Below are 57,284 nucleotides of genomic sequence, written 5' to 3' on the forward strand. Positions count from 1 at the left end.
GGCGGGCAGTTCTGGCGCCCCACCGATGGCGGCCCGCCCTCCGACCAACCGATGACCCTGGCCGATGGCCTGGCCTATTCCAAGAACACCATCACCGCCCAGGTGATGGCCAAGGTGGGGCCCGCCAAGGTGGCCAAGCTGGCGCGGGCGCTGGGTGTGCGTGACAGCAAGCTCGAAGATGTGATGTCGCTGGCGCTGGGCACCAGCCCGGTCACCTTACAAGAGATGGTGACCGCCTATTCCACCCTGGCCAATGGCGGCGGCTACCGCGCACCGGTCATGGTCACCCGCATTACTGACCGCGAGGGCAAGGTGCTGGCCGAGTTTGAGCCACCCGCGCCAGAGCTGGCACTGGACAGCGGCGTGACCTATGGCCTGATCGACATGATGCGCGGCGTCATCACCAAGGGCACGGGCCGGGGTGTGGCGCGCTATGGTGTCAGCGGCGACTGGGTGGGCAAGACCGGCACCACGCAAGACAATGCCGATGGCTGGTTCATGCTGGCGCACCCGGACTGGGTGGGCGGCGCCTGGGTCGGCTTCAACGACAGCCGCGTGCAGCTGAACGACTACTGGGGCCAGGGCGCCCACAGTGCACTGCCTGTTGTGGCCGAGGTGGCCGCCGCATCGCAGCGCGCCAAGCTGGTGCAGGCACAGGCCCGCTTCGAGATGCCCGCCGAGAACAACACCTTTGTGCAGCGCCTGCGCAGCTGGATGCTGGGCTTTGGCGACAACAAGCAACCGGTCGATCCGTTTGAGCAGCCGCCTGCGATGCAGCCGCTGCCCGATCGCGGCAACCCCGGTGATGCGCCCGTCATCGACGACCCCGAAGCCCGGCCCATCGGCCAGGGCGGCGCAGGCCCGCGCGGCCCGAGTGGCGACGGCGACTTCCCCGGATTTCAGAACATCCCCCCTGCCACCCAACAGCCGCAGATGCCTGCGCAGCGCCCGGCCGATCCGAGCCAGCCGCAACCGGGTGTCGTGGTGCCTGGTGCGCCCTCCAACCCTGCGCCGTCCAACCCGGCACCGGCCAGTGCCTCTCCTGCCCCGGCCTTCCCCGGTAGCGCCAGCGCGCCGCAGGGCCAGCCCTCGGGCAACCCGCCGCCGATTGAGCGCGGTGTGGTCGTCTCGCCGGTGTCATCTGGTACCGTGGGCCAGCCCGTGCCTACGGCCGATGGCGGCATGGTCTGGCGCCGGGCGACGCCGTCTGGCACGGCTGCGCCGCAATCCGGCAATGCAGGCATTGCCGCCAGCGAGGTCAACTGACCGGGCAGCCTATTTTTTCATCAACTATCAGGAGGATGTTCATGGTCTTCAACCACCGCCGCCAGCCCCGCTGGCTATGGATGCGCGCCGCTTGCCTGGGCGCTGCCATATTGGTATCGACAGCCGCAATGGCCGTGGACAACCCCGATGCCCCCGACCGCCTGGCCGCGTTTGAGCAGCGCATACAGCCGCTGGAGGCCGCCATCGGCAACCAGAACACGACGGCAGACATGCTGCGCGCCAGCAGCGCCTATGCCAAGCAGCTTGATGTGGAGCTGAACCAGACCTACCGCGCGCTGATGGCCAAGGTGGGCGCCACCGGCGCGCAAAAGCTGCGCGCCGCGCAGCGCAACTGGCTGAGCTTTATGACCAGCGAGGCCGCCTTTATCGACGGCACCTGGAACGCCCAGGACTTTGGCAGCGCCTCAGCGCTGTCGCGCAGCGAGTACCGCAACAGCCTGACCAAGGCACGCATCGTCCAGCTGCTGGGCTATCTGCGCGCCTATCCTGAATAATGGATGTGTGCGGTCACTCTTCAATGACTTCATGCACGCCGGAGCTGCCACGCTTCCAGTAGGCCGCTGCCTTGGTCCATTTGGGGTGGGCGCCATGCTCGGCAATCAGCGCTGCACGCAGCGCCTTGGCGGCCGTCGATTCCAGCGCCACCCAGTTGTAGTAATCGCCGGCTGGCGCATCAATCTGGCGCAAAGCCGCTAGCAGCCGCTCGGCATCGCCGGCCGGCTGGCCCTGGCGGTGCACCCAGTGCACCTGCAGATCCGCAGCGCTCTCCAGCGCTTGCTCGTCGGCCGCATCATTCACTTCCACCACCACCACCGCCTGGGTGCCGGCAGGCAGCTCACGCAGGCGGCGCGTGATCGCTGGCAGCGCCGCATCATCACCAATCAGCAGGTGCCCATCAAACGCTGTGGGCACGATAAAGGAGCCGCGTGGCCCCGCAATCCCCAGCGCATGCCCGCTGGCCGCCTGCAGCGCCCAGGCTGTTGCCGGGCCGGCCTCATGCACCGCAAAGTCAATCGCCAAGGTCTGCGCCTGCGCATCGTAAGAGTGGGGCGTGTAGTCCCGCATCGCCTCGCGCATCGCCGGCGGCAGGCCTTCGCTGCCGGGCGGTGGCAACTGCAGCTCGCCATTGGCATCCGGAAACAGCAGCTTCACATGGTCATCAAAGCCCAGGCTGCTAAATCCCGCCAGGTCGGCACCCTGCAAACGGATGCGCAGCATATGCGGCGTCAGCTGCTCCACCGACTCCACCGTGGTACGGCGCAGCTTGATCTCATGGCGTGCCCGCTCAGGCGCACGCGCAGCCAACAGCTCGGGGGAAGGGGAAGTGGGAAGGCTCAGTTGCAAGGGCATGGTGTGTTCAATCCGTGTCTAAGATATATCTTTTATCTTAAATGAGAACCATTCCTGCGGCTAGGGCGGGGTGGCAATCCCTGGTTCGGGTGTGGCTATGGCGGGGGTGGGGTTGTCAAATGGGGGAGGGTGTGCGCAAAGAGCGGAACGAGCCGGCAGTGATGCGATGGTTTCAGATGGGCTCGGACGCGTTGCCTGGACGTGCACCCTGAGTGCACGGTTTCAATGGCTTGATCTTGGAAAAGGGATGACTGCAAACGACCCAAAGCGGGCATTCGACAGGCGAGATGACTGCTCGACAGTGATCATTGTCGGATGCGTCGCGGCTGGCTCGTTCAGTGAAGCCAGCCATTTCGAGTGGTACAGCAAACTTCGCACCAGGTATGGTTAAGGTGCTTGACTAGGAAGGCAATTAGATCTTACGAGCGCGACGCCGACGGCTGATCACATCAGGGGTGCACACCCGTCTCCACACAGCGCTTACCGGGTCAGTTGTCGCGTTCGTCGTCTCGCACAAGCATACGGTCCATCAAGTCGATCAGCTTATCGCGATCGGCCGAGTCCCATTGCGCGAAATGAGCCTCCATCCAACGACGACGCACCAGATGGATCTTCTCCATCATTTTTTGCCCCTCGGTGCTCAAGATGAGATGGCGAGACCGTTGATCTTTGGGGTCGCTTACTCGGACAAGCAGGCCCAGCTTTTCTAACTTCACGATCTGGCGACTGACGGTTGAATGGTCGCGTCCGACAAGATTGGCCAACTCTGCAACGTTAGTGTTCTTGCATATCGAAACACGCGACAGCAAGGGAAAGAGCGCACGATCAAGCTTTACTCCGGACAAGTCGAGTAGGCGTGTGTCTACATCAAACCTACTCACGAGGTCAGAGATTGTGATCAAGGAACGGTGGAGGCGATCTGTCCAGTGCATATGGATGTATTTTGCATGCTTTTATTGACACCCGATAGCCACATGGCTACATTATTTGCATGCAAAATACACACATATGAAGGATTGAATGACTCAAATTCTCATCATCGGCGCAGGCCCAACAGGGTTGACTCTCGCCATCGAACTACTACGTCGCAATGTCGAGGTCCGCATCGTCGATGTAGCCAATGAATATTTCAAAGGTTCGCGAGGGAAGGGCATTCAGCCTCGATCGCTCGAAATGCTCGACTTCATGGGTATCGCTGACGAAGTGATGGCGAGCGGTACGCTCTATCCATACATCAAGCTTCATCTCGGGCCTTTCGGGATAAAGGCATGGTCACTCGGCACTCGTCACGCCGCGACGGAAGATCGACCATTTCCTAACTTGATCATGTTGGAGCAGTGGCGGACAGAGGAGATTCTGCGAGCCAAGGTAGCTTCTTTGGGGGGTAAGGTGGAATTGGGTGCAGGCATCAAAGCGCTTCATCAGAATGAGAAACACGTAACAGTTACTCTGACCAACGGAGAGGCTGTGGTTGCAGACTACGTTGCTGCCTGCGATGGTGGGCGCAGCACGACGCGTGGACTGTTGGGCCTTAGGTTGATAGGAGCGTCCGTGGATGAAGGAGTCAGTGTCGTCGCCGATGTCGAGATGCCGGACCTCGACCGGAAGTTTTGGCATGCATACCCGCTTCGCAGGGGCGGGATGCATTCGTTGGCCCCACTCCCCGGTGGTCAGCTATTCCAACTGCAGGCCCCAGCGGCGATTGCCGCTGATAGCCTGGAGCGTGGCATCCAGCGCCTGACAGGAAAGAGGGTAAATCGTGTCGTGTGGCAATCAAACTACCGCCATCAGACCCGTATGCTCGATCAGTATCGTGTCGGGCGGGTCTTGATTGCAGGGGATGCAGCCCATGTCCATCCGCCGTCGGGAGGGCAAGGTCTCAATACCGGATTGCAAGACGCCTGCAATCTTGGATGGAAGCTGGTCTCTGCGATCAGGACCGGGGACGCGTCCATTCTGGACAGCTATGAAGCAGAGCGCTTGCCAGTTGCGGCATCTGTCCTTGACATGACTAAAGCGCTACACACCAGTGTGTCGAAATCTCGGGGCGATCGTACCAACCAGCTAGGACTCAGCTACAACGATGGCCGGTTGTCAACAGGCGTGACTGTAGGTGACCTCAAACCTGGAGATCGCGTTCCCGACCAGCGGCTGGCGGATGGTTCTCGCTTGTTCGAAACTATGCGTCATGGCGGGGCTACGCAACTCATGCGCCCCGATCTCAACCATGTTCTCATCCGTCCGGATGGGTACGTTGCTGAAGTAACTGCAAAATCTGTTCGCAGTTACCACGGGCATGAGGTTGTTCAGGTTGAAGCTGCTCGCGAAAAGCAACCAATACCTAAGGAGTCATGATTGTCATCCGGCGCCTGCTATCCAGCTCAAGCCGGCGTCAGTTTGTCTAAGTGAAACACCCTGAAGTTGCCAGACGCCTGCGACCGGATCTGGCCGGTTGGCAACTGTCGCTGTTCGACCCATCGGCGACATTCCAGCCCGGAGATTGGACGACGCGATAGCGTACTCTCGGTGCTGGTCTGAACAAAACCGGCGGCGTCCCGAGATTCTTTGAATACTTTGCTCGTCGGGTGTTCACCACTGGCTGCTCTTGGTCCTCCGGCTCTCTCTCGACCTGTCAGAATGGGGGCGTTTAAGGAGCAAGACAGTGAAGTGGATCACCGCGTTCGACTTGAATCAATGGGCGGCCCGTACGACGGCCAGGCTCGCTTTTCCATCCTTAGTCGCCGATCTGATCCGGGCCTCGGCTGACGACATCAACGGATTTCGTTTTCCAAACGGAGAGATGGGTCAGATTCCGGGCCTTGATGGTGACCTGGACGTCGATGACGCCATGCTGCCGTATGTGCCTGCAGGTCGTTCCGTCTGGGAGTTCGGCACGAACGCAGATGCCATATCGAAAGTAGAAGACGACTACAAAAAGCGGACTCGCCAGTTTTCTCCTGAGCAGCGCGCCGAGTTGACGTTCGTCTTCGTGACGCCACGGTCGTGGAAGAACGGCCTCAAGAAGATCTGCGAGTGGGTCGACGAGAAGATGGCAGTCGCAGAGTGGAAAGATGTCCGGCTTATCGATGGCGCCCAGCTTGAACATTGGCTCGAGATGCACCCTGGGGTCGCTGCTCACTGGGCGCGCAAGGAACTCCAGCTCACGCCGAGCATTGGCGCGCGAAGCACCGACGAGTTCTGGCAGCAATTCTCGAGTCGGTTCGATCCACCGCTCACCGAAGACGTCGTACTTTGCGCGCGTCAGCTGCAGGCCGAGAAGTTGGTGAATGCTCTCCTGCGAGGCGAGTCCAAGGTATTCCTCGCCGCGGACTCGTCCGACGAAGTCATTGCCTTCGCCGTTGCCGCGATTCGACGTGCCGACGCTGCAAAGCGTTCATACCTGGAGGCGCGCGCGATCATCGTTGATACCGCCGAGTCTGCCACGCAGCTCGCCTTCAACGAAGGTCTCATCTTCCTTCCTCGCGGATCAGCCCGAAACGAGGTGGGCATGTTGGCGATCAAGGGGCCGACTGTCGTCAGCGCCGGTGCTGACGAGCCCCGCGGCAAGTTCGACATCTTAGAGCGACCGTCGACACTTGCCATGGGGCAAGCGCTGATGACCATGGGAATAGAACAGGACGCAGCCATGGATCTCGCTCGCAAGTGCAACCGCAGCATCGCTGTTCTGGCTCGCCGGATTCCGAGCGGGTCGCCTGGCAAGCCGGAATGGATTGGCGATACAGAAGAACTGATTCCGGCGCTGCTGGCTGGGGGCTGGGACACCGCCCACATGTCGGACAAGGCAGTCCTTCAAAAGCTTGCGCGGAAGGATTCCTACGACGCCGTCGAGAAGCCGTTGCGGACACTTCGAAAGTTGACCGACCCACCAATCGACCGGGAGGACAGTGTCTGGAAGGTGAGAGCCCCGGTGGACGCGTTCACCTATATCGGTGAGCACCTGGGGGAAGACGATCTCAGGGCCCTCGCCGAGATGGCAACTGAGGTCTTCGGCGAGATCATCGCGCCCCCGAAGCCTGGTGAGCTCTTTAAGCAGAGCAGCCAGCGTACTCAGACGTACAGCACTTGGCTTAGAGACGGGCTCGCCACCACACTGCTGCACATCGCTGTGCTGAGTGACCTCGTTGACCTCAAGATTCCGGGTAAGACTCCTCAACAGTTCGTCAGTGAAATCGTTCGGAAACTCCCCGGGCTTCACTCCGACTGGCGTCTCATGGCCAGCTTGCGCGACAACCTGACGTATCTGGCGGAGGCAGCCCCCGATTCTTTTCTGGACGCCCTTGAGCAGCTGCTTGAGGGCGACGCCACCGGTATTCACACGATTTTTTCAGAGGGCGACGACTTTCTGTCGCCAACGAGCCCTCACGTGGGCGTCCTTTGGGGACTGGAGCTCCTCGCCTGGGACCCGGCTAACCTACTGCGCGTGAGCGAGGTGCTCGCCCGCCTGGCCTCAGTGGATCCCGGCGGGAAGCTCCAGAATCGCCCGGTGAATTCTCTACGGGACATCTTCCTAGCTTGGTCGCCGAGTACGAACGCAACGGCCAAGCAACGTCATGCTGTTCTGGTGAGCATCGTTCGTGACTTCCCCGACATCTCGTGGGAGCTGCTGGTGAAGCTTTTGCCGGGCAGCAGCACTCACACATTCTCGGGGCAGAAGCCGCTGTTTCGTGAAGCGGGTGGCTCTAATGTCGAGGAACTTACCTACGGTGTCGTGTGGGGAAGCCAGAACGACGTGGTAAAGCTTTCCATCGAGCAAGTCGGAGACGACGCCACCCGATTGGCGACGCTTATCGGCCAGCTGAACAAAGTTCCACAGGAGTCTTTCAACGCCATCGTCCAGGCTGTCACCAGCTTCCTCGACGGCAAGTCTGACACAGACGGCTACGAGGTGTGGAAGGCGCTCAAGCGAGAGGTTGATCACAATCGAACGTATCAAGACACTGATTGGGCGTTGAGGAGCGAGTCCATCGACAAGCTCGATGCCGTCGTGAAGCGTTTCGAGCCCAAGGACCCACTTCATCTCAATACCCACCTGTTCGACGACTGGATGCCTTACATCGAGGGTGTTCGGGACGGCGACGACAAAGCGGTCGATGCGGCGCGTGAGCGGGCTGTAAACGCCGTCATGAGCTTCGGCGGCGTAGCGGCCGTGGTGGAGCTAGCACAGAAGGTGAAGGTTCCGTATCTCATCACGCCAGCGCTGGAGAAGGTCTTGATAAGCCTCGATGACAGCAAAGAGTTCGTTTTCCGGGCGACCGCAGTAGGAACGCCCGACCTTATCAATCTCGCTTCCTCCGTATCAGGGTGGCGGCTTGAGAGCGCCCTCGATGCCTGGCGCCAGATCCTCATTGACACCGCCGAGGAGAAGGGATGGCCACCAAGAATGCTGGCGCAACTGCTCCTTAACCTTCCCGATGGCGTCAGTTCTTGGGCGCTCGTCGATGGCTTTGGAAGCGAGGTGGCTGCAGCCTACTGGGGTCAGAAGCATTCGTTTGGCCTCAAGGGCTCGGTTGAGGAGTTGAAGTATGCACTAGAGCGTTACATCGCTGCGGGGCGGGCCATTGCCGCGATGGCTGCGGCGCACGGTCGGCTGGACGACGTCGACACCGCAACGTTGCTCGAGATCCTCGAGCAGGCCATCCCTGAGATCAACAATGCGCCCCCCCAGAACACAACGATGACGACGTACTATGTTGAGGCCGTGTTCAAGGCGCTGGACGGTCGCTCGGACGTCACGGACGAGCAGATTGCGGCAAAGGAACACGCCTACCTGCCGCTGCTCGACGAGCGAAAGAAACCACTCAAGCTGCACCGCTTAATCCTTCAACAGCCACAGTGGTTTGTGGACATCATCAAGCTCGTCTTCAAGCCTGCTTCAGGTGAAGCGCCCGAGCTTAGCGAGCTTGACCGGCGTCGCGCGTCCTCAGCTTACCGGCTGCTGAGCAGCATCAAGATTGCGCCTGGGCAAACGGGGAACGACGTGGACGAGAGTCAGGCCACCACGTGGAGCCTCGAAGTTCAGAAACTCGTCGCTGCGGCGGATCGGCTTCGAATAGGCGAACAGTACATAGGCCACGTGCTTGCTCATTCGCCGATGGATCCGGTCGATGGAGGATGGCCTCATCGCGCTATACGGGCGGTCATTGAGAAGGTCGCGAGCGAGGACGTGGAGATCGGCGTTCGCATGGGGCGGCAAAATATGCGCGGCGCGTTCACGAAGTCAATCGGCGAGGGCGGCGGTCAGGAACGCGCTTACGCGGAAACGACACGAAAGTGGGCGGAGCTCGCTTCAGGATACCCGCGGACCATGGCAATGCTGTTCGACCTAGCCAAGAGCTGGGAGGCTTATGCCGATCACGAAGATATCCGTGCAGCGAAAGACAAGCTTAGGGACTGAGCGTCAGATGCCCGCGGGAATTAGCCGCTCCTGCGCCAATTCCCGAGCCTTTGAGACTACCGCCATGCCCTCGTCTGTCACTTGACGGTGCAGTGAGGACAAGGCTATCTAAGGCCGGCTCGGCTACGTTCATGCAATACAAGCGTAGCTGCCAACGTGTAGCCCACCATTTAGGATGAGGCGTCATATTTTGGGTGCCCAAGAGTCGCCTGTCGCCGGTGACCGCTCCTGGCCGATATGTACCATTCAAAGATTACAGCAGATCAGCCATCCGCTTCACTTGCAAGTTTAGGGCTGAGTGCCGCGCAGCACCCATCACCCCACCCCCACCCCCGCATACAACCCCCGCGTAAACGCTTCCTCAAACACCGAATACCCCGACCAATCACTGTGCGCAAAATGCAGGCGACCAGTGCTTGGGGTGGGCAGGGCTTGGAGGCGTTCGCCGTTGATCTGCGTTGGGCGCTTGGCGCTGGTGGCGGGGTGGCCGATGCGGCTCAGTACGGTCTGGGTGCCGGGGCGGGGGATGGCCATCGCGTGGCCGTAGCGCATGACCTCGACCTGGGTGGTTTTTTCGTAGATGTCGGCGTGCGCGCGGGCGAGCGTCGCCAGGGCTTGGTCGCGGGCGGCTTCCCAGCTTTGGGCCAGAAGGTGTTGGCGGGCGGTGCGGGCGCTGGCGCCGGGCTGGTTGCCGCCCAGCGCGCGGTAGCAGGTCAGCACGGTGGGCAGCTGCTGCATGGCATTCAGGCGCTGGTGGCCGGCGTTGACGTAGCCCAGGCCGCCGTGGGCCACATCGTCATACAGCACATTGTCCCAGGCCAGTTCGGCGCCGGGGCGGTCGCGCAGCGGGGCGCGAATGTGCACATTGGTCACCTGCCAAGGCGCCCAGTCCAGCGCCTGCACGGCGGCGCGCAGAAAGTCGGGCGGGTCCTGCACCACATGGGCCGCGATAAAGGTCGGTAGCGCCACGATGCAGTGCGCGGCCTGCCAGCGTTCGATGCTTTGGCTGGCGTGGTTGAAGCTGTCGATCTCCACGCCCTGGCGCGTCTCGGCAATGCGCATCACCGTGTGGCCGCTGTGCAGCCAGCCGGCGGCCTGCACCGGGGCGGTGAGCTGCTCGCTGAGCCAGCCATTGCCCTGCGGCCAGGTCAGCACGCTGTCATGCGCGTCGTCTGGCATGCCTGGCGCTTGAAAGCCGTGGCGGCTGGCAAAGTAGTGCAGGCCGGCCCAGGCCGATACCTGGGCGCAGCCGGCACCAAAGTCGTCCTGGCAGGCATAGTCCAGGTACCAGCGCAGGTGCGGGTCGTCCAGCTGCTGCTGGGCCAGCCAGGTGTCAAAACGGATGGCATCCAGCGCCTGGTGGGCGGGGGCCAGGCCGCCTTGGGCCTGCCAGCTGCGCATGGTTGGCATGCTGAAGGGCTGGGCGCGCATGGCCTGGTCCACCAGCTGGGCAAAGCGCTGGTACTGGGCCAGGGTGCTGGCGGCCACGTCCTGCGTGGGCAGCAGGCCTTCCTGCCATTCGCCATGGATAAAAAGGCGCTCCTGCGGGCTGAAGCACAGGTACTCGTCCTTGTACTGCCAGCGGCCGGCCACGCGCTGGCGCACGCCCAGCTCTTCAAGCAGGTCCTGCACCTCGGGGGCCTGGTCGCCAGGCACCGGCAGGTAGTGGGCGCCCAAGGGGCAGCGCAGGCCTTGCACGGTGCCGCCACGGCTGTTGCCGCCGGCCAGGTCTTCCATCTCCAGCAAGGCCACATCGCTGGCGCCTGCCAGGCGCAAGGCGCGGGCGGCCGACAGCGCGGCAATGCCGCCGCCGGCAATCAGCACCTGCACGCGGTGGGTTCGGCTGGGCGCGGGCAGCGGCAGGCCTTGCGCCAGGCGGTCGCGCATCGCATGGCCGCGCTCCCAGGCCTGGCCTATGAAGCCGCCTTGGATATGGGCAGCGCTGGTGCTGGGGGGGGCGGGCTTGCAGCCGGCCAGCGCGCTGCTGCCAGCCAGCGCGGCGGCGCCCTTCAGGACGGAACGGCGCTGCATGGCTGGGCGGTTCGCAGGGGGCTGGGGGTGGAAGAAGGCCGTCATATCAGTGCGCCACCTTGCCCCATTCGCGCTCATAGGTGTGCACCAGCACCTGGTTGGACAGGCGGTTCACCTCGGTCGGCACCCGCGCCATGTCGGGCGGGAAGTCAAACAACAGCGGCAGGCTGGGCAGGCTCAAAAAGCGCATGCCTTCGGGCAAGGTGCTCGGCAGGCTCCAAGGGCGGCGGCTGGCTATCACAAAGCCCCATTCGCCAAAGCTGGGCACATGGGCGTGGTAGGGCGTGGCCTGCATGCCCACCGATTCGACGGTGGTCACCACGGTCCAGAAACTCTGGCGCGCAATCAGTGGCGAGGTGGTCTGGATCACCGCAAAACCGCTGGCGGCCAGGTGCTGGCTCAGCATCGCGTAAAAGCTGTTGGTGAACAGCTTGCCCACCGCAAAATTGGTCGGATCGGGAAAGTCCACGATGATCACATCGAACACCTCGTCGGCCTTCTGCAGCCACTGGAAGGCATCGGCATTGATGATGCGCACCTTGGGGTCGTTCAAGGCATTGCTGTTGAGCGCCTGCATGCTCGGCACGTTCTTGAACAGGTCGGTCATCTGCGGGTCCAGCTCGACCAGGGTCACCGATTCGACCGAGGGGTACTTGAGCACCTCGCGCACGGCCATGCCGTCGCCGCCGCCAAACACCGCCACCTTGCGCGGTGCGCCAAAGCGGCTCATCACCGGGTGCACCAGGGCCTCGTGGTAGCGGTATTCATCGCTCTGGGCAAACTGCAGGTTGCCGTTCAGGTACAGGCGCGCGCCGCGCTTGCCCTGGGTCACCACAATGCGCTGGTAGGGCGTCGTGCGGGTCAGCACAATCGGTTCCTGGTAGAAGTGGTCCTCGGTCAGCGATGTGAGCCGCTCGGCACCCACCAGGCCGCCCAGCAAGGCGGCAATCACCAGGCCGCAGGCCAGCACATGGCTGCCAAAGCGGCGCAGCTCTTCCTTGAAGAGAAACAGCGCCCACACCGCCACCAAGGCATTCAGCAGGCCAAAGACCAGCCCGGTGCGGATAAGGCCCAGGTGCGGCACCAGCAGCAGCGGGAAGGCCAGCGACACCGCCAGCGCGCCCAGGTAGTCAAAGGTCAGCACCTTGGAGACCAGATCGCGCAGCACCACATTGCGCTTGAGGATGCGCATCACCAGCGGTATCTCCAGCCCCACCAGGGTGCCCACCACCAGCACCGTGCCATACAGCATCCAGTGGAAGGCGCTGGGCACATAGGCGTTGATGATGGACAGCACGGCAGGCAAGGCCCCGCCCACCAGCGCCACCATCAGCTCGATGCGCAGAAAATGCGCCGGCAGCTCGCGCACCAGGTAGCGCGACAGCCAGGAGCCGATGCCCATCGCAAACAGATAGGTGCCGATGATGGTGGAGAACTGCAGCACCGAGTCGCCCAGCAAGTAGGACGCGAGCGCCGCTGCGGCCAGCTCGTACAAGAGGCCACAGGCAGCCACCACAAAGACGCTGAACAGCATCGCCACTTCCAGCGGGCTGGCGCGCCGCACGCCGCTTTCCGGCAGGGCGGCGTGGCCAAACTCCAGCGCGTCATCGCGGCCTAAAGCGCCTTCGGGGCGCGGGCTGGGCGATGCTGGGGGGGAAGCGTTGGCAGAGGGGTTGTCAGGGCTGGAGGTCGACACGGGCGAACAGTGCAGGGACGGTGCCAGGCGCGCGGGCACCAGCAGCGTGGGCTAACAGGGAAAAAGGGCCAATCGCCCGCGCAGATGCCAGGCGCTGCAGCAGCGGCCATCCGTGGCCAACAGCGGTCATCAACGGGCGACAGCGGTAGTGGCCATGCCAGCCGCAGCAGCTGGCGTGGCACGAACGGGTGCTAGCCGATGGCTGCTGCCACGATGATGCTGATGCCCAGGCTCATCGCCGCCACCACCACGCCCAGCGCGAGGTTCTGCTTTTCCACAATCTCGGCCCACATGTCCACGGGGGTGATCTTGTCGATGATCAGAAAGCACAGCCAGAAGACCACCACGCCCACCATGGCGAACAGGATGGAGCCAAAAAACGCCGCAGGGCGGAACCATTCCAAATCCATCACAACTCTCTCCTTCGTCAAATGCGCGCCCGGGTTGGGCTCTGCGCAGTGCTGTTGCCAGCCATTGTTTATTTGTGGCTGCCGCCGGAGCTGTAGCCACCCCAGGAACCGCTGGACGACCGGCCGCTGCCCGTGCTGCTGCTGCACTTGCTCACATAGGTCGGGTCGGCGGCCAGTTTGCGCCGCTCCAGCGCAGTATCGCAGCCCTTGGGCCACAACCAGATCAGCAGGAAGAACAGCAGGAACAGGCCGATGATGATCGGCATGCAGCCCAGCTTGGGCACTGAAAAGCTGCTGGTCTCGGGTTTGAACAGCGCCAGCTGGTCGCTCATGCCAAAGGCGGCGGCGACCGACTCGGGCGTCATCTTGCGGCCCAGTGACCAGCTCAGCTCGCGCGCGCTTTGCTCCAGGTTCAGCAGCTGCGCGCCATCCTTGCCCCGGGCAAAGTCCACATTGTCGGTCTTGTCGCCCCGGGCGACTGGCCAGTAGAACTCGCCCAGCACATAGGTGGTCTCGGCGCGGTAGCGCGATTGCAGCTGGTAGGTCTGCTGTTTCCAGGTCGCCGTGCTGCGGCCTGCGCGGTAGTCGGGCGCGCCGGTCAGGGTCTTGACCAGGCTCCAGCCTTCGCTGCTGTTGACCAGGAACTGGAAGCCCTGCTGGCTGTGGTAGAGCAGGTACTCGTCCCAGCCAAAGTATTCGTCGTCATCGGGTTCGATGCCCATGCGGTGCTGAAAGCCCACCAACTGCCATTTGCTGCCAGCCAGCGTCGCTATCTTGCCCAGCGGCACCAGGGGCTTGACCGGGTCTTTCTGCATCGCCGCGCGCAGCTCGCCGCCAATGCCTTGCGAGACATCGATGAGCGAGCCGCAGCTCGGGCAGGTCAGGCTCTGGGTCGTGTCCAGCTTGATGTCGACCCGCGCCGCGCAACGCGGGCAGTTGAAGTGCCGGCCCTGGTCCTTCTTGTTCGACGTGGGCCGCAGCCCGGCGATTTTCAGCGCGCCCAATTGCACCGGCGCGCCCAGGTAGACCGCAGGGGGCTGCTCGCTGTAGTCGATGGACAGCACCTTGTCGTCTTCGGTGCGCAGCTCCACCACGGTAAAGGGCTTGCCCAGCTCGGGCTGGTGCGGCATCTCGCCCTCGGCCGCTATCAGCTGGGCCAGCACCACGCTGGTCACGCTGTACTGCACGCCGCTGATCGCAATGCGCTGGCCCGGTTGCCAGCGGTCGGCGGGGGGCAGGTTCTTGGCGGGGGCCTGGCTCGCGCGGCTCAGCACAAACTGGCCGTTGTCCTCGCTGATGACGGCGGTCTCGCCACTGTCGCCCAGGGCCAGCCATTCGTTCCAGCTGCCGGTCTCCCCCTTGTACTGCAGCCGGCCCACCAGGCGAAAGCCTTCCGGCTTGCCCTGGCTGCCCTTGGCAAACTGGCCGGTCTGGTTCAGCTTGAGTGGGCTGTAGTCGTTGAAGACCTCGGCCATCTTGCCGATGCGCTTCAGGATATCGCCATTGCGCACGATGGCGCTTTGGCAATACGGGCAGACGGCGAAGGCGGACTGGGCGCTGGCAAATTCCACAGGCGCACCGCAACCCGGGCAGGGTGCCGTATAGCTGCGTTGCTGGTCCGTCGTCATAGGTCGTCTGGCTTGTTATGAAGGTGTTTTTGTTGGCGCCCGGTCGGCAACCGCACCGCATCATAGCGCAGGCCTTGGCGCGCGGGCCGTCTGCCCGTGACGGCAGGCATTGCGCTGACCTATGCTGTTTTTAGCGAGGATTCATTGGCCTTTGTCATTGCTAATAAATACCATTTACAGAACTGTCATTGATTTCGGGCCGCTAACACGACCCAGCAAACCAAAGGTTTGCGGTTGAGACTAGGCGCCAAGCCGCAGACAGTACAGTAGTACGGCAAGGCTTGGCAACGACGTATCAAGGGTTGTGTTAGTGGCCCTCATTGCAAGAAAGAACCCGCCATGTCCTCTATCCGCCGCAGCCTGCAAAACAACCGCCAAACGCTGAAGAAGACCGCCAGCTACTACCTGATCCACATCACGGTGGCCGCAATGGTGGCGTACGCCGTCACCGGCAACCTGATCGCCTCGCTCACCCTCAGCTTACTCGAACCCACGGTGCAGGCCTTTGCCTTTTTCTTCCATGAAAAGGCCTGGCAGCGCTGGAATGCGCGCTCGTCCGCTGCAGTAGCAACCGCGCCCGTAGCGGTGCAAGGCAACTGACACGCCCCCTGACAGCTGGGTCAGGATGTGCGACAGTAGCGCATTGCCGCTACCCACAGGATGCACCGATGACCCCCTCCATCTCGCGCAAGCGCTTGTCCTTCGCTGTCTGGCCCGCCGTCTGTGTCGCCGTGCTGGCCTTGCAGGGCTGTGATGTGGTGGCGCCCATTGGCAGCAATGCCGTGCTGTCGGACCAGATGATTGCCGAAAAAACCGCCAACTACTTCAGCAGCACCGAGGCCCATGTGCAGGTCTTTGGCTTTGACCGCCAGCGCGAATCGACGCGCTACCAGGCGAGCTTTCAGGGCAACAAGTACAACTGCTCGATCTATATGAACCAGGTGCGCTGCGACCCGGCTGGTCAATAAGTTCGGCCCTCAGCTGCGCAGCGCCTCATCATCGGCGCGCAGCAGCGGCGCCGGGTTGGGAAAGATGTCTTGCCAGACCGGCGCAAAGGCCTGCTCGCCCACACCGGGTGCGTCGCTGAAATCGGGCAACGCCAGCAGGCACAGCTGCAGGTGCAGATGGGGCAGCCACCAGCCGTTTTCGGCAAAGTCGCCCAGCTGGGCAAACTCGCTGCCTGTGGCAATCTGGTCGCCCGGCTGCCAGCGCTGGGCCGATGCATGGCTCAAATGCCCCCAGATGCTGAAAAACTCAGGGTGCGCAGGGCCCTGGTGGCGCAGCACCAGCATGCCGCCATAGTCCAGCCGGATATCACGCACTTCAGCCACCACCACTTCCGCAGCCAACGGCAGCCGCAGCGTGGTGCCCGCTGGCGCAAACAGGTCCAGGCCCAGGTGGCAGTCGCGCATCGCGCCTTCCAGCCGGGTGGATGCGTAGTTGCTGCTTTGGTAGACGCAGCGCTGCTCCATCCAGTGGCCCACACCCATGTCAAACCTCTGGCGCTGCTGCAGGGCCTCATAGGCGCGGGTGGCGCCCTCGCGGTCCATGCTGGCGCTGGCGGCGGCCACGGCCGAGTCGGGGCTGCGGAAATCGATGTGCCCCATGCGCGCCTGCGCCAGGCCGGGCATCACACCACTCCAGCTGCCGCGCTGCTGTGCCACCCAGGCATGGAAGGCGGCAGCCTCCGGCACGGCGCTGAGGCCGCTTTGGTGGCGTGCAATGGCATCGGCAATGGGGTCGGTCTGTGTGTCTGCGGTGGTCATGGTTGTTGGAGTTGGCAGTGCTGCTCTATGGTATCGGCCAGCGCATGCTGGTTCTGCTCGCGCAGGCGCTCGACAGCGCCGCGCATATCGGCCGGGCGCTCGTCCTGGCCCAGCTTGAACTTGGCTTCACAGCGCGCCACCGGCATCTCATAACCCACAATGCCGGGCAGGCGCCGTTCCATGCCGCCGGGGCCCAGCTCGCCGCTGTCCCAGGGGCAGCAGCGGCCACGCTCCATATGGCCCACCAGGTCCTGCAGGTGGGCGACGAGTTCATCTTCTTCGAGCATGCGCGGCGTGCCATGCAGGTGCACCACCTGAAAGCCCCAGGTCGGCGCGCTGTCGCGCTGCGGGTAGTTGGGGTACCAGGACGGCGAGATATAGCCGCCCGGGTCCATCAGGATGGCGATGCTGGGCAGCCCCTGGCGCAAAAAGCGCACATGGTCGCTGGCCGATGCCACATGGGACACCACTGTGCCCAGCGCGCCACGCGTGGTGTCGAGCCGGAACACCGGGTGGGACAGCGCAACGCCTTCGCTGTGCGGCGTAATCAAGGTGCCCAGCACCACGCGGTCGACCAGCTCCTTGATCTGCGCGGGCTGCTGGGGTTGGTAATAGGGTTTGGTGTAGAGCATAGGGGTCTGGAATCAAGCGTGGACGGGGGGCAGGCGTTGGTCCCAGGGCAGGGCCTGCTCCAGCTGCGCGGCCAGCTGCAGCAGCCGGCTTTCTGCGCCATAGGGGGCGATGAACTGCATGCCGATAGGCAGGCCGCTGGCGCTTTGCCACAGCGGCACGCTCATCGCGGGCACGCCGGCCGCATTGGCCGGGCGGGTGAAGACGGTGGCATCCATGAACTCCTGCATAAAGTGCTGCGCATCGGGCTGGCGCACATCCAGCGCCTGCAAGTCCTGGGGCAGGGTCGGCATCACCGGGCAGAGCAGCAGGTCATAGCGGCCAAACATCTCGCCCAGGCGCCGGGCGATGCTGTTGCAGGTATTGCGCGCGGCCAATAGGTCGACAGCACCCAGGCGCCGCCCTTGCTCGGCCAGGCCCAGGTTCACCGGCTCAAAGAACTCCGCCGTCGCTGGCTTGCCGGTGCTGCGCACCAGGTCACCCACCTCCAGCGCGGTATAGGCGGCAATGATGCGGCTAAAAGCAGCGGCCAGGTCGGCGTGCGAGAAGTTCCAGTGCGCCTCTTCGGTCACATGGCCCAGCTCTTGCAGCAGGCGGCGCGTGTCCTGCAGGCCTTGCAGGATGCTGCTGTCCAGCACCTGGCCCGGGCTTGCATCCTGCAGCACGCCAATGCGCAGCTGGCCGGGCGGGCGCAGCAGCGCCTGGCTGAAGGCTTCGGCCTTGGCGGGCGCGGCATAGAGCGAGCCGGGCTCCAGCGCATCAGTGAGGTCCAGCATCAGCGCCGAATCGCGCACACTGCGCGTGAGCACATGGTGGCTCACGAGGCCGCCCCAGTTCTCGCTGGAAACGGGGCCGCAGGCCACACGGCCGCGCGAGGGGCGCAGGCCAAACAGCCCCGTGCAGGCTGCTGGTATGCGGATGGAGCCAGCGCCATCATTGCCATAGGCCAGCGGCACCATGCGGGCGGCCACCGCCGCAGCCGAGCCCCCCGAAGAGCCACCGACATTGTGCGCAGCACTCCAGGGGTTCAGGCTGCGGCCATGCAGGCTGGGCGCGGTCGCCACATTGGCCGAGAACTCGGGCAGATTGGTCTTGCCGACAATCACCATGCCCGCCTGCTGGTAGCGGTGCACGAGGGTGTGGTCGGTGGTCGAGACATGGCCCAGCGCTGCGCGCGAGCCATAGGACATCGCCGCCCCGGCATAGCTGGGGCAGTCGTCCTTGAGCAGCACCGGCACGCCGCGCAGCGGCGCATCAGCGGGCAGCTGGCGCAGCTGTTCTTCTGCCTGCGCGCGCATGGTCAGGATCACGGCATTGAGCTGGGGGTTGCAGCGCTCGATGGCGTCAAAGGCATGGTCCACCGCCGCCTGGGGCGTGAGCGCACCAGCGCGGATGGCTTGGGCCAGTGCCGTGGCGTCGGCCAGGCGGTAGTCGGTTGCAGAAAAAGACATACAGGGTGTGAAACGCAGAGAGCGGAATGCGGGGAAAGAGGTGTGCGCGTGGCAGAACCAGAGCGTTCTGGCCACGCGCAGAGGCTGACTTAGGGCGCGGCGCGGGTTACGCCCCAGAAGCGGTGGGTGCCGGCGGGCCAGCCCTTGTAGCCCTTGATGCTGGGCGCCATCGCGGTGACGACGGGCAGGTTGTACAGGCCGATGATGGGCACCTCTTTGGCCATCAGCGCATGGAGCTGGTTGAACAGGTCCTTGCGGCGGGCCGGGTCGCGCTCCATCGCCACCTGCTTGAGCAAGGCCGAGGCCTGCGCATCGTCCCACTGGCGGGTCGGTTCGGCCTTTTTGTCGCCAATCAGCGACTCGTACATCAGCAAGGGATCGAGCCGCGCCGAGTAGGCAAAGATGGCCAGCTCGTACTGGCCCTTGCCATACAGATCGAGCTGCGAGGCCCAGTCACGCACCTTGATGTCGATGTTGATGCCGGCCGAGCCCAGCAGCGCCTGCAAGATGGTGGCCAGCTGCACGCGCTCCTGGCGGTTGGCCACCAGCAGCGTGATGGGCTGGCCCTTGTAGCCCGCCTGCTTGGCCAGCGCGCTGGCGCCCACCGGGTCATAGCCCGGCCAGGCCTTGCTGCGCTGGTCGTAGTAGGGGCTGAGCGGCGATATCACCGAGGGGTTGGGCGTGAACAGGCCCTTGCCGGCGGCCTCGGCCACATCGGGCAGGCTCAGCGCCTTGGCAATCGCCTGGCGCATGCGCACATCCTTGAGCGCCGGCGCCTCGGTCTGCACCTGCAGCACCACCCAGCTCGGGGTGGGTTGCACCTCCACCTGCACGCCCTTGTCCTTGAGCACCTTGATGGTGTCGGGATCCACATCGTCGATGACATCGAGATCACGCGAGAGCACGCCGTTGGAGCGGGTGCTGGCATCGGGCACGGTCACAAAGCGCAGGGTGGCAATGCTGGCCTGCTTGTTGCCGGCATAGCCATCGCGCGCGCCGGGCAGCGCGCTGTAGTCGGCAAAGCGCTTGAGCTCGGTGTAGCGGCCGGTCTGCTTCTCGGCAAAGCTGTAGGGGCCGGTGCCGATCACCTGGCTGACGCTGCCGTTGGCGGCCACGGAGTCGGGGTGGATGATCCAGGGCGTGCACTGGATGGTCGCCAGGGTCATCAAGAAGTTGGGCGCGGGCGCCGAGAAGCTAAAGCGCACGGTCTGTGCGTCGACCGCCTTCACCTCCTGCAGCGCCGGCCCGATCTTGCCGTTGTAGCGGTTGATGCACTGGAAGTTGGTCTTGGGATCGAGGTAGCGCTTGAAGTTCCACACCACATCGGCGGCCGACAAGGTCTTGCCATTGTGAAAGCGCACATTGGGGCGCAGCTTGAACTCGTAGCTGGTGCTGTCGTCATTGGCCTTCCAGCTGCTGGCCAGCATGGGCTTGATGCTTAGGTCCTCGCCATAGGCCACCAGGCCCTCGACCACATGGGCCATCACCATGTCGGAGTTGGCGTCGCGGTTAACGCCGGGGTTGACGCTGGCGATATCGGCATGCAGCGCCACGCGCAGCATATCGGGGACGCCGGCGGCCTGGCTGTGGGCACTGAGCGCGCAGGCTGCGGCAAGCAGCGCGGGCGACCAAAGAGAGCGGCTGGTGGGCATGGTCTTCCTTGTGGTGGTGGGGACGGTGGCGTGGGGGCTTGGGACAGGTTCTTACACCGGGGCGGCCTGCGGCGCGCGCAGGCACTGCTGCAAAAAGGCCTCGACCGGCTCGATGACCTTGAAGGGCTCGTGCGCAATGCCGGGCACGGTGTCGCGCTGCACGCGGATGCCATGCGCGGCAAAGCTGTCGGCCAGCGCGGTGATGCGCTCGATGCGGTTGTCGCCCTGCAGCTGGGCGCCATCCATCCACAGCGCGCTGTCGCGCGGAATGGTGATCTCCCAGGTGGCGGTGTCGGCCGTGCCGATGATGGTCTGCACGGCTACCTCGCGCATCGCGGCCAGGTTGAGGCTGCGGCCAAAGCGCTGCTCGATATCGCGCACGCCCACCCACCAGTCGTAGTCGGTGTTGAGCAGGGTGACCACGCCCGGCGCGCCAATCGAGACGGCCTGCAGGCGCTCGGGGTGCAGCAGAAAAAAGCGCTGACAGAATTGCCCGCCGCCCGAGAAGCCATACATCAGAAAGCGCTGGCTGCGCAGGCGGTACTTGGCCGCTACCTCATCGACCATGGACAGCAGCACCTGGTCATAGCGGATGCCATGGAAAAGAATGCGCTTGTAGTTGGCCAGGTCGCCCGCCACGCCAATGCCGGCGGGGAAAAGCGGCGCCAGCACGATGCAGTCATTGCGGTCGGCAAAGTCGGCAAAGCGGTCGCGGTACTGGCTGGCGGTGCGGCCGGTGCCGTGCACGATCACGGCCAGGTCATAGCGCTTGTCCTCGCTCTCGCTGTAGTTCTTGGGCACATAGAGGCAGTAGCTGAAGCGCTGGTCGAACTGGCTGGCAAAAAAGGTGGTGGCGCCAAAGTCGTAATAGCTGAGCTTGATGCCGTGGCCCTGGCGGGCGGGAGGGGATGACATAGAGGACTCCTGAAAAGTTGCTGAATTTTTAGGCAGGGCAGGCGGCGTTGTCCGCAGGGGCGTTGGCCCGGCCCTCGGCATGGCGCCAGCGCAGGTGCACGCCGCCATCGGGCGTCGCCTGCAGCATCGGGATGGCATCGAGCAGCTGGCGCGTATAGGGGTTCTGCGGCTGGTCAAACACGGCGTCGCGCGTGCCCTGCTCGGCAATCACCCCGCCTTGCACGACGATGACCCGGTCGGCAATCTGCTCGACCACGCCCAGGTCGTGGCTGATGAACAGGCACGAGAAGCCATAGCGCTGCTGCAGCTCGGCCAGCAGGTCCAGCACCTGGGCGCGCACCGTCACATCCAGCGCAGAGACCGCCTCGTCGGCAATCATCAGCGCCGGGCGCCGCACCAGCACGCGGGCAATGGCCACGCGCTGGCGCTGGCCGCCCGAGAGCTCATGCGGGTAGCGCGTCGCAAAATCGCCGCCCAGCCCCACATCGACCAGCGCCTGCTGCACGCGCTCGCGCTTGTCGCTGGCGCTCAGGCCCTCAGCCATGCGCAGCGCCTCGGCCACCAGGGCCTGCACCGTCATGCGCGGGTCGAGTGAGGAGTAGGGGTCCTGGAAGACCATCTGGCAGTTGTAGCGGTAGTCCTTGAAGCCCGTACTGCCCGGCAGCAAGGGCTGGCCCTTGTAGCGCAGGCTGCCGCTGGTGGGCTTGAGCAGGCCCGACAGGATCATGCCCAGCGTCGTCTTGCCCGAGCCCGATTCGCCGACCACAGCCACCACCTCGCCGGGGAAGATATCCAGGCTGATGCCCTTGAGCACGCGTGCCGGTGCCCCCTTGCGGAACCAGCGCTGGCGGCCGCCAAACTCCAGCACCAGGTCGCGGGCGGACATCAGCGGCGCTGTGCGGTCGATCTGGCGCGGTGCGCGGCGCTGGGGCAGGGTGCGCAGCAGCTGGCGCGTGTAGTCATGCGCGGGGGCGGCCAGCACCTGGGCAGTGGGGCCGGTCTCTACGATGTCGCCCTGCTTCATCACCACCATGCGGTCGGCATAGCGGGCCACCATCGGCAGGTCATGGCTGATCAGCAGCACGGCGGTGCCGTTCTCGCGCGTCAGCTCCAGCATCATCTCCATCACCTCGCGCTGCACCACCGCATCCAGCGCCGTGGTGGGCTCGTCGGCAATCAACAGCGCCGGGCGCAGCAGCATGGCCGAGGCGATCATGATGCGCTGGCGCATGCCGCCCGAGAACTCATGCGGGAAGGCGGTCAGGATGCGCTGGGTGTCGCGCAGGCCGACGCGCTCGAGCATCGCATGGATGCGCGGCATGTGCTCGTCGCGCGCCTGGGGCAGGTGCATGCGCAGGCCTTCGAGCAGCTGCTCGCCAATGCTCAGGGTGGGCGTGAGCGAGGTCATCGGCTCCTGGAACACCATGGCCACGCGCGGGCCGCGCACAGCGCGCAGCTGGCGCTCGTTCATCGCGTAGAGCGACTGGCCGTCCAGCAGAATGTCGCCCGCGCTGCGGCTGATGGCATGGGGCGTGAGCCGCATCACGGCGCGGCTGAGCATGGTCTTGCCCGAGCCCGATTCGCCGACGATGCCGACAATCTCGCCAGCGGCCAGCTGCAAGGATGCATGGCGCACCACCAGTTTGCCGGCGCCGGCCGAGAGGCTCAGGTTCTGGATCTGCAGCAGGGTAGGGGATGGGGTCATACGCGCCTCCGCATGCGTGGGTCGAGCCGGTCGCGCAGGGCGTCGCCGAGCAGGTTGATGCCCAGCAGTGCCAGCGAGATCGCCAGCCCTGGGAAGATTGCCAGCCAGGCCGCCTGGCTGACATAGGATCGGCTGCCCGCCAGCATGTTGCCCCAGGTGGGTGCGGGGGGCGCCACGCCCAGGCCCAGAAAGCTCAGCGAGCTCTCGGCCAGAATGATCCAGCCGCACATCGAGGTGGCCATGACGATCACCGGTGCAATGCAGTTGGGCAGCACATGGCGCAGCAGGGTGTAGGTCTCGGAGTTGCCCATGACGCGCGAGGCGCGCACAAAATCACGCTCGCGCAGGCCCAGCACCGTGCCGCGCACCACCCGCACCACCGATGACGCATAGGCCAGTGCCAGTGCGATGATGATGCCGGTGGTGCTGGCGCCAAACACCGCCAGCAGGCCCAGCGCCATCAACAGGCCCGGGAAGGCCAGCAGCGCATCGTTGATGGCCATCAGGATGCGGTCGGGCCAGCCACGCAGATAGCCACTGAGCGCGCCGATCAGCACACCAAAGAAGGTGGCCAGAAACACCGTGCTGAGGCTGATGCGGATGCTGGTGGCCGTGCCGCGCATCAGGCGGCTGAGCACATCGCGGCCCAGCTCGTCGGTGCCCATCCAGTGTTGCCAGCCGGGCGCTGCCAGGCGGGTTTTGAAGTCGAGCTTGAGCGGGTCATACGGCGTCCAGAACGTGGCCAGCAAGGCCACGACGACCACCACGGAGACCAGGCCAGCGCCCAGCCAGAAGGAGAGGGAGCGGCGGTTCATGATGCGGCCACCCTGGGGTCAAAGATGGGGTAGAGCAGGTCCACGAAGAGGTTCACCAACACATAGATGCTGGCGATGAAGAGCAGGCAGCCCTGGATCAGCGGGTAGTCGCGGGCAAAGATCGCATCGACCAGCAGACGGCCCAGGCCCGGAATGGTGAAAACAGTCTCGATCACCGCCACCCCGGCGAGCAGGTTGCCCAGGATCAGGCCCAGCAGGGTCCAGGTCGGGCCGAAGGCGCTTTTGAAGGCATGGCGCAGCATCACCGTCATCTCGCTCAGGCCCTTGGCGCGGGCATGGGTGATGTAGTCCAGGTGCAGCACTTCCAAGGTGGAAGCGCGGGTCATGCGCAGGATCACGCCGATCTCGTGCAGCAGCAAGGTGGTGATCGGCAGCACCAGGTAGAGCAGCGCCTGCTGCGGGTTCTCGCCAAAGGCGACAAAGCCTACCACCGGAAACCAGCCCAGCTTGAGCGCGAAGAACATCAAGAGCAGCAGCCCCATCCAAAAGGCTGGCAGCGACAGCAGCAAGGTGGCGGTGGCCACCAGGGCCAGGTCGGTGATGCGGCCCTGGCGCCAGGCGGCCAGCATGCCCAGCGGCACGGCGACCAGGGTGGCCAGCAGCACGGCAGGCAGCACGATCTGGGCGCTGACGGCAAAACGCTCCCAGATCAGCGCAGCAACCGGTTGGCGGTTGGAGATGGATTGGCCCAGATCGCCCTGCAGCACATGGCTGGACCAGACCAGGAACTGCGTGGGCAGGCTGGCGTTGAGGCCCAGCTGCTCGCGCAGGGCCGCCAGCGATGCGGCATCGGCCGAGTCACCCAGCATCAGCGCTGCCGGGTCACCGGGGATCAGGCGCACCAGAATGAAGACGGCCAGCGCCACGATCACCAAGGTCGGAATCGCCATGCCGATGCGGGTGGCAGCGAATTTCCACATGGCGCTCAGTGCTCCAGCGCCGCAGCGGCGGCGGCAGACGGTTCAGCCGCGCCATCGCCATGCAGGCGGTAGGTGGTGAACTGGCGGTTGATGGCCGGGAGCGGCGCAATCTCCATGATGCCCAGCGCCGGCTCCATGACGATCATCGCGACGGTGGCGGTCAGGTTGCCGCCATCGGCGGGGCGCGGTGGGCGGCAGACCGCGTACGGCGAGAGGAAGTCGTCAAACAGCGCCTTCTTCAGCGATTCGCGCGTCAGCAGGCGGCCTTGCTCCTGCAGGATCTTGCGCACCCGCCAGTCGCGGTAAAAGCTCTCGGGCACATGGGGGATGCCGGTGTCGCGCAGCTTGGCCAGCGCCACGGGGCTGACCCAGTGGTTGGCGTGCACGATCATGCCGTCCTCGGGGTAGAGCGGGAAGGCCTCGTCAGGCGCGCATTCAAAGTCAATGCCAAAGCCCGCGGCCGATGCCACCATGATGTTGTTGGAGCAGGACTTGGGCGTGGTGGCCACGGCCTTGGCGGCCAGCGCAAAGTGTTCCTGCTCCAGCACCTTGCGGCGGATCAGGCCCAGCGGAATGCCCAGCTTCGTATAGTCGCGCTCGCATTCCAGGTAGTTGGCGGTGATCGAGATGCCTGCAGCGTTGAGGCCGCTGCGGGCCAGGCCGCCGGCTTCGACAAAGGTCAGGTAGTCGGGGCCATGGTCCTGGCGCACGCGCAGCACCACGCCGGTCTCGGCGCATTCGGCGCGCCAGTCCCAGTTCTGGCCATGGATCAGGTTGCCCGAGGCGCTGCGCTCGGGCAGCAGCATGGCGCCGGTGCAGCCGTCGTCCAGCTCGTCATCGACGGGCTTGGTGGACTGGGCGCGCGCCAGGGCCACCACCTCGGTGCGGGCATTGATCATCACGATGTCGTCCAGCGCAACGCCCGAGCCCTCGGCAATGCCGCGCATTTCTTTGAGGTAGTTCTCGTCAAAGGCGGCGATCTTCTGGGCGTACTCGGCGATCAGCGCGGCCTTGTGTGCGGCACTGATGCCGTACTTCTCCAGCGCGCCGCCGTAGAGCGCTGCGCTGCGGGCAATGCGGTCTTTGAGCGCCGCGCCATACTGGCGCCCTCGGGCTTGGGGGGCGCCAGACAGCGTGACGAGTGGAAACGGCGACATCTTTTTCCTTTTGTGTTTTGTGAACTTTTAATACATTAATTTCCTGGTCATTGACTGTCAATTTGTTTTTTATAGAATCAAACAAAACTTAGGGAAACTACGATGAAGGATGCTGCCAAGACGGGAAGCCTGGCGCGTATGCTCGGGGCTGGCCGGCAAAAACAAGATGCTGCGCGCCGCCGCCATTGCCACCGGATTGCGCAGGCGCGGGCCGCAGCAGCACTACCCAGGGGAGAATCGGTTTGAAGCAATCGCTGAGTTCTTTGCAGATCGACGTCGCGCGCCAGCTGACGGCGCTGATGCATGGTGGCCGCTGGCGCGTGGGCGACCGCATCTCCGACCTGCACCTGGCCAATGAGCTCAAGGTCTCGCGCACGCCGGTGCGCCAGGCGCTGATGCTGCTGACCGCCCAGGGTCTGGTGGCCTACCACCCAGGCCGGGGGTTTCGGGTCGAGCGCGTGCCCGATGGCGACGATGCCCTGGAGCAGCTGGTGCCCCCTTCTGAGGCCGAGGCGCTGTACAGCCAGATCATGAACCACCGCGCCAGCGGCCAGCTGGCCGGCGAAGTCTCCGAGGCGCAGCTGGTGGAGCTGTTTGGCGTGACCCGGGGCGCCGTGCGCCGCGTGCTGATGCGCTTTGCCGCCGAGGGCCTGACCGAGCGCCTGCCCGGCCACGGCTGGCGCTTTACCGAGAGCCTGGACAACCCCCAGGCCGTGCATGAGAGCTATGACTTTCGCTTGATCGTCGAGTGCGGCGCGCTGAAGATGGCGGGCTTTGCGCCCGACCCGGAACAGCTGCAGCAGCTGTTCCGCGAGCAGTCAGACATCTTGCAGATGCCCGTTGAGCAGCTGCGCCAGGATGTGTGGTTCAAGGCCAATGCGAATTTTCATGAAACCTTGGTGTCCTGGTCGCGCAACCGCTTTTTGATCGAGTCGGTGCGCCGGCAGAATTCGCTGCGCAAGATCTCGGAGTTTGCGCATTTCAGCCACCTGAGCGAGCAGCACATCCGCCAGGCCTGCACCGACCACCTGGGCATTCTGAAGGCGCTCAAGGAAGGCGATGCCGACTATGCCGCGGCGCTGCTGCGCCGGCATATTTCGCGCTCGGCAGAAATCTAAAAACAGGGCCTAGGTTTTCTCCAGCTCGGGCTTGGGCGCGCGCAGCTCGTTTTCGCTCATGCCCCGGCGCCAGTAGGCCACGATCAGCTGCTCCTGCTTGCCCAGCCCCAGGCTGTCTACGGCCCAGGCGCGCAGCGCCTGCGCGGTGGCAAATTCGGCGCCTACCCACAAAAAGCGGCTGGCGCCTTCGGTGGCTTGTGCGGCGCTCCAATCCAGTGCTTGCACGGCCTGCTGCAGCTGCGCGCCGCTGCCGGCTGCTGCGCCTGCGCGGTACAGCCAGTGCCACTGCATGCCGGCTGGCAGGGGTATGTCGATGGCGTCCTGCGGGTCCGCTATTTCGCAGACCACATGGCCGCGTGTGCTGGCGGGCAACTGCTCTGCGATGCGGGCCAGTGCGGGCAGTGCGCTGTCGTCACCGGCCAGCACCATCCAGTCGGCCATGCGGGCTGTGCGGCCGCCGGGCTTGAGGATCTCGACCCGGTCGCCCACCTGCGCCTGCTGGGCCCAGCAGGCACCCGGGCCGGCATCGGCATGCAGCAAAAAATCAATCTCCAGCCATTGCGCATCGGCATCGAAGGCGCGCACGGTGTAGACGCGTGTGCTGCTGGCGCTGTTGTCTTGCGCATCCAGCGCCGACGGAAACACCAGGCGGCAGTGGATGTTGTCGTGCTGGCAAAAGGGCGCCAACTGCGCGCCGGCAAAGCGGATGCGGCGGTAGCCGGCAGAGGGGGAGGCGAGGGAGAGAACCTGGAGCGTGGAAGGCATGCCGCAGTCTAGAGACGGTACGAAATCGTACGAAAGAGGTGGCCGCTGGCCACGCGCGGGCGGCCAGCATCGGAAGGTCTGGCGGCCATTATGCGGGTGCGCCCTCCCTCATCCCGTCTCGCGCGGCGCAGCCCATGGCGCCGCTGGGGGCTCAGGCCTGGCTCAGATCAAACCCACCCGCTGGTTTCTCACCCGCCAGCACCTGCAGCAGGTTGCTGGTCGCCAGCTCGGCCATCGCGTGGCGAGTCTCGTGCGTGGCCGATCCGATATGCGGCAGCGCCACCACCTTGGCATGGGTGCGCAGGGGCGATTCGACCGGCAGTGGCTCCGTGGCAAACACATCCAGGCCGGCGGCGCGGATCTGGTCGGTATCGAGCGCATGCAGCAACGCGGCCTCATCGACAATCGCGCCGCGCGAGCCGTTGATGACGATGGCGCTGGGCTTCATCATCGCAAAGGCGTCAGCCCCCAGCAGGTGCTTGGTCTCGGGGGTCGATGGCACGACGGAGACGACAAAGTCTGCCTCGCGCAGCAGCGCATCGCGCGCCACATAGTGCACATGGCCGGCCAGCGCGCCCAGTTCGCTCTCGGGCACCACGCTGCGGTTGTTGTAGAGCACGCGCATGCCAAAGCCCAGCGCCGCGCGCCGTGCCAGTGCCATGCCGATGCGGCCCATGCCCAGAATGCCCAGCGTCTTGCCATGCACATCCCAGCCGAACAGGTCTTCGCCAATATTGCGCTGCCATTGGCCCGAGCGCACATACATCGCCAGCTCCGGAATGCGGCGGCTCGTGGCCATCAGCAGCGCAAAGATGGTGTCGGCCGTCGTCTCCGTCAGCACGCCCGGTGTGTGGCACAGCACAATGCCGCGCTCGCGCAGCGATGCCAGCGGGTAGTTGTCCACGCCCACCGAGATGCTGGAGATCACCCGCAACTGCGGTGCCTCGTCCAGCAGCGCATCGGTGATCGGGTAGCTCGACCCGATCAGTGCCTGGGCCTGGGGCAGCGCTGCAAAAAAGGCATCGCGCTGCGCGGCGACGCGCGGGTTGGCCACGGTCACGTCATGCGCGGCTTGCAGGCGGGCCAGTTGGTCCTCGGGCAGTTCACGAAAAACCAAAATCTGGTGGCGGGTGCTGCTCATGGCTGCTCCTGGATGCGTTGAAATCAATAGCCGGCGGCGGTCAAGGCTGCGCGGGTCGGCAGGCCTTCGGAGTCGCCCAGCACCTGCACCTGCAGCGCGCCAATCCAGCAGCCGCGCTTGACGGCATCTGCCACCGAGCGGCCATCGAGCAGGCCGCTGATAACGCCCACCGCAAAAGCGTCGCCGGCGCCCACGGTGTCCACGACCTTCTCGACCGGGCAGCCGGCCACATAGCCGGTGCCGGCCTGGGCGTCATCGTAATAAGCGCCTGCTTCGCCCAGCTTGACGACGACCAGGCTTGCGCCTTGGTCGCGGTAGAACCGGGCCACCGCTTCGGGCGTCTTGTGGCCGGTCAGCAGCTCACCTTCGGCCAGGCCGGGAAAGACCCAGTCCGCGCCAGCGGCCAGCGCATTGATCTCGCGGCGCATCGTGGCCTCGTCCTGCCACAGGGTGGGGCGCAGGTTGGGATCGAAGGAGATGGTGCTGCCCGCAGCGCGGGCGATCTGCAGTGTGCGCTGGGCAGTGGCCAGGCTGGTCTGCGAGATCGCGGCAAACACACCGGTGGCATGCAGGTGGCGGGCCGAGGCCAGCCAGGGCTCGTCGATGTCGGCCGGGGTCATCAGGCTCGCTGCCGAGCCCTTGCGGTGGTATTCCACCTGCGGGTCGCTGCCATCATCGCTACGGCCCTTGATCTGGAAGCCGGTCTTTTGCGCCGGGTCCAGCACCACATGCTCGCAGTGCACGCCTTCGCTCTTCATCTGGTTGATCAGGTAGCGCGCCATCGAATCGGCACCCAGGCGGCTGGCCCAGTGGGTGTTGAAGCCCAGGCGTGCCATGCCGGTGGCCACATTGATCTCGGCGCCTGCAATGCGTTTGGTAAAGAACTCGGCGTTCTCCAGCGGGCCGGCGCGGTCGGCAATCAGCAGCATCATCGCTTCGCCAAAGGTGGCGACGTCAAAGGTCTTGGTGGTCATGGCCGTGTCTCTCTTGGGTGCTGTTGGCTTTTGGTTTGTTGGGAGCTAATCAGGAGGCCTTCGCCTGCAGTGCCGTGGCATCGCGCAGCACGGCCAGCTCCTGCTGGGTGACGGCGACCAGGTCGTCGCCGATCAGCGGGTACTCGATGGCGCGGGGTGCATCGCTGGGCAGCGCGCGCAAAATCGCGCGCCAGGCGGCGGCCGATTCGGCCAGCGGCACGGCCACCCATTTGGCGGGCAGGCGTTGCACGCCCTTGGCATGCACATAGGCCACGCGGCTGCCAAACAGCTGGGCCGCTTGCAGCGCGCATTCGCCCAGGTAGTGCCAGTTGCCCATGTCAAAGGTCATCGGCAAGACCAGGCCCGCGGCATCGGCAGCAGCAAAAAAGCGCTGCAGCGCCTGCACCGTGCCGGCGGCCGTGGTCTGGTCGTTCTCGATCAGCAAGGTGAGGCCCGCGCCATCGATGGCGCTCTTGAGCGCCGCAAAGCCCTGGGCCGAATGCGCGACGGACTGGCTGGCAAAGCCGCCGATCGACATCTTGAGCCAGGTGGCGCCCAAGGTATGGCTGGCTGCTATCGCGTGTTGCACGGCGGCGGTGTTCAGGCTGCCATCCATCGCAAACAGCGGCTGGGGGCAGGAGTAGACCAGGTCCAGCTGGTGCGCGCGGCCATAGGCGGCCAGTGCGGGCAGTTCCTGGGCGGCATTCAGCAGCAGCTCTTCGCGCACTTCATAGCCGTTGGCACCGGCGCGGTGCGAGAGCTGGGCAAAGTAGAGCTGGCCGTGGCGGCGCACTTCGGCATTGCCGAACGAGGTGAGGGAGATCAGCGCGGGCGAGCCCGCGTTTTGCAAAGACAAGGCCATGGTTTTCGTATTTTTTGGCCGCTTACGCCCGTATACCAAGCGTTGACAGCTATTGATAAGTGAGCAAACAATCTGCAGTAACTTCGCACGTTCTCAAAAACTGGCGCGGCCCATCGGCGCACACCTAGCAAGGGCCTCGCCGGCCGCACCGCCCCGCAGCTCAGGGACGGCGCGAAGCGCCTCAGGGGGTGTCAGTGATTACTCAGAATTTGGCCCAGGAACTGCTGGGTCTTGGGGTGCTGCGGGTTGTCAAAGAACGCGGCCGGTGGGCCTTGCTCGATGATCTTGCCATCGGCCATGAAGATCACGCGGTCGGCCACGCTGCGGGCAAAGCCCATTTCATGGGTCACGCAGAGCATGGTCATGCCGTCTTCGGCCAGGCCAATCATGGTGTCCAGCACTTCCTTGACCATCTCGGGGTCGAGGGCCGAGGTGGGCTCGTCAAACAGCATGATCTTGGGGGCCATGCACAGCGCGCGGGCAATCGCTACGCGCTGCTGCTGGCCGCCCGACAGCTGGCTGGGGTACTTGTCCGCCTGGTCCGGAATGCGCACCCGCGTCAGGTAGTGCATCGCGCGCTCCTGCGCCTCTGCCTTGCTCAGGCCGCGCGAGCGCATTGGCGCCAGCATGCAGTTCTCGACAATCGTCAGGTGCGGAAACAGGTTGAACTGCTGGAACACCATGCCCACTTCCTTGCGGATGGTGTCGATCGCCTTGCTGTCACCCGTCAGGTCCGTGCCGTCCACGGTGATCTGGCCCTTCTGGATGGCTTCAAGCCGGTTGATGCAGCGGATCATCGTGGACTTGCCCGAGCCCGAAGGCCCGCAGATGACGATACGCTCGCCGGCACGCACGTCGAGGTTGATATCGGTCAGCACCTGGAAGTTGCCATACCATTTCTCGACGCCTTGGAGGCGAATGATGGGTGCTTGCGAGGGGGTCGTCATAAAGCAGTCGTTTTTAAGATGATTGCAACACTGGCATGCCCGAGCTAAGAGACAGCCAGCAAGGGCCGCCCCGCAGCGGTGCTGTCGTCCCCCTTCCAGGGGGAAGGCGCGCAGCGCCTCAGGGGGTAGCCCGTTCTAGGGTTAGTCCAGCTTGGGCAGGTCGGCGCCCAACCACTTCTGGTACAGCTTGTTCAGCTCACCATTGGCGGTGTTCTTGGCGATAAAGGCGTTCACGGCTTCGGCCACTTCGTCCTGGCCAGGGCGCAGCGCGACGGCCATGTTCTGCTGCAGCAGCTGGAACTTGTTCTCGAACTGGCCAGCCGGTGCGCGCTTGGCGATCTGGGCCGCCACGGTCACCGAGCAGCCGATGGCATCGACCTGGCCCGACAGCAGCGCTTGCATGGCCGATGCGTCGTCGTCAAAGCGGCGGATTTGCGTGCCTTCTGGCGCAGCCTTGGTGACGGCCACGTCCTGGGTGGAGGCACGGGCCACGCCCACGCGCAGGCCCTTGAGGTTTTCCGGGCCCTTGATGGCCGTCTTGGTGGCGCCGTACAGCACGATCGAAGCAGCAGAGTAAGGCTTGGAGAACAGCACCTGCTTGGCGCGCTCGGGCGTGATAGCCAGCGAGGCGATCAGCATGTCGACCTTGTTGGTCAGCAGGAAGGGGATGCGGTTGGGGCCCGTCACGGGCACGATCTCGGCGGTCACGCCCCATTCCTTGGCCAGCAGCTTGGCCACATCGGCGTCGTAGCCGTCAGGCTGGTTGCTGCCGTTCAGGATGCCGTAGGGCGGGAAGTCCACCAGCATGCCGATCGTAATCTTGCCCTTTTTCTTCAGATCGGCCAGCGACTGGGCCGATGCGGTCAGGGGCAACAGGGCGCTGGCAGCCAGGGCGGCAGCAGCGGAGGTGAAAGTGCGGCGGGAAATCTGCATGCTCATGTCTCCTAAGGGTTTATTAACGCAGCAAGAAGGGAAAGGGATTAAACAGGCCAAACGTAAGAAGCACCCGCGTCGTTGCAGCAGGGCCCATCGGCGGGATGCCGAGCAAGGGCCGCCCCGCAGCGAGGGCGTCGTCCCCCTGGGGGGAAGGCGCGTAAGCGACTCAGGGGGGTGTTCATCTGGCTTGGCGCTTCTCAAGGCGGCCGGCCCACAAAGATAGTGGCCAGCACAGGATGAAGTAAACGGCACCGACGACACCGAACACCAGCATCGGCTGGAAGGTGGCGTTGTTGATGATCTGGCCGGCGCGGGTGATCTCGGTAAAGCCGATGATGGCCGCGAGCGACGTGCCCTTGATGATCTGCACCAGATAACCCACGGTGGGGGCCACGGCAATCTTCATCGCCTGGGGCAGCACAACGGCGCGCATGCGCCAGAAGTAGGACAGCGACAAGGCCTCGGCCGCTTCCCACTGGCCGCGTGGCACGGCCTGGATACAGCCCCGCCAGATCTCACCCAGGAACGCGCCGCTGTTCAGAATCAGCGCCGCAGCGGCTGCCACCCAGGGGTTGATCTCAAAGCCCAGAATGGGCGCGCCAAAGAACACCAGGAACAGCTGCAGCAGCAGCGGCGTGCCCTGAAAAATCTGGGTAAAGGCGGTGGCAATGCCGCGCGCCAGGCCGTTCTCGGAGGTGCGCGACAGCGCAATCACCAGGCCCACCAGGGCGCCGCCAATAAAGGCGATCAGGGACAGGGCCACGGTCCACTTGGCCGCTTCCACGATGAACCACAACTCGGGCCAACCAAAAGTACGCATTTCTTGTTCTCCGAGGGGGCTTATCGGCGGTCTGGGTAGTTCAGCGCCATCTGGTAGATGAGCTTGAACAGCAGGTTGAAGGCCAGCGACAGCAGCAGGTAGATGGCGGCCACCACGATGTAGACCTCAAAGCTGCGGAAGGTCTCGGACTGGATGTTGGCGGCCACCGAGGTCAGGTCGTCGGCCGAGATCACCGAAACCACGGCCGAGCTGAGCATCAGCAGGATGAACTGGCTGGTTAGCGCCGGGTAGATGGTCTTGAGCGCGGGCTTGAGGATCACAAAGCGGAAGATCTCCCAGCGCTTCAGATCCAGTGCCAGGCCGGCCTCGATCTGGCCCTTGGGGATGGATTCGATACCGGCGCGTATGATCTCGGTCGCATAGGCGCCCAGATTGACCACCATGGCCACCAGCGCGGCGGTTTGGGGCGACCAGCGCAGGCCGATGGCCGGCAGCGCAAAGAAGAAGAAAAACAACTGCACCAAAAAGGGCGTGTTGCGGATCAGCTCGATATAGGCATTGATGACAAAGCGCAGCGGCGCTGGGCCCGAGGTCTTGCCCCAGGCGCAGACGATGGCGACGGCCAGGCCGATGACCATGGCGAGAAGAGACAGCTGGATGGTCACCCAGGTGCCCTGCAATAGCTGCGGCCAGGCTGCCAGGACCTGGTCGAATTGGAACGTGTAGTTCATGGCGATGCGGCGCTTTTGAAACCGGTTTCAGTAGCGCCGCAGTTTAGCGCAAGGTTACGGAACGATTACTAGGGTTTGCCCTAGTTTGGTGCGTAACGCTGTTTTTAGTGGTTGTGAATCAATGGTTTGGGGATTTTGTCGAGCCGCGCACAATGATGGTGCCTGGTAACTCGACTGTGCGGGCGGGGCTTTGCAGGCCCTGGATGCGCTCGATGAGGCACGTAGCTGCCGCCTGGCCCAGCGCATCGGTGGGCTGGGCCACGGTGCTGAGGCCCGGGCCCACCAGCGCGGCCCAGTCGGTCTCGTCCACGCCGATGATGCCCAGCTCACGCCCGGGCACCCAGCCCAGCGCATGCACGGCGGTGGCCACGCGCAGGCTGGCCACGGCATTGCCGGCCAGCACGGCGGGGTGGCGGCCCGCTTGCAGCGCCTGCTGCTGCCACTGCTGCAGGTGCTGCTGCAAGGCGTTGGCGTTGTGCGGCGTGCTCTCCCACACCTTCCCCTGCATGGCGGCGGGCTGGCCGCGCCGCGTGCCGGCCTGGCCTTGCAGGTCTTGCAGGTAGTGGGCAAAGGCCTGCTGGCGCGCGGTGCGCGAGCTCACATCGGCAATCGGCTCGGTCACCAGCAGCACTTCGTCAAAGCCTTGCTGCTGCAGGTGGTCCATCGCGATCTGGATCACGCCGGGGTTGTCCACAGTCACAAAATCGGCGTCCATGCCTTCCTGGAAGCGGTCCACCAGCACGATGGGCTTGCCGTGCAGCTGTGCGTCCTGCCAGAGCTGGGCGCTGGTGTCCACGCGGTTCAGGATCATGCCGTCGAGCTGGTAGGCCGACAGCGCATGCATGGCATCGCGCTCGCGCCCGGCCTCATTGCCCAGGTTGAACAGCACCAGCAAATAGCCAGCGGCCTGGCAGGCTTTTTCTGCGCCCTGCAGCACCGCTACGGAGAAGGGGTTGGTCACATCGGCTACCGCCAGGCCAATGAGGCGCGTGCGGCCATGCTTGAGCGCCTGCGCCATCGGGCTGGGCCGGTACTGCAGGCTGGCAATGGCCTCCTGCACGCGTTTGGCCATGTCGGGGGTGAGGATGTCGGTGCGGCCATTGAGGTAGCGCGAGACCGTGGCCTTGGAGACCTGGGCCGCCAGCGCCACATCGGCAATCGTGGCCCGGGCCTTGGGGGCGGCAGGCTTGGCTGCGCCGGGCGGGTTGGGGCGCTGGGGAGTGGCGGTGGGCGCAGGCTTGGGCACGGGGCGGTCCAGGGTGGTCGTTACGGTAGCGATGGTAGCGCCGAACCGCCCTGGCCCGGCGCTGGCATGACCGCAGCGCGCTCGGGTCAGTCGCGCAGGTGCGGTGGCGGGCGCAGGGTGCGGTTGCATTGTCCAGGCCCGCTACATCGGCCGGTCGGATCGCCGCACTTGTCAGGATTCTCCGACTTGGCGCCTGTGGATAATTTTGTGCAATGTTGCCGTCGTTGCGCGAGAAACTCCCTGCAATCTCCCTCTAGAGAAGAAATGCACACCGGGAAGCCGGTTTCTGTGGATAAGTTAATTTCATAGCAACTTAGTCAAGTGCTGTGTGGGCGTTGAGGAGGCAGTCGATGAAGGCCTGCGCCACACGGCTCGGCGCGGGCGATAAGCGCCACATGGCCACGAATTGGCAGCGGTATTGGAAGCGTTCTGGCCGCACAGCCCGCATCAAACCTTGGTTTTCAAAACTGGCGGCATAGTGGTCCGGCAGAAATCCCAAAAAACACCCGGACAAAATCAAGGTGGCAATCGACTCCTGGTCAAACCCGGTGGCCGCACGCGGCAGCCGCACGCTGTGGCTCAGCTCCATATTGGGCGAGTGGTAGCCCAGGCCGGCAAAGGGGTAGCTGCGCAGCTGCTCCCAGTCCAGGTCTTCATGCGGCTGCTCCCACAGGTCATGGCCGGCGGCGCAGTACAGCTGCATGTTCTCGGCAAACAGATCGCGGTAGACCAGGCTGGCCGAGCTGCGGTGCGCCGGGATGATGCCCACATGGAAACGCCCATCCATCAGGCCGCGCTCGATCGCGTTGATCGAGCTGACATGCAGCTGCAGGTTCACATCCGGCGCCTGGCCGTGGAACTGCGCAATCGCGCGGTGGATCTGGGCCTGCGGGTTGCTCACCGTCTTGTCGAAGATGGCGATCTCCAGATTGCCGCCCATGCGGGCGTGGATATCGTCAATGCGGCTGCGGAACAGATCCACGCCGCCCAGCAGCTGCAAGGTGGCCTCGTACACCTGGTGGCCCTCCGGCGTGAGCGCAAAGCCCGCGCGCCCGCGCCGGCACAGCACCATGCCCAGGCGGGTCTCCAGGTCCTTCATGTGGCGGCTCAAGGTCGACGTGCCGATATTGAGCTCCAGCTCGGCGGCCGACATGCCCCCGCACTCCACCACGCTCTTGAAGACCTGCAGCAGCCGCAAATCCATATCGCTGAGCTGGCCCAGCACCGCGCGGGCGCGGCGGGCTGCAGCTGGGGGGTGGGGCGGGGAGGCAAACACGGGAGGGCGGGCAGGCATCCGCATAGCTTAGCGGCTTTGGGCGCCTTTGCCCTCGGTGTTTACTCAGCGCACGCCTACCGCTGCGCCGCGGAAGAGCTTGCTGAACTCACGCGGCTGGCTGCGCCAGTACTGGCGTGGTGCATCCACCTGCGCGCCCAGGCTGGCGGCCGCATGCCAGGGCCAGCGCGGGTCGTACAAGGCAGCGCGGCCAATGGCGACGGCATCGGCCTGGCCCGAGGCCACAATGTGCTCGGCCTGCGCAGGCTCGGTCACCAAGCCGACGGCCATCGTGGTCAAGCCCGTGGCCTGTTTGATCGCCTCGGCAAAGCCCACTTGGTAGCCCGGCTGCACGGGGATCTGCTGGGCGGTCGACAGCCCGCCCGAGGACACATGGATAGCGCTGCAACCCAGCGCCTTCAGCCCCTGGGCCAGCGCGATCGAGCCATCGATATCCCAGCCGCCCGGCGCCCAATCCGAAGCGGAGATGCGCACCCACACCGGCTTGGCCGCAGGCACGGCCGCGCGCACGGCGGCAAACACCTCCAGCGGGTAGCGCAGGCGGTTCTCCAGGCTGCCGCCATAGGCGTCGCTGCGGGTGTTGGACAGGGGCGAGAGAAACTCATGCAGCAAGTAGCCATGGGCCATGTGGATCTCGATGCCATCAATGCCCAGCGCATCGGCGGCCTTGGCCGCTGCCACAAACGCGTCCTTCACCTCTGCCAGCTCAGCAGGCGTCATCTCGGCCGGCGGCACCTCGCCCGCCGCATGGGCAATGGCCGAAGGCGCCTGCGCCACCCAGCCCCGGGGCGCATCAGGCGCAATTTGCGCTGCCCCTTCCCAGGGTAGGTGGCTCGACGCCTTGCGGCCCGCATGGGCCAGCTGAATAGCGACCGGAATCGCCGAGAGCTTGCGCAGCGACCCCATCAGCCGCCCCAGCGCCTGTTGGTTGTCGTCCGAGTAAATGCCCAGATCCGCATCGGTAATGCGCCCCACCGCCGATACCGCCGTGGCCTCCAGCACCAGCATGCCCGCGCCCGATACCGCGAGGCTGCCGTAGTGCATCAAATGCCAGTCATTGGCATTGCCCTCTTGCGCCGAGTACTGGCACATGGGGGCGATGACGATGCGGTTGGGGAGCTGGAGCTGGGACAGGGTGAGGGGCTGGAACAGCTGCGAGGGGGCGGGGTTGCTGGCGGGGGTTGGCGTGGTCAGCGAAGGGTCGGTAGTTCTTTGCATGGGTGGGTGTCTGTTGGGTCAATGCGCCGCAAGTGATGCGCGCAGCGGCAGAGCATGCGCAGCGCGGCTGCATCGACAGGTTGCAGGAACGGGGTACAGCGTAGTCCCATATTCAAACCTGGGTGCGGTGGGGGATAGTGGAGGGTTGACCTGTTGGGGACAGGAGAGAGACCGCAATGCGGGAGGGTGCCGAGCGTTTGAAGGCAGGTTATGCATACAGCGATGAATTTGTAGGCATGCTGAGCTGCTGCACGGCGGAATACTCGCCAGTAGGCCGTTTGGTGGACGTTGGGCTGGAGGCATTCCTGCGTAGAAGCGGGTTTACCAATTACCGGAAGACATCAACTCTGCCATCCTGTTCTCGGGATAGCTCGCTTTGTAGGTTGATATGAGAAATTTATATTTTCCAAATGCTGAATTACTGATTTTTTCAGCATAATTCTTTTCCACAATAATCTCATGCAGGCCAAACGCTTCTCGGGGATCTGATATTCTATTTTCAACAAGGTCGTTGAGGTTTTTGACAAATACTTCTTCGGTTGAAAAAGCCCTGAGCGAACCGACCCAGTTGGCGTATTGTGAAACGCTGCCAACCCCCAGTAGACTCATGTCGCTGACCATCTCGGGCTTGTTTTTGTTCAATAAGTCAAAAATATGTTTGCGTTCATTTATGCTCATTGATTTTGCTAATTCATAGTTCTCTTGAAGATTTGATACCATCACTTCAAATCCATAATCATTGTTGGATTTGATGATCTCTGCAATGATATTATGGGCATTCGCAACAGGTGCATAGAGCATGTGTGCAAGCTCGCCGTAGTATTCCTTGTCACTGATCAAACCATCGGCTAATGCATTTTTTAAAATTTGGTGGGTATCTGCGAAGTTGCCTGATCGCGAATAGTCAAAAAGCCTGTCGCGTTTCATTTGTCTAATGGTCTGCAGACCAGGATAGGTCGATGGATCTGCTTCTCGCAAAGGCGTGTCGGCGATCGGGCTAGGGAGTTCATTGGTCAATAGCTTGCTGGCATTTTGAGATGCTCCCGGATCCTGAATAGGTGATTTGTCTTGGAGGCTATCATGGGTGATAAGTACAAAAATACTTCCCAAAATAAATATTCCTACAATAAATATGAAGGCAAGTGTTGGATTTTTATAATTACGCATAGCTGCCATCGAACCATCTGTGTGGAGCTGTAAGGTTTTCCGAGTGGTAAATTTTTTCATGGATGTTTGACACGGTTGCAAAAGCAAGTGTACTACCCATTGGTATTATTTCTATGAAATGGTATTGAGAACGTGTGAGGAGTCTGTGCCAAGATTCCTTTTGTATCGAATAGAGTCTTCGTTCATTGTGCATGAAGATGTAATTTTTTCGATGCTTGTCGATATGAATCTGCGCCGAGGAGTGACTGAATTAAGCTATCAATCTGTAATATAAGTATTTGTGAGCTGATGTGATTGTGTAAATTTCCAGTATAAATATAACCATTTTCTAAAAAGGGTTGACGCCGTTGTCTCGATATCTAAGTAATAAGAGCTTTAATTTGGTATCTGCTGGATATCCATAATCCGGATGAACGTATACTTTGGTATGCCAATCATCCTTGGCTGACCTCCACCAGGCCGTTAATGCTGGCCTATCAAAAAACCATGCCTACTGCCCTCCTCCTCATCGACATCCAACAATCCCTCTGCACCGGCCCCAACGCCGCATGGGACTGCCCCACCCTGATAGCCCGCATCAACCAGGTCACCACCGCTGCGCGCCAGGCCAACACCCCCATCATCTGGGTGCGCCATGCCGAGCCTGGGCTGGAGGCCGACACGCCCGGATGGCAATTGGCCGAGGGTCTGCAGGTGGAGAGCACCGACCTGACCCTGGACAAAACCACCGGCGATGCGTTCTGGAAGACCGACCTGTTGCCCATGCTGCAAAACCTGGGCGTGCAGGAGCTGGTGATTGGCGGGATGCACACGGAGTACTGCGTGGATGTGACCACGCGCGCCGCGCTGCGCCATGGCTACCCGGTGGTACTGCTGGAGGATGCGCACACCACTTGCGGCAATGCCGCCGTTACGCCGCAGCAGGTGATTGCGCACCACAACATCACCCTCAGCAGCACCAGCAGCTTTGGCCCGCGTGCGCGGCTGCAGACGGCGCAGCAGTGGGCGGATTCGGTCACCTCGGTTTAGAAAACCCCGGCTTTGCTGGTGCAAGTGCAGGGCGCTGGAGAGTCGTTCTAGCTCCCAAAGTGGAAGCAGCCAGCCCAGTGCACGCTAGCGCTGTACCAAGGTCGTTCATGCTTGGCCACTGTCAAGCGCGCAGATCACATATGCATCTGCGCATTCCTCAGTTGGAGTAGCTGCTTGCAACCGGCACAGTGCAAGCAGGCCCTGCCGTGATGGCAGCCTTTTCTCCCATGACCTGAAGGACGACACAGCATGACTATCCGCACAGCAGCGCCTTGGCGCGTTTTGATTGCCGGCACCATCGCGGCAACCGTTTGGGGCGCAAGCCCTGCCTTTGCCAACACGCCGCAAGCGGTGCCTGCGGGCGCGCTGGTCAGCACCGAATGGCTGGCGGCCAACCTGCAGCGGCCCGATGTGCGGGTGATCGAGGTGAGCGTGAACCCGGGGCTGTATGAGCGGGCACATATTCCGGGTGCGGTCAACTTCTCCTGGCACAACGACCTCAATGACAAGGTGCGCCGCGACATTGTTAGCAAGGAGGCGTTTGAGCAGCTGCTCTCCAAGGGCGGCGTGAGCGACAACACCACCGTGGTGCTCTACGGCGACACCAACAACTGGTTTGCGGCCTGGGGCGCCTGGGTGTTTGATGTGTATGGCGTCAAGAACGTGAAGCTGCTCGATGGCGGCCGCAAGAAGTGGGAGGCCGAAAACCGTGCGCTGAACAACCGCGCACCGGACTACGCCGCCACCACCTACCGTGTGGGCCAGGTCAACACCGATTTGCGAGCCCGCCTGGGTGATGCGCTGGCGGCGGTAGAGGGCAAGGGCGCCACGCAGCTGGTGGATATTCGCTCGGCCGACGAATACCAGGGCAAGGTGTTTGCGCCTGCCGGCGTGCCCGAGCTGGCCGTGCGTGCCGGCCATATCCCTGGCGCGGTGAATGTGCCCTGGGGCAAGGCGGTCAATGAAGACGGCACCTTCAAATCGCGGGCTGATCTGCAAAAGCTCTATGCCGATGCCGGCATCGACGGCAGCAAGCCCATCATCACCTACTGCCGCATTGGCGAGCGCAGCAGCCATACCTGGTTTGCGCTGAGCAAGATCCTGGGCTACCAGGTGAAGAACTATGACGGCTCCTGGACCGAATACGGCAACAGCGTCGGCGTGCCGATCAACAACCCGGCCGGCACGATCTGGGCAGCCAAGTAAGCCGATTCTTTGGTGTATTGAATGTCTCCGCATGGGCTCGGTCCTGTGTTCACTGCCCGCCTTGCGCGGGCATTTTTTTGGATGGAATGCGATGACTGATTCCAGTGGGGGTTTGGGAGGTGCGGGCACTGCTGCCGGGCAGCGCGCGGCCGGGAGCCTCAGTGCTTATTGGCAGCCGGTGACGGCGGCGGTATTGCTGCTGGCGCTGTGGCCCTTGCAGCAGGTCTTGCTGCAGCGCGATGGCGGGCGCACCCTGGTGTTTGCGCTGGCCATTGGACTGGCGCTGGGGGTGGTGCTGCAGCGCTCGCGCTTTTGCTTTTACTGCCATGCGCGCGATTGGCTGCAGCGCGATGACCCGCGCGGGATTTTGGCGATCATTCTGGCGCTGGCCGTGGGGCTTGTGGGCATGACGGTGGTGCAAAGCAGCTGGGTGCCCAACCCGCAGGCGGGGCAGTTGCCGCCCGATATGCATATTGGCCCGGTCAGCTGGGTGCTGGTGCTGGCGGGCCTGGCCTTTGGGGCGGGCATGCTGGTGTCGGGCTCCTGCATCAGCGCGCACTGGTACCGGCTGGCGGAGGGATCGGCCGCATCGCCATTTGCGCTGCTGGGCACGGCGCTGGGCTTCGCCTTGGGCTTTCAGACCTGGAACCCGCTCTACAGCCTGGCGGTGGCCGATGCGCCCGTCGTCTGGCTGCCGCAGCACCTGGGCTATGGCGGCGCGCTGCTGCTGCAGCTGGGCGTGCTGGCGGCTTGGGCGGCCTGGGTGTGGCAGCGCCATGTGCAGCAGCGCCAGCGCAGCCTGCCGTTGGCTACAGCGCCCACAGCAGCGGCGCCGCGCAGCCTGCCCGCGCTGTGGCGCAGCCTCTGGCAAGGGCGTTGGAACTATGCCCTGGGCGGCCTGCTGGTGGGGCTGATTGCCACCGCCGCCATTGTGCGCATGCGGCCTTTAGGCGTGACGGCCTTGCTCGGCAGCCAGGTGCGCGGCGCGTTGCAGAGCCAGGGCTGGGTGCCTGATCGGCTCAATGGCCTCGATGGCTTTGCCGGCTGCGCCACCTTGCCTGCTGCGACCTGGGCCACGCCCAATGCGCTGGTGCTGCTGGGCTTGCTGGCCGGCGCGTTTATCGCCGCTTTTGCCAGCGGCCAGTTCCGCCCGCGCCTGCCCACCGGGCGGGATGCGGGCCGGGGTTTGCTCGGCGGCGTGCTGCTGGGCTGGGGCGCCATGACCGGTATTGGTTGCACCGTGGGCACCTTGCTGTCCGGCGGCATGGCGGGTGCGCTGAGCGGCTGGGTGTTTGGCGCGGCCATGCTGCTGGTGCTGTGGCTGGGGTTTAGGCTGCAGACCTGGTGGGCGAGCCGGGCTTGATGGGGCAGGGTGCGCATGCCGGGTTAAAGGCAGTTGCTTGGCTGTGATCCGGTGGCTTGATGCTATGGACTTGGTAGTGCATTGAGCCCCTGCGCCAGTCGGCTGTCACACCCGAGCTGTGGTTTTGGCGCTATATTTCCACTCGCTTGCCACACCCACGGGATTGACCATGCTTTTAGGCCTTGCCGCCAACCGTTTGCACCACCAGAACGAGGATGCTGCACTGTTCAGCTTTTTGCGCGCCTGCGAGCAGGGGATTCGGGAGCTGAACATCGGGTTCCATGCGGTGGGCCGCACCTATGACGCGATTGCAGCGGCAGAAATGCTCAAAGGCTACAAGGGCATGGTGCGCTACCCCTATGGCCGCGAAGGCGGCCTGATGAAGCTGGTGGCCGAGGTCGTAGGCATGCCGGGTGACAACCGCGTGCTCGATGGCGCGATCTACCTGATTGACCCGGTGGACCCGTCGTCGATCTTCCCCGAAGCACTGGCCTTGAAGCGCCAGTGCGTAATCCACGGCAAACCCTTTATCTCCACCGCAGCCAGCGCGCGCGACTGGGTGGAGATGGAACGCATCCATGCCGGGCTGGCGCCCGACCGCCATGCCGACCGCCTGCACGACTATGGCAACCAGACCCTGGCGCTGATCGCCCACGATGCGATGAAGCCGGCGATGCTGGATTTTTGCGAGCGCAATTTTGCGCTGCTCTCGCGCTACCGCCGCCGCGTGGGCACCGGCACCACCGGCCAAAAGCTCAACGAGCTGGCCTGGAGCAAGGGCTGGCCGGTTGACAAGCCCTGGGTGGACCGTTTCAACAGCGGCCCGCTGGGAGGTGACGCACAAATTGCCGACCTGGTGCTGGAGCGCCGCTGCCAGCGCGCGATCTTCTTTGAAGACCCGCATGTGGCCCGCCAGCATGAGGCCGATATCCAGCTGCTGGAGCGGGCGGTGACGACCGTCACCCAGGAGGTGGTGTGCATGACCTCGCCAGCGGTGGCCCAGCGCTGGTGCGATGCGGCCGTCAAACGCTAAGCCCTACCTCGTCAGAAATCAGCCTGCCTGCACCTCGTTGGCCACCTCGATCAGGTTCTCATCCGGGTCGTAGAAATACAGCGATTGCAGCGTGGCCTGCGCACCCGTCGCCCGCACCGGCCCCTGCACGATGGCGACCTGCTCGCGCTGCAGGTGGGCGATGACATCGGCCAAGGGCATGCGTGTCAGAAAGCAGATATCGGCAGAGCCAGGGGTTGCATGTTTGACGTTCGGGTCGACGACATGGCCGACCTCGTGCAGGTTGATCTTTTGCCGGCCAAAGTGCAGCGCATGGCGGCCAGGCTTGAACTCCTGGGCCTCCATGCCCAGCACCCGCTCGTAAAAGGCAATGCTGCGCGGGATGCTGTGCACGGTGAGCACCAGGTGGTCCAGGGCATCGACCAGAGAGGTGGTGGTAGGCATAGGGCTTGCTCCAAAAGTGGATTCCAGGGGGCAGTATGCGCCCAAGCTGGGCGGTGCTCGGTGCTGGGCGTTGCAAGCGGTGCCCCATGCCAAAAAGCCGCAGCGCCCCATGGCGTCTGCGGCTGGCCGTTATGGCGCGCGGCCCGTGGCTCAGGCCTGCTGCGGCGCCAGTGTCTTGGTGTAGAGCGCGGCGCCGTTGAGGTCCTTCAGCACCACGGTCAGCGCCCGGCTTTGGTGGTCGATATCGAGCTGGCCAAAGAACTGGTAGCCCTCGCTGGGGGCGGAGTTGGCCTTGGGCGGCGCCTTGTGAAAGACGACATCGAGGCCAAAGGTCTGGTCGGCCTCATTGGGGCCAAAGCCGCCGGCATTGAGGGGGCCGGAGACGAATTCCCAGAACGGTGCGAAATCCTTGAACTGCGCGCGCTCGGGGCTGTAGTGGTGGGCGGCGGTGTAGTGCACATCGGCGGTGAGCCACACCACGTTGTCGATGCCTGCATCCTTGATGCCCTTCAACAGGCGCGCCATCTCCAGCTCGCGCCCCTTGGGCACGCCGTGCTCGCCATTGGCAATGGCCTCCCACTGGTCGCGGCCTTGGGCGTCCTTGCCGTCGGGCACAAACAGGCCGATGGGCATGTCGGCGGCAATCAGCTTCCAGGTGGCGGTGCTGGCCTTGAGGCCCGCCAGCAGCCAGTCGAGCTGGGGGCGGCCGAGAAAGTCGGTTTCGGCGCTTTCAGCGGCCTGCAGGTTGTGGCTGTTGGGGCCACGGTAGCTGCGCATGTCCAGCACAAAGATATCGGCCAGCGGGCCTTGGGGCAGGTGTCGGTAGACGCGCTGCTGCTCGGCCGTGCCAAAGGGGCGCATGGGCGCGTATTCCATAAAGGCGCGGCGGCCCCGGGCCGTGAGCAGCTGCACATTCTTTTCGGTATAGCGCTTGTCGTTGGCCACGCTCTTGCTGTCTGAGTAGTTGTTGGTCACCTCATGGTCGTCCCACTGCCAGATCTGTGCGACTTCGCTGCCCAGCGCGCGCACGTTGCGGTCCATCAGGTTGTAGCGGTAGCGGCCGCGGTATTCGTCCAGCGTCTCGGCCACCTTGGCGACCTGGGGCGTGACCAGGTTCTTCCAGGTGCTGCCATCGGGCAGCGCGACGGTCTCGGCGATGGGGCCGTCGGCATAGATGGTGTCGCCGCTGTGCAAAAACACATCGGGGTTGGCCTTGCGCATCTCGTCATAGATGCGCATGCCGCCGATGCCCTCGTTGATGCCAAAGCCCTGGCCCACGGTATCGCCGCTCCACACCAGGCGAAAGGGGCGGGTGGCAGGGCCCTGGCTGGCCAGCGGGGTGCGGAAATGCCCCAGCACGGCCGGGCTGCGGGTGTTGCTGCTGGCCAGGTCATCGAGCAGCACGCGGTAGAAGATGTCCTGCCCGGCGGGCAGGCCCTGCAGATCGACGCGGCCGGTGCCATCGCTATCGGGCAGCAGATCGGGCCCGCGCACCAGGGTGCTTTGGGCAAAGCTACTGGTGGTGGACCATTCCACCCGCATGCGCGCCTCGCGGCTGGCCCGCGCCCAGACGATGGCGCTGTGGGCCAGCACATCACCGCTTTGCAGGCCCGACAGCAGCATCGGCCGCGCGGCATCCTGGGTGATGGCGGCGGGCGCCGTTTGCGCGCGCAGGATGCCGGGCAGCAGGCCCGTGCCGGCGATGGCGCTGGAAGAGAGCAGAAAGCGGCGGCGGGCTAAAGGGTCGTGGGAGGTCATGGTGGCGGTACCGGTGGCAGCAAAAAACGCCACGATAGCCAGGGCCTGTGACACCGGGATGAAGCGTGAAACAGCGTGTTAACGCTTTCTGCTTCAGCGATGAAAGCTATAGTATTAGTAGCATTTTCTATGCTGGACAGCAGCAGATGCAGCCACGGCCGGCTGCGTTTTGCGGGCTTGTGTGGACGGTATTACTTGCGCAATTCAGCAAGTGAGCTTTGATATCTCATTCTTTGAATAAGCATCCGCGCACCCCACAATGGCGTATCAACACCGGTAGCCGCTAGGCGGATTCAAGGAGCAGACATGAGCTTTGTGCAGATTGACGATACGACGGGCAGCACGCAGCTGCGCACCGATGCGGCCTGGCTGGACGCACACTGGATGCCCTTTACCGGCAACCGCAACTTCAAGGCCAAGCCGCGCATGATCGTCAGCGGCCAGGGCGCCTACTACACCGATGCCGATGGCCGCAAGATTTTTGACGGCCTCTCGGGCCTGTGGTGCTCGGGCATTGGCCATGGCCGCAAGGAAGTGGCCGAGGCGATTGGCAAGGCGGCGCTGCAGCTCGATTACGCACCGGCTTTCCAGTTTGGCCACCCCGCCTCGTTTGCGCTGGCCAACAAGATCAAGGAACACACGCCAGCAGGCCTGGACCATGTGTTCTTCACCGGCTCGGGCTCGGAAGCGGCCGACACCTCGCTCAAGATGGTGCGCGCCTACTGGCGCTTGAAGGGCCAGGCCGGCAAGACGGTGCTGGTGGGCCGCGAGAAAGGCTACCACGGCGTGAACTACGGCGGCATCTCGGTGGGCGGCATTGCCGGCAACCGCAAGATGTTTGGCCAGGGCATTGTGGCCGACCACCTGCCCCACACCCAGCCGCCAGCTGGCACCTTCCAGAAGGGCATGTCCGATGAAGGCGGCCGCGCGCTGGCCGACAAGCTGCTCGATGTGATCGCGCTGCATGACGCGAGCAATATCGCAGCGGTGATCGTCGAGCCGTTCTCGGGTTCGGCCGGCGTGGTGATCCCGCCCAAGGGCTACCTGGAGCGCATCCGCGAGATCTGCACGCAAAACGGCATTCTGCTGATTTTTGACGAGGTCATCACCGGCTTTGGCCGCTGCGGTGCCTGGACGGGCGCAGAAGCCTTTGGCGTGGTGCCCGACATCATGAACTTTGCCAAGCAGGTGACCAATGGCGCCCAGCCGCTGGGCGGCTGCGTGGTCACCAAGGACATCTACGACACCTTCATGGCCGCAGGCGGCCCCGAGTACATGCTGGAGTTTGCCCACGGCTACACCTACTCGGCCCACCCGGTGGCCTGCGCGGCCGGTGTGGCGGTGATGGACATTCTGGAAAAAGAAGACATGCCCGGCCGCGTCAAGGCGCTGGCGCCTTACTTTGAAAACGCGGTGCACAGCTTGAAGGGCGCCAAGCACATCGCTGATATCCGCAACTACGGCCTGGCTGCGGGCTTTACGATTGCCGCGCTGCCCGGCGAGCCGGCCAAGCGCCCCTATGAGATCGCGATGAAGTGCTGGGAAAAAGGCTTCTACGTGCGCTATGGTGGCGACACCATCCAGCTGGCGCCGCCCTTTATCAGCGAAAAGGCCGAGATCGACCGTTTGATCAATGCGCTGGGTGACGCGCTGGCTGAAACCAACTGATTCACCTATAACTGCCCTCGTATCTGGCGCCCTGGTTCAGGGCGCCGGTGCTGTTTTTGAATTGCATCCAAGAGAGACTGACATGAACCACGACAAGAATGTGACGGCCACGGTAGGCCATTTGATCGACGGCAAGATCGTGCACGATGGCGGCCGCACGCAGCCGGTGTTCAACCCGGCAACGGGCCAATCGACGGTGAGCGTGGAGCTGGCCAGCAAGGCGACGGTGGAGGCCGCGATTGCCTCTGGCGAAAAGGCCTTCCCCGCCTGGCGCAATACGCCGCCGCTCAAGCGCGCGCGCATCATGGGCCAGCTCAAGGTGCTGCTGGAGCAGAACGCCGACAAGATCGCCGCGATGATCACCGCCGAGCATGGCAAGGTGTTGGCCGATGCGCATGGCGAGCTGCAACGCGGTATCGAGAACGTCGAGTTCGCCAGCTACGCGCCCGAGCTGCTCAAGGGCGAGCACAGCCGCAATGTGGGCCCCAATATCGACAGCTGGAGCGAGTTCCAGGCGCTGGGTGTGACGGCGGGCATCACGCCCTTCAACTTCCCCGCGATGGTGCCTTTGTGGATGTGGCCCATGGCCGTGGCCTGCGGCAATACCTTTGTGCTCAAGCCCTCCGAGCGCGACCCGACCAGCGCGCTGTACATTGCCCAGCTGGCGCAGGAAGCCGGCCTGCCACCGGGGGTGCTCAACGTCGTCAACGGCGACAAGGAAGCGGTCGATACCCTGCTGCATGACCCGCGCGTCAAGGCGGTGAGCTTTGTCGGATCGACCCCTATTGCCGAGTACATCTACGGCGAAGGCTGCAAGAGCGGCAAGCGCGTGCAGGCGCTGGGTGGTGCCAAGAACCATGCGGTGGTGATGCCCGATGCCGACATCAGCAACGCGGTGACCGCGATGATGGGCGCCGCCTACGGCAGCTGCGGCGAGCGCTGCATGGCCGTGCCGCTGGTGGTGGCCGTGGGCGACGAGGTGGCTGACCAGATGATTGCGGGCCTCAGCGCCGAGATTGCCAAGATGAAGGTGGGCCCGGGCACCGACAATGGCAACGACATGGGTCCGCTGATCACCAAGCCGCATTTCGAGAAGGTCAAGGCCTATGTGGACAGCGGTGTGCAAGAGGGCGCCAAGCTGCTGATCGACGGCCGCAGCCTGCAGGTGGCCGGTCATGAGGAAGGCTACTTCCTGGGCCCGTGCCTCTTCGACAACGTGCGCCCCGGCATGAAGATCTACCAGGAAGAGATCTTTGGTCCGGTGCTGGGCATTGTGCGCGTCAAGACCTTGCAAGAGGCGATGGACCTGATCAACGCGCACGAGTACGGCAACGGCACCTGCATCTTCACCCGCGATGGGGAGGCGGCGCGCTACTTCAGCGACCATATTCTGGTGGGCATGGTTGGCATCAATGTGCCGCTGCCTGTGCCCGTCGCCTACCACTCGTTTGGCGGCTGGAAGCGCAGCCTGTTTGGTGACTTGCATGCCTACGGGCCTGACGCCGTGCGCTTCTACACCAAGCGCAAGACCATCACCCAGCGCTGGCCCAGCGCCGGTGTGCGCGATGGCGCGGTGTTCAGCTTCCCGAGCAGCCGCTAATACGCAGCAGCAGCCGCCCAGCGATGGGCCCGGCTGCAAGTTGGTGCGTTTCTTGCGAAGGCCAGGGCATTGCCCCCAGCCTTTGCACCATGCGCACCAGCACCGCCCACCGCCGAACTTCGGACACCGCAGCTTCTGCCGAAGCTGCTGCCCACAGCACCTCCCCCAGCACGCCACCGGCACACCCACCGGTGGCGGCTTTGTCTGCGGCTGTGCCCGCATTGGATCCCAGGCCGATGCCCGCGCCGGTGCCCACGCCGGTGCCCACGTCCGATCTCCCATCCGACAGCCTGTTCAACCTCTCGCTGGCCAAGGGCCTGCAGGTGCTGTGTGCCTTCAACGCCGCGCACCGCAGCATGACCCTGGCCGAGATTGCGCAGGCTGCCGGCATGACCAAGGCTTCGGCGCAGCGCTCGGTGCACACCTTGCAGGCGCTGGGCTATATCGGCAAGCACCCGAGCACGCGGCGCTTTGTGCTGCTGCCGCGCGTGGTGGAGCTGGGCTTCAACTACCTGGAGGCGCACCCGATGATCAGCGCCGCCCACACCTATCTGGCGCAGCTGGCGCGGCAAAGCGGTGAGACGGCGACCTTGTCCGAGCCTGCGGGCACGCACATGGTCTACCTGGCCCAGGTGCTGACGACGCAGCACATCCCCGTGCTGACACCGGTGGGCACCCAGGTGCCGCTGTACGCCAGCAGCTGCGGCCGCGCCTACCTGAGCCAGCTGCCTGCGCCAGAGGCGCGCGCTCTGCTGCAGCAGGCGCCGATGCCCGCGCGCACCCGCGCCACCCTGACGACGGTGGATGCCGTCATGGAGCGCCTGGCGCTGTGCCAGCAAACGGGCTATGCCACCAACTGCGAAGAGCTGTTTCTGGGCGATATGGGCATTGCCGCGCCGGTCTTCAATGCACGCGGCGTGGTCGTGGGCGCCATCCACCTGGCGCCCCCTACCAGCCGCTGGAACATGGCCGATGCCCAGCAGGCGCTGGCGCCGCTGGTGATTGAATGCGCGCGGGCAGTGTCGCAGCTATTGCCGGCTGACTAAAAAACGCGGAGCCCGAGCGCTGCACGTTCTTCTACCGCTTTGATGGCCTTTCAGCGCCGCATCAAGCCACCCCTGCATGCGCCAGCATCGCATGCAGCAGCACATTGCAGCCAGCAGCCAGGTGCTCGGATTTGGCGTCCTCGATCTCGTTGTGGCTGATGCCATCCTTGCAGGGCACAAAGATCATCGCGGTGGGCGCCACGCTGTGCACATAGACGGCGTCATGGCCGGCGCCGCTGACGACCTCCATGTGGTCGTAGCCCAAGGTGTCGGCCGCGCCACGCACGCTGGCCACGCAGTCGGGGTGGAAGATGCAGGGCGCAAAGCGCACCACCTGCGTGATCTCCACCTGGCATTGGCACTGGGCGGCCAGCCGCGCAAACTCTGCGCGCATGGCGGCGTCCATCGCATCCAGGCCGGTCTGCGAAAGGTTGCGAAAGTCGACGCTGAACTTCACCTGGCCCGGGATCACATTGCGGGAGTTGGGCAGCACCTGCAGATGGCCGACGGTGCCGCGCCCGTGCGGCGCCTGGTCCAGTGCAATGCGGTTGACGGCATCGACCATGCGGGCAGAGGCTAGCATCGCGTCATGGCGCAGGTTCATCGGCGTGGGGCCGGCATGGGCGTCCATGCCGGTGACGGTCACGTCATACCACTGCTGGCCCAGCGCGCCGCTGACGATGCCAATCGGCTTGTCATAGGCTTCCAGCACCGGGCCTTGCTCGATATGCGCTTCAAAATAAGCGGCAAAGGCGCCACCGGGCACATCACCGCAGGCCACATCGCCCAGGTAGCCGATGCGGGCCAGCTCAGCGCCGACGGTAAGGCCTGCACCATCTTGTTGCGAGCGGATGTGGTCTGCACCAAAAATTCCCGCAAATGCACCAGAGCCCATCATCACCGGCGTGAAGCGCGTGCCTTCCTCGTTCATCCAGAAGGCCACTTCCAGCGGCGCGCGGGTCTGGATGCCATGGCTGTTGAGCGTGCGCACCACCTCCAGGCCGGCGAGCACGCCGTAGTTGCCATCGAACTTGCCGCCGGTGGGCTGGGTGTCGATATGGCTGCCGGTGGCTACGGCGCGTGCCTGCGGATCGGTGCCGGGGCGGCGGCCAAACACATTGCCCACTTCGTCCACGCGCACCTGCAGGCCTGCGTCGCGGAACCATTGCACGACCTGGTCGCGGCCGGCCTTGTCCTCGTCGGTCAAGGCAATGCGGCAGACACCGCCTTTGGGCGTGGCCCCTATCTGGGCGAGATCCATCAGCGATTGCCAGAGGCGGTTTTCATCAATGCGCAGGCTGTCTATTGGGGTCATGCGGGTACTCCTGAAAGTGAGGCGATCAATGCGCAGGGCGTTCGCATAAAGCATGCCAAAAATATCGATGAATCAAACACTTGTATCGATTATCGATATGCGTGATGTGGCACGCAGCTTGCTTTGGACTTGTCATCCCCCACTCCTTGGAAAGGTCCTGTGATGCAAGCGTCTTCCGGTTTCTCCGTCTCCCGTCCCGCGCTCAAAAGCCTGGCTCTGGCTGTCACCCTGGCGCTGGGCGCTGGTGCTGCCATGGCCCAGGAAAAGGTGCTGCGCATTGCAATGACTGCGGGCGATATCCCGCGCACCTCGGGCCAGCCCGACCAGGGTTTTGAGGGCAACCGTTTTACCGGCATCCCGATGTATGACGCGCTGACCCAGTGGGACCTGAGCAAGGCCGACAAGCCCAGCGAGCTGGTGCCGGGCCTGGCGCTGTCCTGGGAGGTGGATGCCAAGGACAAGACCAAGTGGCTGTTCAAGCTGCGCCCCGGTGTCAAGTTCCACGATGGCAGCGCCTTCACGGCCGATGCCGTGGTCTGGAACGTGAACAAGGTGCTGGACAAGGAGGCCGAGCAGTTTGACCCGGCCCAGGTGGGCGTGACCGCCTCGCGCATGCCCACGCTCAAGTCCGCCAAGAAGATCGATGACCTGACCGTCGAGCTGACCACCACCGAGCCCGATTCCTTCTTGCCGATCAACTTGAGCAATCTGTTCATGGCCTCGCCCGCGCACTGGGCCAAGAAGCTGGCTGCAGTGCCGGCCTCCGTCAGCGGCAAGGCCGAGCGCAGCAAGGCCGCCTGGACGGCGTTTGCCGCCGACCCCTCGGGCACCGGCCCCTTCAAGGGCGCACGCCTGGTGCCGCGCGAGCGCTTTGAGATGGTGAAGAATGCCAGCTACTGGGACCCCAAGCGCACGCCGACCATCGACAAGGTGGTGCTGCTGCCGCTGCCTGAGGCCAACTCGCGCACTGCCGCGCTGATGAGCGGCCAGGTGGACTGGATCGAGGCGCCGGCGCCCGATGCGCTCGATGCGATCAAGGCACGCGGCTTCAAGGTGTATTCCAACCTGCAGCCCCACATCTGGCCCTGGCAGTTCTCGTTTGTGGAAGGCTCGCCCTGGCTGGACAAGCGCGTGCGCCATGCCGCCAACCTCTGCGTGGACCGCGCCAGCATGAAGCAGCTCTTGAATGGCCAGATGGAGCCGGCCACCGGCATTTTTGAGCCTGGCCACCCCTGGCGCGGCAGCCCCAGCTTCCAGATCAAGTACGACGTGAAGGCCGCGCAGGCGCTGATGACACAGGCGGGCTTTAGCGCCAGCAAGCCGATCAAGGTGAAGATCCAGACCTCCGCCTCGGGCTCGGGCCAGATGCAACCGTTGCCGATGAACGAGTTCATCCAGCAGAACCTCAAGGAATGCTTCTTTGATGTCGAGTTCGATGTGGTGGAGTGGAACACGCTGTTTTCCGGCTGGCGCCTGGGCGCCAAGGACCCGGGTGCCAACAAGGCCAGCGCCACCAATGTGACGGCAGCGACCATGGACCCCTTCTTTGCGATGGTGCGCTTTGTCAGCACCAAGTCCTTCCCGCCGCTGTCCAACAACTGGGGCTTCTACAGCAACAAGCAGGTGGACGCGGTGGTGGACAAGGCCCGCACCACCTTTGATGCCAAGGAACGCGACAAGGCCCTGGCCGAGCTGCACACCCTGGTGGTCGATGAGTCGCCCTTCCTGTTTGTGGCACACGATGTGGGCCCACGCGCCATGTCGGCCAAGGTCGGCAACGTGGTGCAGCCGCAAAGCTGGTTCATCGATATCGCGACGATGACGATGAAATAAGCCGGGCGTCCCCGGGCATGCAGACCGGTGCTGAGACACCGCTGCATGCCGGGCGCAGGCCGATGGCCCAACCCGCCAGTGCGACCCCGCATGGTCCGCTTCTCCCCCACGAACCTCTGATCCGCCATGCTTGCCTACCTGTTCAGACGCATTGTCTACACCCTGCCCATCATGCTGGGCGTGGCCCTGCTGTGCTTTGCCCTGGTGCATATTGCGCCCGGCGACCCTCTGGTGTCGGTCTTGCCCGCCGATGCATCTGCCGAGCTGCAGGCCCAGATGCGCGAGCTCTATGGCTTTAACCGGCCGCTGCCCGAGCAGTTTCTGCGCTGGGTCTGGCGCGCGTTGCAGGGCGATCTGGGCCAGTCGATTGCCACCAGCCGGCCGGTGACCACCGAGGTGATGGCCGCCGTGGTCAACACCTTGCGCCTGGCGGTGGTGGCGACCTTGATCGGCTTTGTGCTGGGCAGCCTGTTTGGCTTTGTGGCGGGGTATTTCCGCAACTCCTGGGTGGACCGCAGCTGCTCGATGCTGTCGATGCTGGGCGTCAGCGTGCCGCACTACTGGCTGGGCATGGTGATGGTGATCGTCTTCTCGTCGCAGCTGATGTGGCTGCCCGCGACGGGCGCGGGGCCGGGTGGCTCGGGCGACTGGGCCTGGGACTGGGCGCATGTGCAGTTCATGGTCCTGCCGGCCATCACCATGTCGGTGATCCCGATGGGCATCATTGCGCGCACCGTGCGGGCGCTGGTGGCCGAGCTGCTGGACCAAGAGTTCATCCTCGGCCTCAAGGCCAAGGGCCTGGGCCATCTGGGCATCTTCCGCCATGTGCTCAAAAATGCAGCGCCCACCGCGCTGGCGGTGATGGGCCTGCAGCTGGGCTACCTGCTGGGCGGCTCCATCCTGATCGAGACCGTGTTCTCCTGGCCGGGCACCGGCTTTTTGCTCAACCAGGCCATCTTCCAGCGCGATCTGCCGCTGCTGCAGGGCTCCATCCTGGTGCTGGCCGTTTTCTTTGTGCTGCTCAACCTCATCATCGATGTGGTGCAGACCCTGCTTGATCCCCGCATCGCCCGCTGAGCGCAGATTTCTGGAGGTTCCGTCCCCATGACCAGTCTTTCCCTTCCCGATGCAGCAGCGGCCCAGGTGCAGCCGCTGCCGGCCCAGCGCTCACGCGGCTATTGGTCCTCGGTGCTGCAGCGCCTGCTGCACGATCCGGTGGCCATGGGCGCGGCCGCCGTCATTGTGCTGCTGATTGTGGTGGCGGCGCTGGCGCCCTGGATCACGCCGTCCGACCCCTACCTGGCCTCGATGCTCAAGCGGCTCAAGCCCATTGGCACCGCAGGCCTGCCGCTGGGCAGTGATGAGCTGGGCCGCGACATGCTCTCGCGCCTGATGATGGGCGCGCGCCTGTCGCTGTTCATGGGCATCACCCCGGTGCTGCTGGCCTTTGTGATCGGCACGGGCATCGGCATTGTGGCCGGCTACGCCGGTGGCCGCACCAACACGGTGATCATGCGCACCATCGATGTGTTCTACGCCTTCCCCTCGGTGCTGCTGGCCATTGCGCTGTCGGGCGCGCTGGGCGCGGGCATCTTCAACTCGCTGGTGTCGCTGACGATTGTCTTTATCCCGCAGATCGCCCGCGTGGCCGAGAGCGTGACGGCCCAGGCCCGCAACCGCGACTATGTGGAGGCCGCGCGTGCCACCGGGGCCAGCGCCTTCACCATCGTGCGGGTGCATGTGCTGGGCAATGTGCTGGGCCCCATCTTTGTCTACGCCACCAGCCTGATTGCGGTGTCGATGATCCTGGCCTCGGGCCTGTCGTTTCTGGGCCTGGGTGTGAAGCCGCCCGAGCCCGAATGGGGCCTGATGCTCAACACCTTGCGCACGGCGATCTACACCCAGCCCTGGGTGGCGGCCTTGCCGGGGCTGATGATCTTCATCACCTCCATCTCCTTCAATCTGCTCTCCGATGGCCTGCGCACGGCCATGGACAACAAGGGGTAAGCGATGCTCCAGCCTTCTTCTTTAGCCCCGGCCGCCACCCTGGCCGCCGATGTGGGTGGCCCGGCTCAGCCGCTGCTGACGGTGCGCGGTTTGACCAAGCATTTCCCGCTCAAGCAAGGCAAGCTGGTGCGCGCGGTCGATGGCGTCGATTTCGAGGTGCTCAAGGGCGAGACCCTGGGCGTGGTGGGCGAGTCCGGTTGCGGCAAGTCGACCACGGCGCGCCTGTTGATGCACCTGATGGACCCGACCGCTGGCGAGCTGGTGTTTGACGGCCGCACGGTGGGATCGCGCGACCTGAGCCTCAAGGAGTTTCGCCGCCAGGTGCAGATGGTGTTCCAGGACAGCTATGCCTCGCTCAACCCGCGCCTGACGATCGAGGACTCAATCGCCTTTGGCCCGCAGGTGCATGGCGTCTCGCGCAAGGAGGCGGTCGCCCGCGCCCACCACCTGATGGACCGGGTGGGCCTGGCGCCGGCCCGCTTTGCCGAGCGCTACCCGCATGAGCTCTCGGGCGGTCAGCGCCAGCGCATCAACATTGCGCGCGCGCTGGCCTTGCAGCCGCGCATGGTGATCTTGGATGAAGCCGTCTCGGCGCTCGACAAATCGGTCGAGGCCCAGGTGCTGAACCTGCTGGCCGACCTGAAGCGCGAGTTTGGCCTGACCTATGTCTTCATCAGCCATGACCTGGGGGTGGTGCACTACATCAGCGACCGGGTGATGGTGATGTACCTGGGCCAGGTGGCCGAGATTGGCCCCTCGGATGCGCTGTTTGCCGCACCGGCCCACCCCTACACCAAGGCCTTGCTGTCGTCGGTGCCGTCGATGGACCCGAGCCACCGCACCCTGGTGGCACCGCTGGCCGGTGACCCGCCCAACCCCATCAACCCGCCCACGGGCTGCCGCTTTCACCCGCGCTGCCCCCTGGCGGCGCCGGTCTGCGCCCAGGCCGCGCCGGCCGTCACCCCGGTGCAGCTGCACCATGCCGCGCGCTGCCTGGTGCATGAGCCCGGCAGTGGCCACCCCCTGGCCGCCGCTGCTGCGCTGGCCGCCTGAACCCGGAGCACCACGATGAACACAGCCTCTCCTCCCCTGGTCCAGATCCAGGACCTGAATGTGCAGTTTGCCAGTGGCAAGAAAGTGGTCCAGGCCGTCAGCGGCGTGAGCCTGTCGGTCGCCAAGGGCGAAGCGGTGGCGCTGATTGGCGAATCGGGATCGGGCAAGAGCGTGACCCTGCGCAGCCTGCTGCGCCTGCACCCTGAGCGCAAGACCACGATGAAGGGCCAGATCCGGGTCGCAGGCCAGGATGTGCTGGCGCTGCGCGGCGGCGCGCTCAACGACTTTCGCGGCAAGACCTGCGCGATGATTTTTCAGGACCCCTTGCTGGCGCTGGACCCGGTCTACCCGGTGGGCGCGCAGATTGTCGAAGCGATACGCCGGCACGAGCGCGTGAGCAAGAGCGAGGCGCAGCAGCGCGCGCTGGCGCTGTTTGAGCGGGTGCGCATTCCCAGCCCCGAGCAGCGCCTCAAGGCCTACCCGCATGAGATGTCGGGCGGCATGCGCCAGCGGGCGATGATTGCGCTGGCCCTGGCCTGCAACCCGCAGGTGCTGCTGGCCGACGAGCCCACCACGGCCCTCGATGCCACCGTGCAGATCCAGATCCTGCTGCTGCTGCGCGAGCTGCAGCGTGAGCTGGGCCTGGGCATTGTGTTTGTGACCCACGATATTGGCGCGGCGGTGGAAGTGGCCGACCGCATTGCGGTGATGTATGCGGGCCGCATTGTGGAAGAGGGCACGGCCGAGCAGCTGATCCGCAGCCCGCGCCACCCCTACACCATGGCCTTGCTGCAAAGCCGATCCCATGGCGCGATGGAGCGCGGCCAGCCGCTGCAGACCATTGCTGGCGCGCCGCCCGACCTGACCGCCATCCCACCGGGCTGCGCCTTTGCGCCGCGCTGCAAGCTGGCCACGGCCGCC

General features: G+C 64.3%; 49 protein-coding genes (2 of these 49 running past the window's edge). 19 read left to right on the plus strand and 30 right to left on the minus strand.

What is annotated here, in order from left to right:
• Both WH367_RS15120 and WH367_RS15125 read left to right on the plus strand, forming a co-directional pair.
• Window positions 1-1,266, plus strand: the end of a protein-coding gene (locus WH367_RS15120; protein ID WP_445228120.1) for a transglycosylase domain-containing protein. The gene continues 1,410 nt to the left of window position 1, outside the view; only the last 1,266 of its 2,676 coding nucleotides appear in the window; its start codon lies beyond the left edge, outside the window; its stop codon occupies window positions 1,264-1,266.
• A 41-nt stretch (window positions 1,267-1,307) separates the two neighbouring features.
• Window positions 1,308-1,781: a lysozyme inhibitor LprI family protein gene (locus WH367_RS15125; RefSeq protein WP_339536707.1), complete on the plus strand. Its 474-nt coding sequence runs from the start codon at window positions 1,308-1,310 to the stop codon at window positions 1,779-1,781.
• Window positions 1,782-1,794: 13 nt separating this feature from the next.
• On the opposite strand, the gene WH367_RS15130 is transcribed toward WH367_RS15125, so the two are convergent.
• Together WH367_RS15130 and WH367_RS15135 are read right to left on the minus strand one after the other, a co-directional pair.
• The gene (locus WH367_RS15130) at window positions 1,795-2,637 is read right to left on the minus strand and encodes a siderophore-interacting protein (RefSeq protein ID WP_339536708.1); all 843 of its coding nucleotides are present in this window, start codon (window positions 2,635-2,637) and stop codon (window positions 1,795-1,797) included.
• A gap of 488 nt (window positions 2,638-3,125) precedes the next feature.
• Window positions 3,126-3,482 carry a MarR family winged helix-turn-helix transcriptional regulator gene (locus WH367_RS15135; protein WP_339536709.1) on the minus strand — a complete coding sequence of 119 codons (357 nt, stop codon included), beginning with the start codon at window positions 3,480-3,482 and terminating at the stop codon, window positions 3,126-3,128.
• A gap of 175 nt (window positions 3,483-3,657) precedes the next feature.
• Here WH367_RS15135 and WH367_RS15140 point away from each other — a divergent pair, with 175 nt between their 5' ends.
• Both WH367_RS15140 and WH367_RS15145 read left to right on the plus strand, forming a co-directional pair.
• A complete protein-coding gene (locus WH367_RS15140; RefSeq protein ID WP_339536710.1) occupies window positions 3,658-4,992 on the plus strand; it encodes an FAD-dependent monooxygenase in 1,335 nt (444 codons plus the stop codon).
• A gap of 307 nt (window positions 4,993-5,299) precedes the next feature.
• Window positions 5,300-9,052 (plus strand): hypothetical protein, encoded by a 3,753-nt coding sequence (locus WH367_RS15145; protein ID WP_339536711.1) that lies wholly within the window; start codon window positions 5,300-5,302, stop codon window positions 9,050-9,052.
• Window positions 9,053-9,367: 315 nt separating this feature from the next.
• Here WH367_RS15145 and WH367_RS15150 read toward each other — a convergent pair whose 3' ends face one another.
• The 4 genes from WH367_RS15150 to WH367_RS15165 all read right to left on the minus strand — a co-directional run bounded on the left by WH367_RS15150 (window position 9,368) and on the right by WH367_RS15165 (window position 14,817).
• Window positions 9,368-11,128, minus strand: a complete 1,761-nt coding sequence (locus tag WH367_RS15150) for an FAD-dependent oxidoreductase (protein ID WP_339536712.1) — start codon at window positions 11,126-11,128, stop codon at window positions 9,368-9,370.
• A 1-nt stretch (window position 11,129) separates the two neighbouring features.
• Entirely contained in the window at window positions 11,130-12,617 is a 1,488-nt protein-coding gene (locus tag WH367_RS15155) for a polyamine aminopropyltransferase (RefSeq protein ID WP_339536762.1), read from the minus strand.
• A gap of 353 nt (window positions 12,618-12,970) precedes the next feature.
• On the minus strand, window positions 12,971-13,189 hold the full coding sequence (locus WH367_RS15160) for a DUF350 domain-containing protein (protein WP_021027983.1): 219 nt from the start codon (window positions 13,187-13,189) through the stop codon (window positions 12,971-12,973).
• A 68-nt stretch (window positions 13,190-13,257) separates the two neighbouring features.
• Window positions 13,258-14,817, minus strand: a complete 1,560-nt coding sequence (locus WH367_RS15165) for a DUF4178 domain-containing protein (protein ID WP_339536713.1) — start codon at window positions 14,815-14,817, stop codon at window positions 13,258-13,260.
• A gap of 339 nt (window positions 14,818-15,156) precedes the next feature.
• Here WH367_RS15165 and WH367_RS15170 point away from each other — a divergent pair, with 339 nt between their 5' ends.
• Together WH367_RS15170 and WH367_RS15175 are read left to right on the plus strand one after the other, a co-directional pair.
• A complete protein-coding gene (locus WH367_RS15170) occupies window positions 15,157-15,417 on the plus strand; it encodes a DUF2061 domain-containing protein (RefSeq protein WP_339536715.1) in 261 nt (86 codons plus the stop codon).
• A gap of 68 nt (window positions 15,418-15,485) precedes the next feature.
• Entirely contained in the window at window positions 15,486-15,785 is a 300-nt protein-coding gene (locus WH367_RS15175) for a hypothetical protein (RefSeq protein ID WP_339536716.1), read from the plus strand.
• Between the two features lie 9 nt (window positions 15,786-15,794).
• On the opposite strand, the gene WH367_RS15180 is transcribed toward WH367_RS15175, so the two are convergent.
• The 9 genes from WH367_RS15180 to WH367_RS15220 all read right to left on the minus strand — a co-directional run bounded on the left by WH367_RS15180 (window position 15,795) and on the right by WH367_RS15220 (window position 25,849).
• Window positions 15,795-16,583, minus strand: a complete 789-nt coding sequence (locus WH367_RS15180) for a peptidoglycan DD-metalloendopeptidase family protein (RefSeq protein WP_339536717.1) — start codon at window positions 16,581-16,583, stop codon at window positions 15,795-15,797.
• Window positions 16,580-17,215 (minus strand): FMN-binding negative transcriptional regulator, encoded by a 636-nt coding sequence (locus WH367_RS15185; RefSeq protein ID WP_339536718.1) that lies wholly within the window; start codon window positions 17,213-17,215, stop codon window positions 16,580-16,582. Before WH367_RS15185 ends, WH367_RS15180 begins: the two co-directional genes overlap by 4 nt.
• Window positions 17,216-17,227: 12 nt before the next feature.
• Entirely contained in the window at window positions 17,228-18,664 is a 1,437-nt protein-coding gene (locus tag WH367_RS15190) for an amidase (RefSeq protein WP_339536720.1), read from the minus strand.
• An 89-nt stretch (window positions 18,665-18,753) separates the two neighbouring features.
• Window positions 18,754-20,316 (minus strand): ABC transporter substrate-binding protein, encoded by a 1,563-nt coding sequence (locus WH367_RS15195; protein ID WP_339536721.1) that lies wholly within the window; start codon window positions 20,314-20,316, stop codon window positions 18,754-18,756.
• 51 nt (window positions 20,317-20,367) lie between these two features.
• Window positions 20,368-21,231, minus strand: coding sequence for an alpha/beta hydrolase (locus tag WH367_RS15200; protein WP_339516994.1), 864 nt, complete (start codon window positions 21,229-21,231; stop codon window positions 20,368-20,370).
• 28 nt (window positions 21,232-21,259) lie between these two features.
• Complete coding sequence (locus WH367_RS15205; protein ID WP_339536722.1) at window positions 21,260-22,936, minus strand: ABC transporter ATP-binding protein; 1,677 nt, start codon at window positions 22,934-22,936, stop codon at window positions 21,260-21,262.
• On the minus strand, window positions 22,933-23,751 hold the full coding sequence (locus WH367_RS15210) for an ABC transporter permease (protein WP_021027991.1): 819 nt from the start codon (window positions 23,749-23,751) through the stop codon (window positions 22,933-22,935). Before WH367_RS15210 ends, WH367_RS15205 begins: the two co-directional genes overlap by 4 nt.
• Window positions 23,748-24,692: an ABC transporter permease gene (locus WH367_RS15215; RefSeq protein WP_339536723.1), complete on the minus strand. Its 945-nt coding sequence runs from the start codon at window positions 24,690-24,692 to the stop codon at window positions 23,748-23,750. Before WH367_RS15215 ends, WH367_RS15210 begins: the two co-directional genes overlap by 4 nt.
• A 5-nt stretch (window positions 24,693-24,697) precedes the next feature.
• Complete coding sequence (locus WH367_RS15220) at window positions 24,698-25,849, minus strand: C45 family peptidase (protein WP_339536724.1); 1,152 nt, start codon at window positions 25,847-25,849, stop codon at window positions 24,698-24,700.
• Between the two features lie 242 nt (window positions 25,850-26,091).
• On the opposite strand from WH367_RS15220, the gene WH367_RS15225 reads away from it, so the two are divergent.
• Complete coding sequence (locus WH367_RS15225; protein ID WP_339536726.1) at window positions 26,092-26,967, plus strand: GntR family transcriptional regulator; 876 nt, start codon at window positions 26,092-26,094, stop codon at window positions 26,965-26,967.
• A 9-nt stretch (window positions 26,968-26,976) separates the two neighbouring features.
• On the opposite strand, the gene WH367_RS15230 is transcribed toward WH367_RS15225, so the two are convergent.
• The 12 genes from WH367_RS15230 to WH367_RS15285 all read right to left on the minus strand — a co-directional run bounded on the left by WH367_RS15230 (window position 26,977) and on the right by WH367_RS15285 (window position 39,089).
• On the minus strand, window positions 26,977-27,732 hold the full coding sequence (locus WH367_RS15230) for a siderophore-interacting protein (RefSeq protein ID WP_339536727.1): 756 nt from the start codon (window positions 27,730-27,732) through the stop codon (window positions 26,977-26,979).
• Window positions 27,733-27,883: 151 nt separating this feature from the next.
• On the minus strand, window positions 27,884-28,873 hold the full coding sequence (locus WH367_RS15235; RefSeq protein WP_339536728.1) for a 2-hydroxyacid dehydrogenase: 990 nt from the start codon (window positions 28,871-28,873) through the stop codon (window positions 27,884-27,886).
• Between the two features lie 23 nt (window positions 28,874-28,896).
• A complete protein-coding gene (locus tag WH367_RS15240; protein WP_339536729.1) occupies window positions 28,897-29,847 on the minus strand; it encodes a sugar kinase in 951 nt (316 codons plus the stop codon).
• Window positions 29,848-29,896: 49 nt separating this feature from the next.
• A complete protein-coding gene (locus WH367_RS15245) occupies window positions 29,897-30,709 on the minus strand; it encodes a sugar phosphate isomerase/epimerase family protein (protein ID WP_339536730.1) in 813 nt (270 codons plus the stop codon).
• Between the two features lie 191 nt (window positions 30,710-30,900).
• A complete protein-coding gene (locus WH367_RS15250) occupies window positions 30,901-31,656 on the minus strand; it encodes an amino acid ABC transporter ATP-binding protein (RefSeq protein WP_021027999.1) in 756 nt (251 codons plus the stop codon).
• Between the two features lie 141 nt (window positions 31,657-31,797).
• Window positions 31,798-32,589: a transporter substrate-binding domain-containing protein gene (locus WH367_RS15255; protein ID WP_373604931.1), complete on the minus strand. Its 792-nt coding sequence runs from the start codon at window positions 32,587-32,589 to the stop codon at window positions 31,798-31,800.
• A gap of 181 nt (window positions 32,590-32,770) precedes the next feature.
• On the minus strand, window positions 32,771-33,412 hold the full coding sequence (locus WH367_RS15260) for an amino acid ABC transporter permease (RefSeq protein WP_116925378.1): 642 nt from the start codon (window positions 33,410-33,412) through the stop codon (window positions 32,771-32,773).
• Between the two features lie 20 nt (window positions 33,413-33,432).
• On the minus strand, window positions 33,433-34,104 hold the full coding sequence (locus WH367_RS15265) for an amino acid ABC transporter permease (RefSeq protein ID WP_339536731.1): 672 nt from the start codon (window positions 34,102-34,104) through the stop codon (window positions 33,433-33,435).
• Window positions 34,105-34,222: 118 nt separating this feature from the next.
• Window positions 34,223-35,350: a LacI family DNA-binding transcriptional regulator gene (locus WH367_RS15270; protein WP_339536732.1), complete on the minus strand. Its 1,128-nt coding sequence runs from the start codon at window positions 35,348-35,350 to the stop codon at window positions 34,223-34,225.
• A 313-nt stretch (window positions 35,351-35,663) separates the two neighbouring features.
• Complete coding sequence (locus WH367_RS15275; protein WP_373604899.1) at window positions 35,664-36,644, minus strand: LysR family transcriptional regulator; 981 nt, start codon at window positions 36,642-36,644, stop codon at window positions 35,664-35,666.
• Window positions 36,645-36,689: 45 nt separating this feature from the next.
• Window positions 36,690-37,862 (minus strand): NADH:flavin oxidoreductase/NADH oxidase, encoded by a 1,173-nt coding sequence (locus tag WH367_RS15280; RefSeq protein ID WP_339536733.1) that lies wholly within the window; start codon window positions 37,860-37,862, stop codon window positions 36,690-36,692.
• Between the two features lie 321 nt (window positions 37,863-38,183).
• A complete protein-coding gene (locus WH367_RS15285; RefSeq protein WP_339536734.1) occupies window positions 38,184-39,089 on the minus strand; it encodes a hypothetical protein in 906 nt (301 codons plus the stop codon).
• 426 nt (window positions 39,090-39,515) lie between these two features.
• Between WH367_RS15285 and WH367_RS15290 the strand changes: the two genes are divergently transcribed.
• The 4 genes from WH367_RS15290 (at window position 39,516) to WH367_RS15305 (ending at window position 43,660) form a co-directional block, all read left to right on the plus strand.
• A complete protein-coding gene (locus WH367_RS15290) occupies window positions 39,516-40,058 on the plus strand; it encodes a cysteine hydrolase family protein (protein WP_339536735.1) in 543 nt (180 codons plus the stop codon).
• 249 nt (window positions 40,059-40,307) lie between these two features.
• A complete protein-coding gene (locus tag WH367_RS15295; RefSeq protein ID WP_339536737.1) occupies window positions 40,308-41,264 on the plus strand; it encodes a sulfurtransferase in 957 nt (318 codons plus the stop codon).
• A gap of 91 nt (window positions 41,265-41,355) precedes the next feature.
• The gene (locus WH367_RS15300) at window positions 41,356-42,627 is read left to right on the plus strand and encodes a YeeE/YedE family protein (protein ID WP_339536738.1); all 1,272 of its coding nucleotides are present in this window, start codon (window positions 41,356-41,358) and stop codon (window positions 42,625-42,627) included.
• Window positions 42,628-42,796: 169 nt separating this feature from the next.
• Window positions 42,797-43,660, plus strand: a complete 864-nt coding sequence (locus tag WH367_RS15305) for a methylglyoxal synthase (protein WP_339536739.1) — start codon at window positions 42,797-42,799, stop codon at window positions 43,658-43,660.
• Between the two features lie 18 nt (window positions 43,661-43,678).
• On the opposite strand, the gene WH367_RS15310 is transcribed toward WH367_RS15305, so the two are convergent.
• Together WH367_RS15310 and WH367_RS15315 are read right to left on the minus strand one after the other, a co-directional pair.
• Window positions 43,679-44,083 (minus strand): VOC family protein, encoded by a 405-nt coding sequence (locus WH367_RS15310; protein ID WP_339536740.1) that lies wholly within the window; start codon window positions 44,081-44,083, stop codon window positions 43,679-43,681.
• Between the two features lie 150 nt (window positions 44,084-44,233).
• Entirely contained in the window at window positions 44,234-45,841 is a 1,608-nt protein-coding gene (locus WH367_RS15315; protein WP_339536741.1) for an alkaline phosphatase D family protein, read from the minus strand.
• A 306-nt stretch (window positions 45,842-46,147) separates the two neighbouring features.
• Between WH367_RS15315 and WH367_RS15320 the strand changes: the two genes are divergently transcribed.
• From WH367_RS15320 to WH367_RS15330, 3 genes are all read left to right on the plus strand, one after another.
• Window positions 46,148-47,509: an aspartate aminotransferase family protein gene (locus tag WH367_RS15320; RefSeq protein WP_339517010.1), complete on the plus strand. Its 1,362-nt coding sequence runs from the start codon at window positions 46,148-46,150 to the stop codon at window positions 47,507-47,509.
• Window positions 47,510-47,591: 82 nt separating this feature from the next.
• A complete protein-coding gene (locus tag WH367_RS15325; RefSeq protein WP_339536742.1) occupies window positions 47,592-49,109 on the plus strand; it encodes a CoA-acylating methylmalonate-semialdehyde dehydrogenase in 1,518 nt (505 codons plus the stop codon).
• Between the two features lie 236 nt (window positions 49,110-49,345).
• Window positions 49,346-50,155, plus strand: a complete 810-nt coding sequence (locus WH367_RS15330; RefSeq protein ID WP_339536763.1) for an IclR family transcriptional regulator — start codon at window positions 49,346-49,348, stop codon at window positions 50,153-50,155.
• Window positions 50,156-50,216: 61 nt separating this feature from the next.
• Here the strand turns inward: WH367_RS15330 and WH367_RS15335 are convergent, their stop codons facing one another.
• Window positions 50,217-51,470 (minus strand): Zn-dependent hydrolase, encoded by a 1,254-nt coding sequence (locus tag WH367_RS15335; RefSeq protein WP_339517013.1) that lies wholly within the window; start codon window positions 51,468-51,470, stop codon window positions 50,217-50,219.
• Between the two features lie 162 nt (window positions 51,471-51,632).
• Between WH367_RS15335 and WH367_RS15340 the strand changes: the two genes are divergently transcribed.
• The 5 genes from WH367_RS15340 to WH367_RS15360 all read left to right on the plus strand — a co-directional run.
• Window positions 51,633-53,303, plus strand: coding sequence for an ABC transporter substrate-binding protein (locus WH367_RS15340; RefSeq protein ID WP_339536743.1), 1,671 nt, complete (start codon window positions 51,633-51,635; stop codon window positions 53,301-53,303).
• A gap of 126 nt (window positions 53,304-53,429) precedes the next feature.
• A complete protein-coding gene (locus tag WH367_RS15345) occupies window positions 53,430-54,380 on the plus strand; it encodes an ABC transporter permease (RefSeq protein WP_339536744.1) in 951 nt (316 codons plus the stop codon).
• Between the two features lie 27 nt (window positions 54,381-54,407).
• The gene (locus WH367_RS15350; RefSeq protein WP_339536745.1) at window positions 54,408-55,310 is read left to right on the plus strand and encodes an ABC transporter permease; all 903 of its coding nucleotides are present in this window, start codon (window positions 54,408-54,410) and stop codon (window positions 55,308-55,310) included.
• Between the two features lie 3 nt (window positions 55,311-55,313).
• Window positions 55,314-56,363, plus strand: coding sequence for an ABC transporter ATP-binding protein (locus WH367_RS15355; RefSeq protein WP_339536746.1), 1,050 nt, complete (start codon window positions 55,314-55,316; stop codon window positions 56,361-56,363).
• 15 nt (window positions 56,364-56,378) lie between these two features.
• On the plus strand, window positions 56,379-57,284 hold the 5' portion of the coding sequence (locus WH367_RS15360; protein WP_339536747.1) for an ABC transporter ATP-binding protein. It continues 111 nt past the right edge of the window; only the first 906 of its 1,017 coding nucleotides appear in the window; its start codon is at window positions 56,379-56,381; its stop codon lies beyond the right edge, outside the window.

The sequence above is a fragment of the Comamonas sp. MYb21 genome (assembly GCF_037479395.1).
Classification (GTDB): Bacteria; Pseudomonadota; Gammaproteobacteria; order Burkholderiales; family Burkholderiaceae_C; genus Comamonas.

What these genes read in the sequence shown, in the direction of transcription:
- WH367_RS15195 (WP_339536721.1), bottom strand. Translation starts at nt 20,316, where the DNA reads ATGCCCACCAGCCGCTCTCTTTGGTCGCCCGCGCTGCTTGCCGCAGCC.
- WH367_RS15205 (WP_339536722.1), bottom strand. Translation starts at nt 22,936, where the DNA reads ATGACCCCATCCCCTACCCTGCTGCAGATCCAGAACCTGAGCCTCTCG.
- WH367_RS15230 (WP_339536727.1), bottom strand. Translation starts at nt 27,732, where the DNA reads ATGCCTTCCACGCTCCAGGTTCTCTCCCTCGCCTCCCCCTCTGCCGGC.
- WH367_RS15275 (WP_373604899.1), bottom strand. Translation starts at nt 36,644, where the DNA reads ATGCCTGCCCGCCCTCCCGTGTTTGCCTCCCCGCCCCACCCCCCAGCT.
- WH367_RS15280 (WP_339536733.1), bottom strand. Translation starts at nt 37,862, where the DNA reads ATGCAAAGAACTACCGACCCTTCGCTGACCACGCCAACCCCCGCCAGC.
- WH367_RS15295 (WP_339536737.1), top strand. Translation starts at nt 40,308, where the DNA reads ATGACTATCCGCACAGCAGCGCCTTGGCGCGTTTTGATTGCCGGCACC.
- WH367_RS15220 (WP_339536724.1), bottom strand. Translation starts at nt 25,849, where the DNA reads ATGTCGCCGTTTCCACTCGTCACGCTGTCTGGCGCCCCCCAAGCCCGA.
- WH367_RS15185 (WP_339536718.1), bottom strand. Translation starts at nt 17,215, where the DNA reads ATGCTCTACACCAAACCCTATTACCAACCCCAGCAGCCCGCGCAGATC.
- WH367_RS15355 (WP_339536746.1), top strand. Translation starts at nt 55,314, where the DNA reads ATGCTCCAGCCTTCTTCTTTAGCCCCGGCCGCCACCCTGGCCGCCGAT.
- WH367_RS15150 (WP_339536712.1), bottom strand. Translation starts at nt 11,128, where the DNA reads ATGACGGCCTTCTTCCACCCCCAGCCCCCTGCGAACCGCCCAGCCATG.
- WH367_RS15330 (WP_339536763.1), top strand. Translation starts at nt 49,346, where the DNA reads ATGCCCGCGCCGGTGCCCACGCCGGTGCCCACGTCCGATCTCCCATCC.
- WH367_RS15340 (WP_339536743.1), top strand. Translation starts at nt 51,633, where the DNA reads ATGCAAGCGTCTTCCGGTTTCTCCGTCTCCCGTCCCGCGCTCAAAAGC.
- WH367_RS15155 (WP_339536762.1), bottom strand. Translation starts at nt 12,617, where the DNA reads ATGCTGTTCAGCGTCTTTGTGGTGGCTGCCTGTGGCCTCTTGTACGAG.
- WH367_RS15350 (WP_339536745.1), top strand. Translation starts at nt 54,408, where the DNA reads ATGACCAGTCTTTCCCTTCCCGATGCAGCAGCGGCCCAGGTGCAGCCG.
- WH367_RS15255 (WP_373604931.1), bottom strand. Translation starts at nt 32,589, where the DNA reads ATGCAGATTTCCCGCCGCACTTTCACCTCCGCTGCTGCCGCCCTGGCT.
- WH367_RS15325 (WP_339536742.1), top strand. Translation starts at nt 47,592, where the DNA reads ATGAACCACGACAAGAATGTGACGGCCACGGTAGGCCATTTGATCGAC.
- WH367_RS15180 (WP_339536717.1), bottom strand. Translation starts at nt 16,583, where the DNA reads ATGACCACCGCAGACACACAGACCGACCCCATTGCCGATGCCATTGCA.
- WH367_RS15300 (WP_339536738.1), top strand. Translation starts at nt 41,356, where the DNA reads ATGACTGATTCCAGTGGGGGTTTGGGAGGTGCGGGCACTGCTGCCGGG.
- WH367_RS15265 (WP_339536731.1), bottom strand. Translation starts at nt 34,104, where the DNA reads ATGAACTACACGTTCCAATTCGACCAGGTCCTGGCAGCCTGGCCGCAG.
- WH367_RS15140 (WP_339536710.1), top strand. Translation starts at nt 3,658, where the DNA reads ATGACTCAAATTCTCATCATCGGCGCAGGCCCAACAGGGTTGACTCTC.
- WH367_RS15250 (WP_021027999.1), bottom strand. Translation starts at nt 31,656, where the DNA reads ATGACGACCCCCTCGCAAGCACCCATCATTCGCCTCCAAGGCGTCGAG.
- WH367_RS15315 (WP_339536741.1), bottom strand. Translation starts at nt 45,841, where the DNA reads ATGACCTCCCACGACCCTTTAGCCCGCCGCCGCTTTCTGCTCTCTTCC.
- WH367_RS15170 (WP_339536715.1), top strand. Translation starts at nt 15,157, where the DNA reads ATGTCCTCTATCCGCCGCAGCCTGCAAAACAACCGCCAAACGCTGAAG.
- WH367_RS15260 (WP_116925378.1), bottom strand. Translation starts at nt 33,412, where the DNA reads ATGCGTACTTTTGGTTGGCCCGAGTTGTGGTTCATCGTGGAAGCGGCC.
- WH367_RS15165 (WP_339536713.1), bottom strand. Translation starts at nt 14,817, where the DNA reads ATGACGACGGACCAGCAACGCAGCTATACGGCACCCTGCCCGGGTTGC.
- WH367_RS15215 (WP_339536723.1), bottom strand. Translation starts at nt 24,692, where the DNA reads ATGTGGAAATTCGCTGCCACCCGCATCGGCATGGCGATTCCGACCTTG.
- WH367_RS15175 (WP_339536716.1), top strand. Translation starts at nt 15,486, where the DNA reads ATGACCCCCTCCATCTCGCGCAAGCGCTTGTCCTTCGCTGTCTGGCCC.
- WH367_RS15245 (WP_339536730.1), bottom strand. Translation starts at nt 30,709, where the DNA reads ATGGCCTTGTCTTTGCAAAACGCGGGCTCGCCCGCGCTGATCTCCCTC.
- WH367_RS15190 (WP_339536720.1), bottom strand. Translation starts at nt 18,664, where the DNA reads ATGTCTTTTTCTGCAACCGACTACCGCCTGGCCGACGCCACGGCACTG.
- WH367_RS15125 (WP_339536707.1), top strand. Translation starts at nt 1,308, where the DNA reads ATGGTCTTCAACCACCGCCGCCAGCCCCGCTGGCTATGGATGCGCGCC.
- WH367_RS15310 (WP_339536740.1), bottom strand. Translation starts at nt 44,083, where the DNA reads ATGCCTACCACCACCTCTCTGGTCGATGCCCTGGACCACCTGGTGCTC.
- WH367_RS15305 (WP_339536739.1), top strand. Translation starts at nt 42,797, where the DNA reads ATGCTTTTAGGCCTTGCCGCCAACCGTTTGCACCACCAGAACGAGGAT.
- WH367_RS15130 (WP_339536708.1), bottom strand. Translation starts at nt 2,637, where the DNA reads ATGCCCTTGCAACTGAGCCTTCCCACTTCCCCTTCCCCCGAGCTGTTG.
- WH367_RS15235 (WP_339536728.1), bottom strand. Translation starts at nt 28,873, where the DNA reads ATGAGCAGCACCCGCCACCAGATTTTGGTTTTTCGTGAACTGCCCGAG.
- WH367_RS15290 (WP_339536735.1), top strand. Translation starts at nt 39,516, where the DNA reads ATGCCTACTGCCCTCCTCCTCATCGACATCCAACAATCCCTCTGCACC.
- WH367_RS15200 (WP_339516994.1), bottom strand. Translation starts at nt 21,231, where the DNA reads ATGTCATCCCCTCCCGCCCGCCAGGGCCACGGCATCAAGCTCAGCTAT.
- WH367_RS15320 (WP_339517010.1), top strand. Translation starts at nt 46,148, where the DNA reads ATGAGCTTTGTGCAGATTGACGATACGACGGGCAGCACGCAGCTGCGC.
- WH367_RS15335 (WP_339517013.1), bottom strand. Translation starts at nt 51,470, where the DNA reads ATGACCCCAATAGACAGCCTGCGCATTGATGAAAACCGCCTCTGGCAA.
- WH367_RS15210 (WP_021027991.1), bottom strand. Translation starts at nt 23,751, where the DNA reads ATGAACCGCCGCTCCCTCTCCTTCTGGCTGGGCGCTGGCCTGGTCTCC.
- WH367_RS15240 (WP_339536729.1), bottom strand. Translation starts at nt 29,847, where the DNA reads ATGACCACCAAGACCTTTGACGTCGCCACCTTTGGCGAAGCGATGATG.
- WH367_RS15160 (WP_021027983.1), bottom strand. Translation starts at nt 13,189, where the DNA reads ATGGATTTGGAATGGTTCCGCCCTGCGGCGTTTTTTGGCTCCATCCTG.
- WH367_RS15285 (WP_339536734.1), bottom strand. Translation starts at nt 39,089, where the DNA reads ATGAAAAAATTTACCACTCGGAAAACCTTACAGCTCCACACAGATGGT.
- WH367_RS15345 (WP_339536744.1), top strand. Translation starts at nt 53,430, where the DNA reads ATGCTTGCCTACCTGTTCAGACGCATTGTCTACACCCTGCCCATCATG.